This window comes from Dactylosporangium sp. NPDC051484 (assembly GCF_040689395.1).
Taxonomy (GTDB): domain Bacteria; phylum Actinomycetota; class Actinomycetes; order Mycobacteriales; family Micromonosporaceae; genus Dactylosporangium.
The window spans coordinates 368,474-425,108 of the sequence record NZ_JBFAZX010000001.1; the positions used below are offsets into that span (position 1 = coordinate 368,474).

Annotated in this window: 50 protein-coding genes and 1 tRNA gene (2 of these 51 cut by a window edge); 23 read left to right on the top strand and 28 right to left on the bottom strand. The window is 72.5% G+C overall.

Annotation, left to right across the window (positions count from 1 at the left end; all coding sequences use genetic code 11):
* On the top strand, nucleotides 1-501 hold the 3' end of the coding sequence (locus AB0367_RS01815) for a branched-chain amino acid aminotransferase (protein ID WP_366224251.1). It extends 585 nt beyond the left edge of the window; 501 of the gene's 1,086 nt are visible here — the last part of the coding sequence; its start codon lies beyond the left edge, outside the window; its stop codon occupies nucleotides 499-501.
* 189 nt (nucleotides 502-690) lie between these two features.
* On the opposite strand, the gene AB0367_RS01820 is transcribed toward AB0367_RS01815, so the two are convergent.
* From AB0367_RS01820 to AB0367_RS01830, 3 genes are all read right to left on the bottom strand, one after another.
* Nucleotides 691-2,079, bottom strand: coding sequence for an MFS transporter (locus AB0367_RS01820; protein WP_366224252.1), 1,389 nt, complete (start codon nucleotides 2,077-2,079; stop codon nucleotides 691-693).
* A gap of 158 nt (nucleotides 2,080-2,237) precedes the next feature.
* Nucleotides 2,238-3,428, bottom strand: a complete 1,191-nt coding sequence (locus AB0367_RS01825) for a HAMP domain-containing sensor histidine kinase (protein ID WP_366224253.1) — start codon at nucleotides 3,426-3,428, stop codon at nucleotides 2,238-2,240.
* Nucleotides 3,425-4,084: a response regulator transcription factor gene (locus tag AB0367_RS01830; RefSeq protein WP_366224254.1), complete on the bottom strand. Its 660-nt coding sequence runs from the start codon at nucleotides 4,082-4,084 to the stop codon at nucleotides 3,425-3,427. The genes AB0367_RS01825 and AB0367_RS01830 overlap by 4 nt, the downstream gene beginning before the upstream one ends.
* Before the next feature lie 148 nt (nucleotides 4,085-4,232).
* Between AB0367_RS01830 and AB0367_RS01835 the strand changes: the two genes are divergently transcribed.
* From AB0367_RS01835 to AB0367_RS01850, 4 genes are read left to right on the top strand one after another with little or no spacing between them, the layout of a single operon-like run.
* Complete coding sequence (locus AB0367_RS01835; RefSeq protein WP_366224255.1) at nucleotides 4,233-4,730, top strand: hypothetical protein; 498 nt, start codon at nucleotides 4,233-4,235, stop codon at nucleotides 4,728-4,730.
* On the top strand, nucleotides 4,730-5,827 hold the full coding sequence (locus AB0367_RS01840) for a peptidoglycan-binding protein (RefSeq protein WP_366224256.1): 1,098 nt from the start codon (nucleotides 4,730-4,732) through the stop codon (nucleotides 5,825-5,827). Before AB0367_RS01835 ends, AB0367_RS01840 begins: the two co-directional genes overlap by 1 nt.
* Entirely contained in the window at nucleotides 5,824-6,540 is a 717-nt protein-coding gene (locus AB0367_RS01845) for an ABC transporter ATP-binding protein (RefSeq protein ID WP_366224257.1), read from the top strand. Before AB0367_RS01840 ends, AB0367_RS01845 begins: the two co-directional genes overlap by 4 nt.
* Entirely contained in the window at nucleotides 6,537-7,727 is a 1,191-nt protein-coding gene (locus tag AB0367_RS01850; RefSeq protein WP_366224258.1) for an ABC transporter permease, read from the top strand. Before AB0367_RS01845 ends, AB0367_RS01850 begins: the two co-directional genes overlap by 4 nt.
* A gap of 25 nt (nucleotides 7,728-7,752) precedes the next feature.
* Here AB0367_RS01850 and AB0367_RS01855 read toward each other — a convergent pair whose 3' ends face one another.
* The 3 genes from AB0367_RS01855 to AB0367_RS01865 all read right to left on the bottom strand — a co-directional run bounded on the left by AB0367_RS01855 (nucleotide 7,753) and on the right by AB0367_RS01865 (nucleotide 10,109).
* A complete protein-coding gene (locus AB0367_RS01855; RefSeq protein ID WP_366224259.1) occupies nucleotides 7,753-7,887 on the bottom strand; it encodes a hypothetical protein in 135 nt (44 codons plus the stop codon).
* Nucleotides 7,888-8,433: 546 nt separating this feature from the next.
* On the bottom strand, nucleotides 8,434-9,888 hold the full coding sequence (locus tag AB0367_RS01860; protein WP_366224260.1) for a hypothetical protein: 1,455 nt from the start codon (nucleotides 9,886-9,888) through the stop codon (nucleotides 8,434-8,436).
* Nucleotides 9,885-10,109: a hypothetical protein gene (locus AB0367_RS01865; protein ID WP_366224261.1), complete on the bottom strand. Its 225-nt coding sequence runs from the start codon at nucleotides 10,107-10,109 to the stop codon at nucleotides 9,885-9,887. The genes AB0367_RS01860 and AB0367_RS01865 overlap by 4 nt, the downstream gene beginning before the upstream one ends.
* Before the next feature lie 169 nt (nucleotides 10,110-10,278).
* On the opposite strand from AB0367_RS01865, the gene AB0367_RS01870 reads away from it, so the two are divergent.
* Nucleotides 10,279-11,289, top strand: a complete 1,011-nt coding sequence (locus AB0367_RS01870; protein ID WP_366224262.1) for a hypothetical protein — start codon at nucleotides 10,279-10,281, stop codon at nucleotides 11,287-11,289.
* Nucleotides 11,290-11,424: 135 nt separating this feature from the next.
* Here AB0367_RS01870 and AB0367_RS01875 read toward each other — a convergent pair whose 3' ends face one another.
* Both AB0367_RS01875 and AB0367_RS01880 read right to left on the bottom strand, forming a co-directional pair.
* Nucleotides 11,425-11,670, bottom strand: coding sequence for a hypothetical protein (locus AB0367_RS01875; RefSeq protein WP_366224263.1), 246 nt, complete (start codon nucleotides 11,668-11,670; stop codon nucleotides 11,425-11,427).
* Between the two features lie 139 nt (nucleotides 11,671-11,809).
* The gene (locus tag AB0367_RS01880) at nucleotides 11,810-13,369 is read right to left on the bottom strand and encodes a CHASE3 domain-containing protein (protein ID WP_366224264.1); all 1,560 of its coding nucleotides are present in this window, start codon (nucleotides 13,367-13,369) and stop codon (nucleotides 11,810-11,812) included.
* A gap of 42 nt (nucleotides 13,370-13,411) precedes the next feature.
* Here AB0367_RS01880 and AB0367_RS01885 point away from each other — a divergent pair, with 42 nt between their 5' ends.
* The gene (locus AB0367_RS01885; RefSeq protein WP_350543163.1) at nucleotides 13,412-14,101 is read left to right on the top strand and encodes a response regulator transcription factor; all 690 of its coding nucleotides are present in this window, start codon (nucleotides 13,412-13,414) and stop codon (nucleotides 14,099-14,101) included.
* 15 nt (nucleotides 14,102-14,116) lie between these two features.
* Here AB0367_RS01885 and AB0367_RS01890 read toward each other — a convergent pair whose 3' ends face one another.
* The 4 genes from AB0367_RS01890 to AB0367_RS01905 form a co-directional block, all read right to left on the bottom strand.
* Entirely contained in the window at nucleotides 14,117-14,455 is a 339-nt protein-coding gene (locus AB0367_RS01890; RefSeq protein ID WP_366224265.1) for a response regulator, read from the bottom strand.
* A gap of 97 nt (nucleotides 14,456-14,552) precedes the next feature.
* On the bottom strand, nucleotides 14,553-15,182 hold the full coding sequence (locus AB0367_RS01895; RefSeq protein ID WP_366224266.1) for a TetR/AcrR family transcriptional regulator: 630 nt from the start codon (nucleotides 15,180-15,182) through the stop codon (nucleotides 14,553-14,555).
* A gap of 439 nt (nucleotides 15,183-15,621) precedes the next feature.
* Nucleotides 15,622-16,971: an FAD-binding oxidoreductase gene (locus AB0367_RS01900; protein ID WP_366224267.1), complete on the bottom strand. Its 1,350-nt coding sequence runs from the start codon at nucleotides 16,969-16,971 to the stop codon at nucleotides 15,622-15,624.
* 49 nt (nucleotides 16,972-17,020) lie between these two features.
* Complete coding sequence (locus AB0367_RS01905; RefSeq protein ID WP_366224268.1) at nucleotides 17,021-20,458, bottom strand: BTAD domain-containing putative transcriptional regulator; 3,438 nt, start codon at nucleotides 20,456-20,458, stop codon at nucleotides 17,021-17,023.
* Between the two features lie 118 nt (nucleotides 20,459-20,576).
* On the opposite strand from AB0367_RS01905, the gene AB0367_RS01910 reads away from it, so the two are divergent.
* Nucleotides 20,577-21,473, top strand: a complete 897-nt coding sequence (locus AB0367_RS01910) for an alpha/beta hydrolase-fold protein (RefSeq protein WP_366224269.1) — start codon at nucleotides 20,577-20,579, stop codon at nucleotides 21,471-21,473.
* Between the two features lie 52 nt (nucleotides 21,474-21,525).
* On the opposite strand, the gene AB0367_RS01915 is transcribed toward AB0367_RS01910, so the two are convergent.
* Genes AB0367_RS01915 through AB0367_RS01930 form a run of 4 tightly spaced genes read right to left on the bottom strand, consistent with a single transcriptional unit; the run spans nucleotide 21,526 to nucleotide 25,612 of the window.
* Complete coding sequence (locus AB0367_RS01915; RefSeq protein WP_366224270.1) at nucleotides 21,526-23,031, bottom strand: hypothetical protein; 1,506 nt, start codon at nucleotides 23,029-23,031, stop codon at nucleotides 21,526-21,528.
* A complete protein-coding gene (locus tag AB0367_RS01920; protein WP_366224271.1) occupies nucleotides 23,028-23,888 on the bottom strand; it encodes an ATP-binding cassette domain-containing protein in 861 nt (286 codons plus the stop codon). The genes AB0367_RS01915 and AB0367_RS01920 overlap by 4 nt, the downstream gene beginning before the upstream one ends.
* A gap of 3 nt (nucleotides 23,889-23,891) precedes the next feature.
* Entirely contained in the window at nucleotides 23,892-24,986 is a 1,095-nt protein-coding gene (locus AB0367_RS01925) for a histidine kinase (RefSeq protein WP_366224272.1), read from the bottom strand.
* A complete protein-coding gene (locus AB0367_RS01930) occupies nucleotides 24,983-25,612 on the bottom strand; it encodes a response regulator transcription factor (RefSeq protein WP_366224273.1) in 630 nt (209 codons plus the stop codon). Before AB0367_RS01930 ends, AB0367_RS01925 begins: the two co-directional genes overlap by 4 nt.
* A 124-nt stretch (nucleotides 25,613-25,736) precedes the next feature.
* Here AB0367_RS01930 and nhaA point away from each other — a divergent pair, with 124 nt between their 5' ends.
* Together nhaA and AB0367_RS01940 are read left to right on the top strand one after the other, a co-directional pair.
* Nucleotides 25,737-27,599, top strand: coding sequence for a Na+/H+ antiporter NhaA (gene nhaA / locus AB0367_RS01935; RefSeq protein ID WP_366224274.1), 1,863 nt, complete (start codon nucleotides 25,737-25,739; stop codon nucleotides 27,597-27,599).
* A 1,823-nt stretch (nucleotides 27,600-29,422) separates the two neighbouring features.
* Nucleotides 29,423-29,495, top strand: a tRNA-Arg gene (locus AB0367_RS01940).
* A gap of 735 nt (nucleotides 29,496-30,230) precedes the next feature.
* Here AB0367_RS01940 and AB0367_RS01945 read toward each other — a convergent pair.
* Complete coding sequence (locus AB0367_RS01945) at nucleotides 30,231-31,475, bottom strand: APC family permease (RefSeq protein ID WP_366224275.1); 1,245 nt, start codon at nucleotides 31,473-31,475, stop codon at nucleotides 30,231-30,233.
* Nucleotides 31,476-31,529: 54 nt separating this feature from the next.
* On the opposite strand from AB0367_RS01945, the gene AB0367_RS01950 reads away from it, so the two are divergent.
* The gene (locus AB0367_RS01950) at nucleotides 31,530-31,730 is read left to right on the top strand and encodes a hypothetical protein (protein WP_366224276.1); all 201 of its coding nucleotides are present in this window, start codon (nucleotides 31,530-31,532) and stop codon (nucleotides 31,728-31,730) included.
* Between the two features lie 8 nt (nucleotides 31,731-31,738).
* Here AB0367_RS01950 and AB0367_RS01955 read toward each other — a convergent pair whose 3' ends face one another.
* Nucleotides 31,739-32,422 (bottom strand): RluA family pseudouridine synthase, encoded by a 684-nt coding sequence (locus AB0367_RS01955; RefSeq protein ID WP_366224277.1) that lies wholly within the window; start codon nucleotides 32,420-32,422, stop codon nucleotides 31,739-31,741.
* A gap of 175 nt (nucleotides 32,423-32,597) precedes the next feature.
* Here AB0367_RS01955 and AB0367_RS01960 point away from each other — a divergent pair, with 175 nt between their 5' ends.
* Complete coding sequence (locus AB0367_RS01960; protein ID WP_366224278.1) at nucleotides 32,598-33,182, top strand: DedA family protein; 585 nt, start codon at nucleotides 32,598-32,600, stop codon at nucleotides 33,180-33,182.
* A 60-nt stretch (nucleotides 33,183-33,242) separates the two neighbouring features.
* On the top strand, nucleotides 33,243-33,437 hold the full coding sequence (locus tag AB0367_RS01965; protein ID WP_366224279.1) for a CsbD family protein: 195 nt from the start codon (nucleotides 33,243-33,245) through the stop codon (nucleotides 33,435-33,437).
* 53 nt (nucleotides 33,438-33,490) lie between these two features.
* On the opposite strand, the gene AB0367_RS01970 is transcribed toward AB0367_RS01965, so the two are convergent.
* Together AB0367_RS01970 and AB0367_RS01975 are read right to left on the bottom strand one after the other, a co-directional pair.
* Complete coding sequence (locus tag AB0367_RS01970; protein WP_366224280.1) at nucleotides 33,491-33,922, bottom strand: hypothetical protein; 432 nt, start codon at nucleotides 33,920-33,922, stop codon at nucleotides 33,491-33,493.
* 36 nt (nucleotides 33,923-33,958) lie between these two features.
* The gene (locus AB0367_RS01975) at nucleotides 33,959-35,581 is read right to left on the bottom strand and encodes a family 10 glycosylhydrolase (protein WP_366224281.1); all 1,623 of its coding nucleotides are present in this window, start codon (nucleotides 35,579-35,581) and stop codon (nucleotides 33,959-33,961) included.
* A gap of 119 nt (nucleotides 35,582-35,700) precedes the next feature.
* Between AB0367_RS01975 and AB0367_RS01980 the strand changes: the two genes are divergently transcribed.
* Entirely contained in the window at nucleotides 35,701-36,426 is a 726-nt protein-coding gene (locus AB0367_RS01980) for an enoyl-CoA hydratase-related protein (protein WP_366224282.1), read from the top strand.
* Between the two features lie 23 nt (nucleotides 36,427-36,449).
* Here the strand turns inward: AB0367_RS01980 and AB0367_RS01985 are convergent, their stop codons facing one another.
* The 3 genes from AB0367_RS01985 to AB0367_RS01995 all read right to left on the bottom strand — a co-directional run bounded on the left by AB0367_RS01985 (nucleotide 36,450) and on the right by AB0367_RS01995 (nucleotide 40,283).
* A complete protein-coding gene (locus AB0367_RS01985; protein ID WP_366224283.1) occupies nucleotides 36,450-37,664 on the bottom strand; it encodes a glycosyltransferase in 1,215 nt (404 codons plus the stop codon).
* A 94-nt stretch (nucleotides 37,665-37,758) separates the two neighbouring features.
* Nucleotides 37,759-39,717, bottom strand: coding sequence for a glycosyltransferase family 39 protein (locus AB0367_RS01990; protein WP_366224284.1), 1,959 nt, complete (start codon nucleotides 39,715-39,717; stop codon nucleotides 37,759-37,761).
* 62 nt (nucleotides 39,718-39,779) lie between these two features.
* Nucleotides 39,780-40,283 (bottom strand): PaaI family thioesterase, encoded by a 504-nt coding sequence (locus AB0367_RS01995; protein WP_366224285.1) that lies wholly within the window; start codon nucleotides 40,281-40,283, stop codon nucleotides 39,780-39,782.
* Nucleotides 40,284-40,348: 65 nt separating this feature from the next.
* Here AB0367_RS01995 and AB0367_RS02000 point away from each other — a divergent pair, with 65 nt between their 5' ends.
* Together AB0367_RS02000 and AB0367_RS02005 are read left to right on the top strand one after the other, a co-directional pair.
* On the top strand, nucleotides 40,349-40,837 hold the full coding sequence (locus AB0367_RS02000) for a helix-turn-helix domain-containing protein (RefSeq protein WP_366224286.1): 489 nt from the start codon (nucleotides 40,349-40,351) through the stop codon (nucleotides 40,835-40,837).
* 106 nt (nucleotides 40,838-40,943) lie between these two features.
* Nucleotides 40,944-41,642, top strand: a complete 699-nt coding sequence (locus AB0367_RS02005) for an NRDE family protein (RefSeq protein WP_366224287.1) — start codon at nucleotides 40,944-40,946, stop codon at nucleotides 41,640-41,642.
* Between the two features lie 168 nt (nucleotides 41,643-41,810).
* Here the strand turns inward: AB0367_RS02005 and AB0367_RS02010 are convergent, their stop codons facing one another.
* Nucleotides 41,811-42,401 carry a DUF998 domain-containing protein gene (locus AB0367_RS02010; RefSeq protein ID WP_366224288.1) on the bottom strand — a complete coding sequence of 197 codons (591 nt, stop codon included), beginning with the start codon at nucleotides 42,399-42,401 and terminating at the stop codon, nucleotides 41,811-41,813.
* Nucleotides 42,402-42,887: 486 nt separating this feature from the next.
* Here AB0367_RS02010 and AB0367_RS02015 point away from each other — a divergent pair, with 486 nt between their 5' ends.
* The gene (locus AB0367_RS02015; RefSeq protein ID WP_366224289.1) at nucleotides 42,888-44,591 is read left to right on the top strand and encodes a hypothetical protein; all 1,704 of its coding nucleotides are present in this window, start codon (nucleotides 42,888-42,890) and stop codon (nucleotides 44,589-44,591) included.
* A 176-nt stretch (nucleotides 44,592-44,767) separates the two neighbouring features.
* Here AB0367_RS02015 and AB0367_RS02020 read toward each other — a convergent pair whose 3' ends face one another.
* Nucleotides 44,768-46,858 (bottom strand): DEAD/DEAH box helicase, encoded by a 2,091-nt coding sequence (locus tag AB0367_RS02020; protein WP_366224290.1) that lies wholly within the window; start codon nucleotides 46,856-46,858, stop codon nucleotides 44,768-44,770.
* A gap of 168 nt (nucleotides 46,859-47,026) precedes the next feature.
* Here AB0367_RS02020 and AB0367_RS02025 point away from each other — a divergent pair, with 168 nt between their 5' ends.
* Nucleotides 47,027-47,893 (top strand): hypothetical protein, encoded by an 867-nt coding sequence (locus tag AB0367_RS02025; RefSeq protein ID WP_366224291.1) that lies wholly within the window; start codon nucleotides 47,027-47,029, stop codon nucleotides 47,891-47,893.
* Between the two features lie 182 nt (nucleotides 47,894-48,075).
* On the opposite strand, the gene AB0367_RS02030 is transcribed toward AB0367_RS02025, so the two are convergent.
* Nucleotides 48,076-49,761, bottom strand: a complete 1,686-nt coding sequence (locus tag AB0367_RS02030) for a DEAD/DEAH box helicase (RefSeq protein WP_366224292.1) — start codon at nucleotides 49,759-49,761, stop codon at nucleotides 48,076-48,078.
* Nucleotides 49,762-49,993: 232 nt separating this feature from the next.
* Here AB0367_RS02030 and AB0367_RS02035 point away from each other — a divergent pair, with 232 nt between their 5' ends.
* Nucleotides 49,994-50,665, top strand: a complete 672-nt coding sequence (locus tag AB0367_RS02035; RefSeq protein WP_366224293.1) for a ferritin-like fold-containing protein — start codon at nucleotides 49,994-49,996, stop codon at nucleotides 50,663-50,665.
* Between the two features lie 84 nt (nucleotides 50,666-50,749).
* Here AB0367_RS02035 and AB0367_RS02040 read toward each other — a convergent pair whose 3' ends face one another.
* Both AB0367_RS02040 and AB0367_RS02045 read right to left on the bottom strand, forming a co-directional pair.
* Nucleotides 50,750-50,983, bottom strand: coding sequence for a DUF3107 domain-containing protein (locus tag AB0367_RS02040; RefSeq protein ID WP_366224294.1), 234 nt, complete (start codon nucleotides 50,981-50,983; stop codon nucleotides 50,750-50,752).
* Between the two features lie 69 nt (nucleotides 50,984-51,052).
* Entirely contained in the window at nucleotides 51,053-51,691 is a 639-nt protein-coding gene (locus AB0367_RS02045; protein WP_366224645.1) for a TetR/AcrR family transcriptional regulator, read from the bottom strand.
* A 401-nt stretch (nucleotides 51,692-52,092) separates the two neighbouring features.
* Between AB0367_RS02045 and AB0367_RS02050 the strand changes: the two genes are divergently transcribed.
* The 4 genes in view from AB0367_RS02050 to moeZ are tightly spaced (at most 41 nt apart) and all read left to right on the top strand, a layout consistent with a single transcriptional unit that may run on beyond the window.
* Nucleotides 52,093-53,901, top strand: coding sequence for a hypothetical protein (locus tag AB0367_RS02050; protein WP_366224295.1), 1,809 nt, complete (start codon nucleotides 52,093-52,095; stop codon nucleotides 53,899-53,901).
* Between the two features lie 36 nt (nucleotides 53,902-53,937).
* The gene (locus AB0367_RS02055; RefSeq protein WP_366224296.1) at nucleotides 53,938-54,969 is read left to right on the top strand and encodes an alpha/beta hydrolase; all 1,032 of its coding nucleotides are present in this window, start codon (nucleotides 53,938-53,940) and stop codon (nucleotides 54,967-54,969) included.
* A 6-nt stretch (nucleotides 54,970-54,975) separates the two neighbouring features.
* Entirely contained in the window at nucleotides 54,976-55,836 is an 861-nt protein-coding gene (locus AB0367_RS02060) for a DUF3152 domain-containing protein (protein WP_366224297.1), read from the top strand.
* Between the two features lie 41 nt (nucleotides 55,837-55,877).
* A protein-coding gene (moeZ, locus tag AB0367_RS02065; RefSeq protein WP_366224298.1) for an adenylyltransferase/sulfurtransferase MoeZ crosses the window boundary here: on the top strand, nucleotides 55,878-56,635 show its 5' portion. It continues 421 nt past the right edge of the window; 758 of the gene's 1,179 nt are visible here — the first part of the coding sequence; the start codon lies at nucleotides 55,878-55,880; the stop codon falls past the right edge of the window.

Below are 56,635 nucleotides of genomic sequence, written 5' to 3' on the forward strand. Positions count from 1 at the left end.
GGGGTCAAGGCCGCCGCCAACTACGCGGTCAGCCTCCGGGCGCTGGTCGAGGCCCAGGAGAGCGGTTGCGACCAGGTCGTCTACCTCGACGCCGTGGAGCACCGGTGGATCGAGGAGTCGGGCAGCATGAACCTCTTCTTCGTGTACGAGCGCGACGGCGCCCCGTTGCTCGTCACCCCGCCGCTGAACGGCTCGATCCTGCCGGGCGTGACCCGCGACTCGGTCCTGACGCTGGCCCGCCACCGCGGCTGGGGCGTCGAGGAGCGGCCGTGCTCTCTGGACGAGTGGCGCACCGACGCCACGACCGGGCAGCTGCGTGAGACCTTCGCCTGCGGCACGGGCGTCGTCATCACGTCGATCGGCACCGCGCGGTCGCGCGACGGCGAGTTTCTCATCGGTGGCGGGCAGGAGGGCCCGGTGACGTCGTCGATCCGCGACGCGATCGTCGGCATCCAGCGCGGCCTGGCCGACGACCCGTTCGGCTGGTCCCGCCGTTCCTGACCGCGACGGCCGCTCGGGCGGAGCCTGAGCTTCGCGACGATGCGGGCCTGGCCGCGGACCGGCGTGGTCGATTCCTCAGGGTCGAGGCGAGCATCCGCGGTGGCGGCCGGGCCAGGATCTCCTCGGCCCGGGCCGCCTCCGCGCGGCCGAGCTTCGTCGCCGTGGCGAGCTTGGCGAGCGGTTCGCGGGTCAGGCATCGACGAGCTCCGCATCGGGTTGCCGGCTCATCGCCCAACGTCCTGTCGTGAGCAAACCGATGGCCAGGATGACGGCGCCGCACCCGGCGATGATCCACCAGCCCACGTGGCTCGCCGAGCTGAAGCCGGCGGGCAGCGGGCGGCCCCGCAGGCCGGCGGCGAGCACGGCGCCGAGGACGGCGATGCCGAGCACCGAGCCGAACTGGCGGCTGGTCGAGGCGAACGCGGACGCGACGCCGGCCTGAGCGGTGGGCAGGCCGGAGACCGCGGTGACCGTGATCGGCGGGTTGACCATGGCGAAGCCGATGCCGAACGAGAAGTACGCGGCCAGCACCAGCGCCATCGGCGTGTGTGGTGTGAGCGCCGTCAGCAGCAGCCCGCTGACGGCGATCCCGGCGCCGCCGACGAGCAGCGACGCGCGCGGGCCGCTGGCGCCGACCAGCCGGCCCGAGAGCGGGCCGAGGACCAGCGCGCTCGCCGCGATCGGCAGGGTGAGCAGGCCGGCGTGCAGCGGGGAGAAGCCGCGTACCTCCTGCAGGTAGAGGGTGTTGAGCAGCAGGAAGCCGGCGAGCGCGCCGAACGCGGCGACGGCGATCGAGGTGGCGCCGGAGAACGGTGGGCTGCGGAACAGCCTGATGTCCACGAGCGGCTCGGGGCGGCGCGGCTCCACCAGCAGCAGTGCCACGAGCGCCACGAGCGCCACGACACCGGCCACGAGCTCGTGCTCGATGATCGCGTAGGTGGCGCTGGCCAGCAGTACCAGGACGATGGCCTGGCCGGGCAGGTCGACCCGCCGGGGCCGCGGGGCGCGCGACTCGGGCACGAACAGCGCGGTGAGCACGACGGCGGCCGCGCCGATCGGCACGTTGATCCAGAAAATGGTGCGCCAGCCGGTGCTCTGGACCAGCAAACCGCCAACCACCGGGCCGAGCGCCATGCTGATGCCGACCACCCCGGCCCACACGCCGATCGCCCGGGCGCGCTCGCGCCGGTCGGTGAACACGTTCGTGATGATGGACATGGCGACCGGGTTGAGCATCGAACCCCCGATCGCCTGCACCACCCGGAAGGCGATCAGCCAGCCGAGCGAGGGCGCCAGGCCGCAGAGCAGCGAGCCGATCGAGAACACCACCAGGCCGGTCTGAAAGGTCCGGCGGCGCCCGACGCGGTCGGCGGTGGAGCCGGCCATGAGCAGGAGGCTGGCCAGGACAAGGGTGTACGCGTCGATCGTCCACTGCAGGCCGGAGAGCGGGGCCCGCAGGTCGCGCCCGATCGCCGGCACCGCGATGTTCACGATCGTGTTGTCGAGGCCGACCATGAGCAGGCTCATGCAACAGATGCCGAGAATGAGCAGGCGCCGGCTGCGTGCTTGTACGGCCATAACTGCCACGTTCGTGCAAGCAGTCGGCCGGCGCCAAGCCGTGCGGCCGGATATCACCTCGTCGCGCGGTGGGACGGGGCGTTCGACGCGGCTTACCGTTACGTCACCGTGCAGGCCGCCACCAATCGTTGTTGGTGCGAGCTTCCGAACGCCGAGAGTCAGCCGTCGTCGCCCGCCGCCGGGAAGCGGACTTCGGCGATGAGGCCGCCCTCGCGGCGGGTGTGGAGGACGAGCCGGGCGTGGTGCGCCTCGCTCACGCTGCGCGCGAGCGTCAGCCCAAGCCCGTGTCCTCTGCCCGGACCGGCCACGCGACCGTGGCCGCGGACGAACGGCTCGGTCAGCGTGGCGACGAGGTCCTCCGACAGCGCCGCGCCGGTGTTCTCGACGATGAGGCTCACGGCCGCCGGCGTTCGGTCGACGGTGATCCGGATGCGGCCGTCGCGCACGTTGTGCCGCACCGCGTTCTGCACGAGGTTGGCCACCGCCTGCCGCAGGAGCGCCGGATCGCCGACTATCGTGGCCGGCACCAGGTCGGCCCCGACGGTGAGGCCGAGCGCCTCCGCTGCGGACTCCTCGACGCGCAGGGCGTCGTGGACGAGCGCGTCGAGCCGCACGCGCTCATGGCGTAGCTGTCCGCCGCCGGCGTCGGCGAGGGCCAGCAGAGACTCGATCGTCTCTCGGTTGCGCCGGTTCATCTCGCGGATCCGCTCCGCCGTCCGGCGCAGCGTGGGCAGGTCGACGTCCGGGTCGGCGAGCGCGACATCCAGCAGCGTCTGCGTGGTCGCGATCGGGGTGCGCAGCTCGTGGGAGGCGTTCGCGGCGAAACGCTGATGCTCGCCGACGGATCGTTCCAGCCGCGCGAGCATGTCGTCGAGCGTCTCCGAGAGGTCGCGCAGTTCGTCGTGCGGCCCGTCGCCGCCGACACGCTGCGTGAGATCACCCGCCGCCGCGCTCTTGGCCACGCGGTTGATCGCCTGCAGGGGGCGCAGCATTCGGCCCGCGATGATCCAGCCGACCAGAGCGCCGATCAGCGCGAGGATGAGGAAGGCGCCGACCGAAACCGCCAAGAGCAACGTGAAGAGGTCGTTCGCGTTGTTGACCTCGGGGGTCGCGAACACGGAGTTGAGATTGGTCGGGGTCGCCGAAGCCGGCGCGGATGCCTCCGGGGCGACGGTGGCCAGATCGTGGAGGGGCCCGACGCTTGCTACTGGCGTAAGCGAATAGGCGGGCACGTAGCGCATGAACGCGTACACCACGCCGAGCATCAAGGCGCCGGTGACCGCGAGCAGCGCGGCGTACGTGACGGCGAGCCTGGCACGGAGGGTGAACCGGCGCCTTCCCCGACTCACGTGCCGAACCGGTATCCGCTGCCGGGCACCGTCTCGATCACCGACGGCGCTCCGAGCCGCTTGCGCAGATTCGAGATCGTCACTCTGATGGTGTTGGTGAAGGGGTCCGCGTTGGCGTCCCACGCCTTCTCCAGCAGAGTCTCGGCGCTGATCACCCCGCCGTCCGCGCGCATCAGCACGTGCAGCACTGCGAACTCCTTGCGAGTCAGCCGCACGAGCCGGCCATCTCGGTAGACCTCCCGCCGGAACGGATCGAGCCGCACCCCGGCGCTGTCGATGACTGGGGGCCGGGCCTGCGCCGAGCGGCGCTCGAGTGCCCGCAGCCGCGCCACCAGCTCGGGGAAGTCGAACGGTTTCGCCAGATAGTCGTCGGCGCCGAGCTCGAAGCCGCTCACCTTGTCGCTGAGGCCGCCGGCGGCCGTCAGCATCAGCACCCGGCAGGCCGGGCGGTTGGACACCACCCAGGCGCAGACGTCGTCGCCGTGCAGGCCCGGGAGGTCACGGTCGAGCACAACCACGTCGTAGTCGTTCGCGCTCAGCTCGTCGACCGCGCGCTCACCGTCGTGCACGAGATCGGTCGCGATCGTCTCCCGCCGCAGCCCGGTCTGGATCGCCTCGCCGAGGTAGACCTCGTCCTCCACGATCAGCACACGCATGGCGCCCCCTTACGGTTTCCCGGGCATTTCACCACATGCGCTGTCACGGGAACATAAAGGAATCCCTGAACGCGGCTGAAACACAACTCTCCGTTGACTGGGGCCCAGCGCTCGCAATCGAGCGTCTCGAAACGGAAGGGCACCTTTCATGACGCTGCGCACCCGTTCCCCCGGCCGCATGGCGATGATCCTGGCCGCGCCCGCCCTGCTGGTGGCGCTCACCGGATGCGCGGACGGCGGCGCCCCCGGCGGCTCCTCCTCCGTGCCGGCCGCCGGCTCCCGCCAGGCCTGGACGCTCAAGTACACGCAGTGCCTGCGCGACAACGGGGTCGACGTGCAGGACCCGCCCCCCGCCGAGGAGGGCATCGGCGTGAACATGAACGCCTGGCCCGCGCCGGAGGCCGTTCTGAACAAGTGCACAGAGCAACTGGGCACGCCGCCGCCCCTGAGCAAGGACGAGAAGGCGAAGATCGAGAAGGAGCAGCAAAAGTATTTGCTCAAGGTGGCGAATTGCTACCGTGACAATGGCGTGAATGTGCCGGATCCCGTTCCCGGCGAGGGACTGAAAATCCCGAGTGGCGCGCCCCAGAACGTCCTCGACAAATGCGGCGGCGTCATGGGCGCGCTGACGCCGGCTGGGGAATGATGACGTCCCCGGATGACGCTGCTCAGGCGCACCGCCGGCGGCGGGGGAGGAGCGGCTGGATCGCGGCCGCGGTCGTCGCCGCCCTCGCGATCGTGGGCGGCGGGGCGGCCATCGCCGCCGCGGCGCTGGCTGAGCCGCCCGCCCCGCGTAAGCACCTCACCGCCGGGGAGGCGCCGATCGAGCGCGGAACGCTCTCCGGCTCGGTGAAGGCCTCCGGCACGCTGGCGTACGCCGACCCGCACGACGTCGGGTCGACGCTGTCCGGCGTGCTCACGGCGGCCCCGCGGCCGGGGGTGACCGTCGGCGTGGGCCAGCCGCTCTTCTCGGTGGACAACGTCCCGGTGTTCCTCTTCCACGGCTCCCTCCCGGCCTGGCGGTCGTTCAGGTCCGGGATGGACGACGGCCCCGACATCCAGCAGCTCGAGGAGAACCTGAAGACGCTCGGCTTCTTCAACGGCAAGCCTGACCGGAAGTTCACGGGGAGTACGACGTCGGCGATCCTCGCCTGGCAGAAGGCGACCGGTCAGGAGCGGACGGGTCGCGTCGACCTCGGCCGGATCGTGTTCGACCAGGGGGATGTGCGCGTCCAGTCCGTCAAGACGCAGCGGGGCGGCGCCGTCGGCGCGGGCGCCGCGGTGTTGTCGGTCACAGAGCTGCAGAAGCGGGTGTCCGTGAAGCTTCAGCTGGCGAATCAGCAGCTGGCGAAGGTTGGCGGCGCGGTGCGGATCACGCTCCCGGACGGCACGCGGACCACGGGGAAGGTCCTCTCGGTCGGCACACCCCAGCAGGAAGGAGGCGACAAGGAGAACGTCGTCATCCCGGTTGTGGTGACGCTCGACGACCCGGCGGCCGGCGGTGATCTGCAGCAGGCCGTCGTGACGGTCAGCTTCCCGGCCCAGATCCGTGAGCACGTACTCTCGGTTCCGGTCAGCGCACTGATCGCGCTCGATGACCAGCACTTCGGTGTCGAAGTGGTGCGCTCGGACGGCACGGTCGATCTTGTCCCCGTCGCGACCGGGCTCTTCGCGGGCGGTCGTGTCGAGATCTCCGGCAACGGGCTGGAGGCCGGACAGCACGTGGTGGTCCCGAAGATATGAACGAGATCATCCGGCTCGACGGTGTCGAGCGCGGCTACGGCCAGCCGTCGGTACTCGCTTGCGCGGGCGTCAGCCTGTCGATCGATCAGGGCGAGCTCGTGGCCGTCGTCGGCCCGAGCGGGTCCGGCAAGTCCACGCTGCTGAACCTGATCGGTACCCTCGACCGGCCGACCGCCGGCTCGGCCACGATCGCCGGGGTCGACGTGCGGCGCATGTCGGATGCCGAACTGTCGGCGCTGCGGGCGTATCGCATCGGGTTCGTGTTCCAGCAGTTCCATCTGGCAGAGGGCGTTTCGGCGCTCGACATCGTGGCGGACGGAATGCTCTACTCCGGCGTTCCGCGAGCCGAGCGCCGCCGCCGCGCCCGGCTCGCCCTGGAGCGTGTCGGCCTCGGTCATCGCACCGGCCACAAGCCGAATCAGCTCTCCGGCGGTGAGCGCCAGAGGGTCGCGATCGCCCGCGCCGTCGTCGGCGATCCGGTGCTGTTGCTCGCGGACGAACCGACCGGCAATCTGGACTCGGAATCGGGCGCCTCGGTCGTCGCGCTGCTTCGCGAACTGAACGGTTCGGGCACGACGGTCATCGTCATCACCCACGACGCGGAACTCGCCGCGCTCTTCCCCCGGCGCATCGCGGTGCGCGACGGGCGGGTCGTCTCGGACTCGCGCCCCGACCAGTGCGAGACCACCCAGAGCGGGGAGCGGGCCGCATGACCGGCACTCCGCGTTCCGCCCTATTGCCGGCCGACATCGCGCGCCTCGCGGTTGCTGGAGTGCGGGCCCGCCCGCTGCGGGCCGTCCTCTCGGCACTCGGCATCGCCATCGGCATCGCGGCGATGCTCGCGGTGGTCGGCATCTCGGCGTCCAGCCAGCAGCGAGTGAACGAGCAGATCGCCAGCCTGGGCACCAATCTCTTGCGCGCCGAACCGGCCAGGAACCTCTTCGGTGAGCAGACCGAGCTGCCCCCCGAGGCCATCGGCAAAGTCCGGCTCGTCGAGGGTGTCGAGGCGGCGAGCGGCGTCGCGGTGCTCCCGGCGGTCCACGTGTACCGCAGTGAGCTGATCGATCCGTCGGCGACCGGCGGCCTCCAGGTGGTCGCGGCCGACCTGGACCTGCTTGATGTCACCCGGAGCAGGCTGAGCGCCGGCGCATGGCTGAACCCCGCCACGGCTACCTTCCCCTCCGTCGTCCTGGGCGCCACCGCCGCCGAACGGCTGGGCGTGGTGGCACCGGGCGTGCAGGTGTGGCTGGGTGGCCGGTCTTTCACGGTGATCGGCATCCTGGCCGCGTCGCCGCTGGCGCCCGAGCTGGACTCCTCCGCACTGATCGGCGGACCGGCCGCGACGAGGCTGTTCGGATGGCAGGGCAACCCGTCGACCGTCTACGCACGGTCGGTCGAGGCCGCCTTGAACCGAGTCCGTTCCCTGCTGCCGCCCACGGTCCAACCGCAGTCCCCGAGCGATGTGAGCGTCTCACGACCCTCCGACGCACTCGCTGCGAAGGCCGCGATCGATCAGGCCTTCACCGGCCTGCTCGTCGGGCTCGGCGGTATCGCACTCCTCGTCGGCGGGATCGGCGTCGCCAACACAATGATCATCTCCGTCATCGAACGCCACCGGGAGGTCGGTTTGCGTCGCGCCCTCGGCGCGACCCGGGCGCACATCCGAGTCCAGTTCCTCGCCGAGGCACTCGTCCTCTCCGCGTTCGGCGGCGTCATGGGCGCCCTCCTCGGCGCCGCGGTCACCACGGTGATCGCCCCGCTCAACGACTGGCCGATCGTCGTTCCTCCTCTGGCCGTGGCTGTGGGACTGGCCTGCACGCTCGTGATCGGCGCGGCGGCCGGGCTCTACCCGGCCGCGCGTGCGGCTCGAATCCCGCCGACGACGGCCTTGAACAGCTGAGGGCGACACGGCGAACGTCCCCGGCTCATTCGTCGGCCGGGGACTTCGGGCGGTCCGTCAGGCCCGCCACGAGCCGCTCGCGCTCCGTGGCGGTCGTGCCGGCGTCGCGCCGCCCGCGCGGCCGCAGGGCGGCGGCGCCCACCATGATCAGGCCGAGCACGGCCCAGCCGGACAGGACCAGCAGGTGCGGCGTCGCCCCGCCGCCGTCGAAGAAGGCGGTACCGCGCAGCAGTGATCCGGCCGCGCCCGGCGGTAGGTAAGAGCGCCCGTCAATTGGGCGCTCGGCATCGCGAGCCGAGTTCGGGTGGCGCTGGCCGCGCCTGCGATCTGCGTCGACCGGCCATCGTGTTCGCCGTGATCACGGAGTGAACATGCACCAGAAGCAGCACGTTCACTCCGTGATCACGGCGAACCCCGCGCGTCGTGGACGCCAGGCGCATGATCACGGAAACGTTGCTCGCGGGCTGCCTAAGTTCGGCTGCAGAGTTCGTTTGTCCGGCTATGGGCGCCGGGCGTGGGCGATCGCCGGGAGGTGAGTCCGCGGCGCAGTCGCGTCGTGATACCGGCGGGATGCCGTTGCTCGAGAGTTCCCCATCCGAGCAGCTGGCGCAGGAGCAGGACGGTCCACCACGAGCAACCTCGCCATGGACCCGCACCTCCCGCCTTTCCGGCAGCCGGGCGGCGGGACTTACCAGTATTGGCGGGCTCAGCTCTGCGCCGGGGCGATGCCCTGCAGGTGGCGGCCGTCGACCGCGGCGTGGCGGCCGGCGTCGACCTCGCTCTTCCAGCTGCTCACGTAGGTGGAGGCGGTGATCCGCTCCGCGTCGTCCAGGTCGAGCAGGTCGCCGACCAGTGTCGTCAGGGCCACCACGTCTCGCCGCTCGTTCGGCGGGACGTGGTCGTGCAGCACCTGGTACACCTGATTGCGCAGCGACCCCTCCCGCACCAGCGGCGTCGGGGTCAGCGTCGGCTCCTCGGCGATCTCGGCCCTCTCACTGGTCTCGTAGGTCGCCGGCGCCGTGCGCGAGCGCGGCCGGCGCGACGCCGAGAGCATCCCCTCGAACTCGCCGCGCAACTCGCCCAGCGGCGAGGGCACGATGGGCATCTCGACGGTCGCCTCGGCGACCGCTGCGGTGACCCGGGCCACCGCCTCGCGCGCCGCCCGCCGCTCGTCGTCGCGGGCCGCGCGTGGCCGCTCATCGAGGGCGGTCCGGCGCTGCTCGGGCCGCGACGCGGGGAGTTCAGCGGGGGGCTCTGCGGGGAGTTCGGCATCGCGGGCCGCGTCGCGCTCGTCTGCGGTGGGCAGCGCGTGCTGCTCCTCGGTGTCGAGCACGGGCAGCGGATCGGGCTGCGCCGCCGCGTGCTGGGAGGGCGGCGCGCTCGCCGGTGTGCCGGTCGCCGCGGCCAGGCGGGCGGGGGCGAGGTCGGCGGCGATGAGCGCGGTCAGTCCGTCGTAGTCGGCGCCGTCGGCCAGGCGCACCGCGATCTCGTCGAGGTCGTAGACGGCGACGGCGATGTCGGCCGTGGTCGGGTCGACCGCGGCGCGGATCTTGCGGTGCAGCACCTTGGCGATCGCGGCGGTGCGCTGCTCCTTGCGCTTCTCCGCCTTCGCGGCGGCGATGGAGGAGTAGAGGCCAAGGGCGGTGTCGGTCTTCGCGAGGTTCTTCGCGCGCAGGGTCAGCCAGGGGTGGCGGATCCAGTGGCCCACCACCTCATACGCCGGGGTGGTCGGGGGCAGGTCGCCCTTGGCCCGTAGCCGGTCGCGGCGCTGGTTCTCGGTGTGCATGAGCCAGACGAGGTAGCCCAGTGCCGACATCCCGGCGAAGAAGCCGGCGAGGAGCTTGTTGTCGTGGGCCATCCAGTTGAATGCGACCGCGAACGCGGCGATGGCGGCCGACAGGATGCGCGAGGCGATCGCGCGTTCGCCGAGGCGTCGGCGCACGTCGGCGTTGGCCAGCACGACGATGCCGCCGAGCTCCAGCGCGCCGACCGCGGGGATCGCCCAGATCATCGGGATGCCGAGGGCTTCGACGGCGCCGGAGACCTGACCGGCCAGGGCGACGAGCAGCACGACGACGTAGAACAGCTGCCGCATGTACGACGTGCGCCGAACCGTCTTCTGCAGATCGGCGTCGAGCTGATTGATGCCCGGCGTGCTCACCGGCTTCTCCCGTCGTCCGTCGGCTGGGGCAGGGGATAGCCCCGCGCCTCGAGGAACTCGGCCAGCGCCAGGTCCACGGAGCCCTGCAGCGTGGTGTTGTGGTCGACGACGAACCGCTGCAGCATCTGCTCGATCTCCACCCGGACCCGGGTGTTGAGCTGGACCCGCTCGAACCGCGGCCGCTGTGGCGGCATCGCCACCGTCTTCTCCGTCGCGTCCAACGCCACTCCCGCTAGCCGTTTGCTAGCGGGCACGCTAGCAAAGCATCCGTCGATGACCGAATCGGACACGCCGGACAGGCGTTCGAACGGGTGACACCTCACCTTGGGTAGTCGATCGGGAGCGTTTCTCGCTCCTGTGCCGGGCCTGGGCGTTCGGTACGCTCACCGCATGCGGCGCCGGGCACTCATGTTCGTGGTTGCGTCGCTCGTGCTGATCGGTGCCTGGGCAAGCCCCGTGGGCGCCGCGCCGGGCGATCCCACGACCCCTCCCGACGAGGGCGCGGGAAATCTGACGCTGGGCGACAAGCTCGACGCGGCCAACACCAAGTGGCTCGAGGCCCAGGCGACCCTGGAGGAGTCCAAGAAGCGGCAGGCCGACCTCGTCAAGCAGATGGATGAGATGCGCCGGGAGGTCGAGCCGGTCCGCGCCAGCGTCAACGTGATCGCGGCCGCGGCATACCGCACCGGTGGCAAGGTGCGGCTCGCCGCCGCGCTGGTGAACACGGACTCGCCCGAGCAGTTCATGGACCGCGTGCTGCTGGTGAACGAGATCGCGCTGTACAACGACCGGGTCATCGGCCGGCTCACCAAGATCGAGGCGCGCCTCGCGGAGGCGAAGAAGGCCGTCGACGAGGAGGTCGCCAGGCAGCAGGCGCAGGCGGACATCCAGGCCAAGAAGAAGGCCGACGCCGAGGCCGCGCTGGCGAAGATGCGCGGCAGGGCCGACGGATACGTCAGCGTCAACTCCCCACTGGCCAATCCCGCGCCGCGCAACGCCGACGGCAGCTGGCCGAAGGAGAACTGCATCATCGACGACCCGACGACCTCGGGCTGCATCACGCCGCGCATGCTGCACTCGGCGCAGGAGGCGCGCAAGGCCGGGTTCACGCACTTCTACTCGTGCTTCCGGCCGGCCGGGCCGTATGAGCATCCGAAGGGCCGGGCGTGCGACTTCGCCGCCGCGTCAGACGGGTTCGGCGGGGTGGCGACGGGCAACGACAAGACGTACGGCACCAACCTCGCCGCGTTCTTCGTCAAGAACGCCTCGTCGCTGGGCGTGTTGTACGTGATCTGGTTCAGACAGGTCTGGACGCCGGCGGCGGGGTGGCACGCCTACAGCGGCGGCAACGGCGACCCGTCCAGCGACCACACGAACCATGTCCACCTGTCCGTGATCTAAGCGGATCCGGTCGCCCGCCGGGATGAGGATGGAACGAAAAGGCGCACCGTCGCAATGCGGTGCGCCATCGGTGGGTGCGGTGTCCTCCCCGGGTCGCGGCGGCGCGCCGACCGGTGAGGACGAGGGGGCAGAGGGTCAGGCGGCCGCGGAGGCCAGGGCCTTCTCGCAGACGCTGCGGGCCCACTGGATGCGGCCCAGGGCCACGTCCGGGCGGTCCCCGAAGACCTCGGCCGCGCGGGCGTAGCACTCGTCGGGACCGAGGAGATCCAGCGTCGCGTCGACCGTCGCGCGGACGGTGGCGGCGTCGGGATCGGAGTAGCACGGAGTGTCGGAGACGAACAGTGCCATGCACAGGACCGGGTCGACCGGGCAACTCGTCATGGTGGATCACCTGTTCACACGGGGTGTGGATGACTGTTCCACCGTGCCTCCGCCGGGGCGGCCTTCGCTTCGGCGCCAGCGGGCGTCTCTGCCTGCGGGTTTCCCGACCCGCGAGTTCCGGCTGGCCGCCATACGGGGCTCAACCGTTCTCACCCTCCATGAGGGCGGTCGCGAGCGGGATCGTGATGCCCAGGCGTGTGCCGGTCCCGGGCCGGCTGGCGATCTGCATGGTGCCGCCGAGTGCCGCCACCCGGTCACCGAGGCCGGTCAGGCCCGTGCCGGTGCCCGGGTTGGCGCCGCCGACGCCGTCGTCCTCGATGGACAGGGTCAGGTGGCCGTCGGTCACCGCGGCGCTGACGGAGATGATGCGGCGGCGGCTCTCGTCGGTGGCGGCGACGACCCGGGCGCGTGACGCGGTGAGGTCGGCGCGCGCCTGCGAGTTGGCGATCGCGCTCGCGACCAGCTCGGTGAACTCGGCCGCCCGCTCGGCGTCGTGCTCCTCCAGCGGGCGGGCGCGGGTGGACAGGGCCTTGAGCACGCCCCAGGTGCGGCCGGCGACCAGCACTGGGGCGCCGATCGCCGAGCGGATCGAGGAGTCGTCGAACTCGTGGCGCAGGAAGTCCGCGCTGCGCGCCCCGGCCAGCCGGATGGGCCGGCCGGAGCGCAGCACCCGCCCGGCGATCCCGGTGTCGGCCAGCTCCACGCGGCCCGGCGCGATGCGGTGCGCGGGGTCCTGGCTCCAGCTCGCCACGATCGTGGCGTTCCCGTCCAGCTCGAATCGCAGCAGGACCGCGGCGTCGGCCCCGAACAGCTTGCCCGCCTCCTCGGTCACCGTGGCGAACACGTCGTCGGCCGGCTTGCCGTGCGCCGCGACGGTGGCCACCCGCCGCAGCGCCGCCTGCTCGGTCGCCACCCTGCTGAGCATGACGCGCCCGTGGTTGAGCGCCGCGACCATCGAGTTGAACGTGCGCTGCAGCGCGCCGACCTCCTGCGGGCCGTCCGTGGCGACGCGCACGGTCAGGTCGCCGCCCGCCGCACGGTCGGCGGCCATCACCATCCGGTGCAGTGGGCGCACCACCATGACGGCGAGCGACCGCGTCAGCAGCGCCACGGCGCCCAGGGAGACGACGAACCCGGCGAGGCCGGCGATCAGTGCCCGTTGGCCTGCCCGGCTCGCCGCCCCGTGCATCTGGTCGACGGTCGCCTGCTGGCTCGTGATGAAGTCGTCGAACTCGTTGCGCAGCGCGGCGACGTGGTGCTGGCCGTCCATGATCGAGTTCGGGTCGATGCTCTGCGGTTTGCCGGCCTCGTTGACGACGATGGCCGGGTCGGCGTAGTTGTCGAGGTACGCGGTGACGTCGCTGTTGAGCCTGGTGACCCGGGTCGCCTGCGTCGGGCTGCCGGCGACGGACGAGGCGAGCTCCTGCTGGCGCAGCGGGATCTGCTGCTGGGCGCGGATCCAGGGCACCAGCAGCGCGTGGTCCTGGGTGAGAGCGTAGCCGCGCCGCCCCGCCTCGACGTCAAGGACCAGGCGCTCCAGGGCGTTGCTCGCCGACACGGCCTGCTCCGCCTGGCTCACGACCATGACCGACGAGCGCAGTTGGTATACCTCGTAGAGGATGATCGCGAACGCCGCGCTGATCATTACCGAGAACAGCGCGCTCGTCACCGCCAGCCGGGCGGTCAACCCCCCGTGCATGAGGGGATGTGTGCCCGGACTCGCGGGGATATGTTGGATTTGATGGCATTCGAGGAGAGTACGGCGCTCCGTCGTTCGGTGGTGATCGCCGACGACGACGTATTGCTGCGCGAGGGGCTGGCGAGCCTGCTCGACCGTCACGGTTTCACCGTGACGGGGCTTGCCGATGACGGCCGACACCTACTTGAGCTGGTCGAGAAGACGTCGCCTGACATGGCCGTCGTCGACATCCGCATGCCTCCGACACACACCACTGAGGGCCTCGCCGCGGCTCGCGAGATCCGGGTGCGCTTCCCCAAGGTGGCGATCCTGGTGCTGTCCGCCTTCGTCGAGGTCGAGCACGCGATCGAGTTGCTGGCCAGCGGCGAGCGGATCGGCTACCTGCTCAAGAGCAGGGTGACCGACGTCGACGAGTTCATCGAGACGCTGCACCGGGTGAATGACGGGGGGACCGTGGTGGACCCGGCGGTGGTCCAGGAGCTCGTCGCCGCGCATCGCCGCCGCGACCCGCTCGATGTGCTCAGCCCGCGCGAGCGCGAGGTGCTGGCGCTGATGGCCGAGGGGCGCTCCAACGCCGGTGTGGCCAAGGCGCTGTGGGTTACCGAGGGAACGATCGAGAAGCACGTCCGCTCGATCCTGACCAAGCTGGACCTGCCGGAGACCGACGAGACCCACCGCCGGGTGCTGGCGGTGCTCACCTTCCTGGAGGCCGCGTCCTCGGCGGGATCGTGACGCCGGGTGCCGACGTCAGCCGGTCGGCGAAGTGGTGTGGAGCAGTCCCGTGATCGCTCCGCCCGACAGCTGCTCCTTTGGCAGGAAGCCGATCGCCGGGCTCTCCGCGAGCAGCTCGGTCACGTCCTCCGGGGCGAGGCTGGACACCATGATCACCGGGCTGCAGCGGATGCGGGCCGCGAGGTCGAAGCCGCTCTCGGTGCCGAGGCCGACATCAACCAGTACGACATCTGGCTGTTCGTGTTCGACCGCGTGTATCGCCTGGTGGCTGTCCGCCGCGGTCGCGACCACCATGATGCCCTGGTCGGTGAGCAAGCGCTGGGCACTGACCCGAAAGCGCTCCGAGTCGTCCACGATGACGCAGCGGATCGTCATACCCGAGACATTGCCACGAATCCGGGTGGTTCGGCCTTGCGGTTAACGGGAAAGGCACCCCGCGGCGGCGGCTGGCCTATCGCGACGCACTCTGATCCTCGGGCGCCGACACCAGGATGCCCTCGCGGGCGGCCAGCGCGATCATCGCGGCCGTGCGGTCGGCGACGGCCGGGTCGATCTCCTCGCCCGTGATGTAGGCCCGGGCGTAATACGGGGCGCCGACCAGCCGGATCACCTCGGCCGCGTCGGTGCCGGGCGCCGCCTCGCCGCGGTTGACGGCGCGGTCCACCAGGGCCGAGCCGATCGCGATCCGCGACGCGAAGAAGCCGGTCAGCGCCGCGCGGGCGGCCGGGTCGTGGATCGCCTCGCGGACCACCACGTCGACGATGGCCCGCAGGTGCGGGGTGCACAGCAGCGTGATGCTGGCCTGGCCGAGCGCGCGCAGGTCGCCCTCGAACGTGCCGGTGTCCGGCAGCGGGATCCGGGTGCCGGCGGTGTCCGAGAACACGTCGATGACCAGCTTGGTCAGGCTGCCCCAGCGGCGGTACACCGTGGTCTTCGCCACTCCCGCGCGCTGGGCGATGCGCTCGATCGTCGTGCCCGCGTACCCAACTTCCAGCAGCTCGGCCTGCAGGGCCTCGGCCACCGCGGCGCGCGTGCGGGCGGTGCGCCCGCCGGGCCGTACCGTGCCAACCGGCTCCCTCAATGAAACTCCAGTTGCGTTAAGCGTTGACCGTCTGACATGCTCAGGCTAACGCAACTGTGGTCCACTTAGTGGCTGACACTGCCAGGAGTCCCTCGCGGCGTTGTTCGCCGCTCTCATCGGCGCGCTGGACGCGAAACTCCGGTGGCCGTCCGGCCGTAAGGAAGGCAGGTGATCGATCCCGCTCCGGGCACCGACGGGGGGCACGGAAACGGGATCATCCATGCCGGCTCCATCGCCCTCGACCTCGCCGGAATCCAGGAACGCCGCGAACTCTAGGGCGTCGACCCGGATCGGCACCGGGTGCACGCTGCGGTGCTCGGCCACCCGCAGCGCGAGCATGCCGAGCACCACCGTGGTGCCTCCCACCGCGACGCGCGGCGGGAGGCCGAGCATGTCGATCCGGACCAGCGAGGCGGCCGTGACCGCGACAGCGATCGCCTCAGGCGACGATGGCCTGGCCGCTGGAGAAGACGTTCGTCGGGTCGTACGAGCGCTTCGTACGCAGCAGCCGGTCGCGGTCGGCGGGGACCCAGTTCGCCAGAAGCGCCTCCGCGCTGGCGTCGCCGCTGAAGTTGATGAGGCCGCTTGGCAGCGTCTCGACGGCGAGCAGCCGATCGGTGACCTTGTCCACCACGGGCACGAGATCGGGCAGGCCGAGCCCGATGGCGAACAGCGAGTACTCAGCCCCGCGGCCGGACACGGCGTTGGGGATGGCCGGCGGCCGCGCGAACGCACCGCCCAGGTGCCGCACCTCCACCATGATCAGCGGTACGTCCACCCGGGGCCCGGTCACCTCCAGCACGTGGTCGATGGTCCGCTCGGTCAGCTCGCCGAGCAGCACGCCGCGCTCCCGGGACGGGACCGGGTCGACCGGGTCCCGGTGGACGGAGTCGACCGCGGTGTACGGCCGCCACGACACGTCGTCGATGAGCGCGGGCGCGGCGGCGCGCATCGTGGCGAGCATCGCGTCGCCGTCCTCCGGCGTGCCGAGGTACGCGACCCGCAGGTGCGCCACGAAGGCCCCACGCAGCGGCTCGGGCAGCTCGGGCAGCGGCGGCAGCCGCAGCAGAGCCACCGACGTGCTCATCTCCTCCGGCAGCCCGGCCGACCAGACCCGGTAGGCGTGCAGGACCTCGGCGGCGTGGCTGCCCGGGAAGTAGATGCCGCCGCCGAAGAACCCGGCGACCTCGAACAGGTCGAACTCGATCGCGGTGGCGATGCCGAAGTTGCCCTTGCCGCCGCGCACGGCCCAGAACAGGTCGGCCTCGTGGTCGGCGTCGATGGTGCGAAGCGCGCCGTCGGCGGTGACGATCTCGATCGAGCGCACGTGGTCGGCGGCGAAGCCGTACTTACGCCCCAGCGGCCCGGCGCCGCCGCCGAGCGTGTACCCGACGACGCCGACGTCCGAGGACGAGCCGTTGAGGGGCGCCAGGCCGTGCGCGGCGGCCGCATCGATCACCTGCGACCACCGCGCGCCGGCGGCGGCCCGCGCGGTGCGCGCGACCGGGTCGACCGAGACCTCGTTCATGCGGCCGGTGGTGATGAGGACGCAGCCGATGGCCGGGCGCACCGCGCCGTGCCCGTTCGACTGGACCGCGACGGGCAGGCCGTGCGCACCGGCCCAGCGTACGGCCACGGCGACGTCCTGCGCGCTGGTGGCGCCGACGACCGCGAGCGGCTCGTGGGTGACCGCGACGTTCCAGGACGCGACCTCGGCCGCGTAGCCCTCGTCGCCGGGGAAAAAGACGGGCCCGGTCACGGCCGGGAGATCAGTCATAGCGATGGTCATGCGATGAGGGTGCCCAGGCCCGCTTGGCGCCCGTTTGGACGGCAGTTGGTCAGCGCTTGGGGACCGCTAGGACGGCCAGCTGCGCGTCGCTGGCCGCGATCAGGTATGCCACGCCGAGCCGCTCGTGCGTGGCCCGGGCGGCGTGAGCGTGCTCCAGGGCGACCGCGCGGTCGCCCAGCCGCACCGCCAGCTCGGCCTGGACGAAGTGCAGCGAACCCCAGGTGGCGCACCCGGTGCCGACCGTGCAGCAGCGCTCAGCGTACGGCGCGATCTCATCGTAGAGCTCACGCGGGTCGGGGGTGCCCAGCCGCGCCGCGATCAGCCCCCACTGGAACGCCATGAACTCCCAGGACCACAGCCGGTCCCGCGTGGCGCCCCAGCGCGCGATCAGCGTCCGGGCGAGGTCCTCGTCGCCCGACTCGCAGGCGGCCAGCACGGCGGTGGGGCGCAGCAGCTCCAGGTGGGGTTCGCCGGCGCGACGCACCAGTTCGTCGCGCAGTTCGCCGGCGCGACCCTGAAAGCGGCGGCTGGTGTACAGCAGCGCCAGCCGGATCCAGTCCGCGCCCCACAGGCTGGTGTGCTCCTGCAGCGCGAACGCCTCGCCGACCAGCCGCTCGCCCTCGGCCCACCGGCCGTCCAGTATCGCCCGTCCCGCCTGCGCGTAACGCACCTGCGCGGGCAGCACAGAGCTGCGGACCTCCTCGGCCAGGCGCACGCAGCGGGCCAGGTCGGCGTCGAACCCAGCGATGTCGCCGGCGCTCATCTCGGTCACCATCCGGTGCACCCGGACGATGGCCTCGACGGTCCGGGGCAGCGGCGTAATCGTGAGCATCTCGTCGACCACGGCGCGGCGCTCCGGCTCGCGCTCGGGCACCCAAGCGGCGTTCCAGTAGTTGTTCAGCGTGCGTATCAGCAGCTCCGGGTCGCCGACCTCGCGCGCCAGCCGTACCGCCTCGGTGCCCAGCGCCTCGCCCTCCGGCTGCTGCGGGCTGTGGTACAGCTCGACCGCCAGCGTGCCGAGCAGCACCGCGCGCCGGGAGCGGTCGGCCGGATTCAGCCGGTCCAACTGCTCACGCAGGATGCCGATCATGCGCTCGTCGATGGTGCGGTACGGCCGCCACCCCCACAGCGTCACCCCGCCGAACAGCGTCGCCGCGTCCATCGCGAGCCCGTCGTCGCCGAGCTGCCGGGCCAGCGTCAGCGCCTCGTCGAGCACCGCGCGCGTGCCGTCGACGTCGCCCGCGGCCCGCCGGGCCACGCCGAGCTGCACCAGCAGGCGGCCACGCCGCTCGGCCGCGCCCGTGGCGGTGGGGTCGAGCGCGCCCAGGGCGGACTCCAGGTAGCGGGCGGCCTCGTCGTAGGCCAGCTGCGCCATCGCCAGCTCGGCGGCCCGGGTCGCGTACCGCACGGCGCGATCGGCGACGCCCAGTCGCGCGGCCATCGTGAAGTGGTGCACCAGGCGCCCGAGCAGGTTTGGGTCGTCGGGCCGGTCGAAGGCCTCGAGCGCCTCCCCGACCCCGCGGTGCAGCCGCGCGCGCCGCAGCCGGCTCAGCCCGCCGTAGACGGTGTCCCGGACGAGGACGTGGGAGAAGCGATAATCCCAGCCGTTCGGCAGCTCCAGCAGCACCCCGGCCGCGACGGCCGGCTCGAGGGCGGCCATCACCAGCTCGTGCCCGCCGGTTGCGCGGTTCTCGGTCGCTGCCTCGAGCAGCAGCAGGTCGACGTCGCGGCCGATGACCGCGGCCGTCTCCAACAGCTCGCGGGTCCGCTCGGGCAGCCGCGACAGGCGGCGGGTGATGACGTCCCGCACGCTCTCCGGCACTCCGGTCGCGGCCACGGCCTGCGCGTCGCCCCAGCCGTCCGGGTACTCGCTCTCCAGCAGCCGCAGCAGTTCCTTGAGGTAGAACGGGTTGCCGCCGGTGCGCTCCAGCAGCGCCTGCGCGACCGCGTGGGGCCGGTCGGTGTACTCGGCGATCTCGTCCTCGGTGAGCGCGGTCAGCCGCAGCCGCTCGGCGCCGCGCTCGTTGGCCAGCAGCGCCAGCGTCTCGCGCAGCGCGGGGGCGGCGTCGGCCGCCTCCGGGCGCAGCGTGGCCAGCGCCAGGATCGGCCGCTGGTGCAGCGCCGGCGCGAGGTGCGCCAGTAGCTGCAGCGACGAGGCGTCCGCGACGTGCAGGTCGTCGATCACGATGAGCAGCGGCCGCGCGGATGCGTGCAGGCGCAGCGTGTCGGCGACCGCCTCGTGCAGGTGGAACCGTGCCGTGTCCGGGTCTTCGGCGCGCCAGCTGCTCTCGCCACGGCCGGCGAGCACGTCGAGCAGCCGGCGCCCGTCGCCGGTGTCCGGCAGCGTGCGCAGCACCTGCACCCACGGCCAGAACGCGGGGGTTGCGCTCGCCTCGACGCACCGGCTCCAGGCCACCGAGAGCCCGCGCCCGGCGGCGATCTCCGCCGCGAGCTCGGCGAGCCGGGTCTTGCCGAGTCCGGCCTCGCCGGCGACGAGCAGGACGCCGCCCGCTCCGCCCGCGGCGAGCTCGATCCGCTCGGCGATGCGCCGCTCCTCCGCGCCCCGGCCCACCAGCCGCGGGACACACTCGGCGTTCTCGACGGGTGCCGCCGCAGCGACCCACTCGGGCGCGGTGGCCTGTGCGGGCCGGGTGGTCCCAACGGGTTGAGTCGGCTGGATGGGCGCGGCGGGCTGGGTGGGCCGGGAGGGCTCGGCCAGCGACGGGTCGTGGCGGAGGATCGCGGCCTCCAGCGCCCGCAGCTCGGGCCCCGGCGGCAGACCCAGCTCCTCGTCGAGCACCGCGCGGGCGCGGCGGAACGCGGCCAGCGCGTCGGCCTGGCGGCCCTCGCGGTACAGGCCGAGCATCAGCTGCCCCCACGACCGCTCGCGGAACGGCCGGCGCTCCAGCAGCGCCTGCGCCCCGGCGATCGCGGCCGCGGTCTGCCCGGCACCGAGCTGTACCTCGGCGAGGTCCTCCAGCGCGCCGTCGTGCAGCTCACCGAGCCGCGTCACCGCCGCTGTGGCGAACTCCTCGTCGGCCAGGTCCGCCAGCGGCTCGCCGCGCCACTCCCGCAGCGCCTCGTGCAGCGCGCGCTCGGCCGTGGCCAGGTCGCCCCGGGCCAGGCCGGCCCGGGCGGCCTCGACGCCGGCGGCGAACCGGCGCGCGTCCACCTGCGTGTCGTCGACCGCCAGCAGATAGCCGGGGTCGCGGGTGAGCAGCATGGCCGGCGGTGTGCGCGGCGGCCGGTCCGGCTCCAGGGCGCGGCGCAGCTGCGATACATACGCCTGCAGCGTCCCGGTCGCGCTCGCCGGCGCCTCCCCGGCCCACAGCCCCTCGACGATCCGGTCGAGCGACACCACGCGGCCGGGCTCCAGCAGCAGCATGGCGAGCACCGCGCGCTGCTTGCGGGCGCCGAGGTCGATCGGCCGGCCGTCCGGCGCCCATGCCTCGAGCGGGCCGAGGATCCGGAAATCGAGCCGCGTCACCCGCGTCACGATAGCCGCCCCGGCGGCCCCGCAGATCGGCCGGAAGATCGCCATGCCGGCCCCGAAGAGCCGACGCGCGGGTCCGCGCGACGGACATCGAGCGGCTACCGTGTCGCGCATGGGCATCAGCCGGCGCTCGGCGCTGCTGGCGATCGGCGGCGGCGCGGTGCTGGCCGTCACCGCCGGGTTCGAGCTCGTCGACCACGCCGTGCTGCCCGGCAAGGGGCGCCTGGACGAGGCTCTCGGCCGCTGCGACGCCGCCGCGCCGAGGCCTCCCGCCGCGCCGACGGCCGAGGCGCCGGTGCTCATCACCGGCTCCTTCCGCTCCCAGCGCCGCGGCCGGGAGGTCGGCTACGCGCTGGCCTATCCGCCGGGATACGAGCCGGATGCCCGGCTGCCGGTGTGCCTCGCGCTGCACGGCTTCGGCGCCAACGCCGACCAGGCGGCGAACCTGGGCGGCTACCCGCGGCTGCTCGCCGGAGCCGTGCACGCGGGCGTGGCGCCCTTCGTCATCGCCGCGGCCGACGGCGGCGACGGGTACTGGCACCCGCACGCCACCGACGACCCGCTCGGCATGCTCATCGACGAGTTCCTGCCGCTCATCGGCGGCCGGGGCCTCGACATCGACCGGGCCGCAGTCGCCGGCTGGTCGATGGGCGGCTACGGCGCGCTGCTGTGCGGGTTGGAGCATCGCGACCGCTTCCGGCTGATCGTCGCCTCCTCGCCGGCGATCTTCCGCGACTACGCCGACGCCGAGCGGGTCAATCCGGGCGCGTATGACTCGGCGGAGGAGTGGGCGCGCTACGACGTGACCGCGCGGGCGGCGGAGCTGTCCGGGCTGCCGGTCCGCATCGACATCGGCGCGGCGGACCCGTTCGCGCCCGCGGTGCGCCGTCTGCGCGACCGCCTGCCCGACCCGTCCGTCGTGACGCTGTCGACCGGCTGCCACGACGGCCGCTACTGGGACGCGGTCGCCCCGGCCCAGATCCGCGCCATCTCCGCCGCGCTCGCTTAGCTCAGCAGAGCGGTTCGGCGGTGGCCGTTTCACCGCGGTGTGTCGCACGGACTCAGCGGCGGGTTTCGCGCCACGCGGTGCGGGCGAGCGCGGTGGCGACGCCGGCCGCCGCGGCCACCGCCCACAGCGCCGGGCTCGGCCCGGTGAGGCGGCCGTGGTCGCGCAGCGCGCCCATGAAGTCCAGCGCGCTGGTGTCGTTGATCAGGAGGTACCACAGGATGGTGTAGACCGCCTGGAAGACCCTCGGCGCCCCGGTCAGCGCGCCGAGGGCCAGGGCGAGCGCGGGGATGAACGCAGCGCCGGCCGTCCAGGCGGCCAGCCCCGGCAGGTCGCCGGCGAACGCCATCCGGGCCGCCGCGCCCGCGCCGATGGCCGCGGCCAGCAGCGCGCCCGCGCACCATTCGGCGACGACGCGGCCGCGCGGGGCGGGATACGCGGCGAGGATCGCGTCCGCGCCCGACGCCGCCGGCTGGGTGCCCAGCCGCGACCAGAGCAGCACCGGCCAGATCCACACGAGCGCGAGCACCGCGCCGGGCGGCGCGGCGAGGCCGCCCAGGGCCAGCGCGCCAGCGCCCAGCCACCACCACAACGGCGCGCCCCGCACCAGGATGCGCAGCTCGCCGGCGAGCAGGCGCGGGCCCGTTCCGCCGCGCCGGGGCTCGGTCCGGGGGAGCCCCTTGTAGTCGGTTCGCGGCTCGGGGCCGGCGGCCGCCCGCCCGGCGCGCGCCGGGCGGTCGAAGCGGTGGAACCACAGGGCCGGCAGGAGCGCGACCGCGATCGCGACGGCGGTGAGCGCGAGCCGGCCGCCGAGGAACCCGGCGTCCAGCCGCAGGCCGGGCCAGTCGAAGGTGCGCAGGGGCTCGTCGACGTACATCAGGCCGAGCCCAACGTCGTTTCCAACGTCCTGCGAGGCGCCGGCCGGCAGGGTGACCGGGCGCAGGCCCAGCCCGCCGAACGGCGCGTGCGGCGACTGCCCGCCGATCGCGCCGATCATCCACACGAAGAACCACAGCACGTTGCCCAGCCCACCGCGCAGCACCGGCGTCGTCTCGAACAGCATGGCCAGGGCCGCGGTGCACACGAGCATCGGCAGCGCGACGAGCGCGAACGGCAGTGCCAGCGCGATCGGGTCCACCGTGCGCGACTCGCCCCGCAGCAGCAGTAGCACCAGCGCGGTCGCGGCGAGGACCACGACCATCGAGCCGAGCACCATCACGTTGCTGAGCAGCTTGCCGGCGAGGTAGACCGGCGTGCGTAGCGGCGAGGCGGCAAGCAGCTGCCCCACGCCGGTGCGCTCGTCCCGCGTGACCGCGTCGCGCACCAGGTAGAACCCGACCAGCGTGAGCCACAAGGCGCTCGTCAGCGCGGTGACCATGCCCACGTAGTCGCTGGTGTACCGCCCGCGGAAGCCCCCGATGACGAGCACCGACCAGTGCGCGCCGGTGGGCGGCACCGCCAGCAGCCCGAGGCCGATCGCCGAGATCAGCATGAGGAGGTACGCCGGGCGGCGCGCCCGCTCGCGGAAGTCCGCCAGCGCCAGGCCGAGCAGTGCGTTCACCGGTGCACCGCCCCGACGTAGGCGTCCTCCAGGTCCGGCGCGGCCGGTGCGGCGTCGGCGAGCGGCCGGCTCGTCGCCAGCACCCGCAGCCGTACGCCGGCCGGGGTGCGCACCGCCCGGGTGGTGAGCAGCCGCTGCTGCAGCCCGGCGGCGGCCTCGGGCGGCACGGTGACCTCCCAGACGTGCCCGGCGACGCCGCGCAGCAGCTCCTCCGGGGTCCCGTCGAGGCGGATCCGGCCGCCCTTGACCACCGCGATCCGCGTCGCGACCGACTCGACGTCGCTCACGATGTGCGTGGACAGCAGCACCAGCCGGTCGGCGGCGAGGTCGCTGAGCAGGTTGCGAAACCGGACCCGCTCCTCGGGGTCGAGGCCGGCGGTCGGCTCGTCGACGATGACGACGCGCGGGTCGGCCAGCAGCGTCTGCGCGATGCCGACCCGGCGCAGCATGCCGCCGGAGTAGCCGCCGAGCGGCCGGCGCGCGGCGTGGGTCAGGTTCACCAGCTCCAGCAGTTCGTCGATGCGCGCCCGGGCGGAGCGGGCGGAGAGACCCTTGACCGCGGCCAGGTACGCCAGGAACTCCACCGCTGACAGGTTCGGGTACACCCCGAAGTCCTGCGGCAGGTAGCCCAGCGCGCGGCGTAGCTCGCCGGGCCGGGCGATCGCGTCGGCGCCGTCGAAGCGCACCCGGCCGCTCGTCGGGCGGGTCACTGTAGCGGCGATGCGCAGCAGCGAGGACTTCCCGGCGCCGTTGGGCCCGAGCAGACCGAGCAGCCCCGGCCCGAGGCGCAGCGTCAGGCCGTCGACGGCGCGCTTGCCGCCCTTGTAGACCTTCGTGATGTCGAGCAGTTCGAGCATGCCTCAAGGCTGGGCGGCGCGGTCGCCCGGCACATCTGCCGAACGGGAGAGATCGCAGACCACGCGCCAGCCGCCGGCGTGCGGCCCGGCGCGCACTTCCCCGCCCACGGCCCGGACGCGCTCGGCGAGCCCCGCGAGCCCGCTGCCGCCGCCGGATCTCGGTATGGCCGAAGTGTCCCTGTCCTCCGCGCTGCCGTCGTTGTCGATGGTCAGGACGCCCGCCGCCGAAAGCCGGACCCGCACCCCCGCGCCGGCCGGGGCGTGCCGGCGCACATTGGTGAGGGCCTCGATGACCACGTGGTAGGCGGCCGTCCCAGCCGCCACGGAGAGCCCGACGCCCGGCTCGATCTCCAGCGTCGCGCCGCCGCCGAAGCGGGAGACCACGCCCGGCAGGTCGGCGAGGCCGTACACCCGTGGCGTGGCGTCCTCATCGGCGCGCAGCGCGGCCACCATGTCGTCCATCGCCGCCAGCGCGCGCTGCCCGGCGGCCTCGATGCGCTCGTGCGAGCCCGCCTCCGGGGCGACCTGCGCGGCCTGCGCCTCGACGACGATGCCGGTGATCTCGTGGGCCACCAGGTCGTGCAGGTCGCGGGCGAGCTCGAGGCGCTGCGCGCGGCGGGCCGCGGCCAGGGCGCGGGCGCGGCGGGCGTCGGCCGCGCGCAGCCACAGGCCCACGCCGGCGATCGCCACGGCCGCCGCGAACGCGGTCCCGACGAGCAGGACCGAGGCGTTGAGCCGGTCGTGCGAGACGTGCAGGGTGACGCGCAGGGGGAGCGCGGTCGTCGCCAGAGCCACCAGCGCGCCGGCCACGGCCGCCCGCCGGGCCGGCGCGCGGCGCAGGAGGCGCACCTGCAGCACCAGCAGGGGAAGGAACTCGAACGGGAGCCATAGGCCCGCCACCGCGGGCGGCCCCCGGTAGCCGGCGGTGACCGCGAGCGAGCCGAGCGCGGCGGCCAGGGGCAGCACGGCGAGGGAGGGGCGGATCGCGGCGGCGACGGCGAGCATGGCCGCCACGCTCACGAGGACGCCCGGCCCGCGGGTGAAGGGCAGCCCGCACAGCACCGGCACGGCGAGCAGGAGCAGCCACAGCGCCCTCACGCCGCGACGACCCCGTTGTTCCAGGCCCATACCGCGATCCCGACGCGGTTGCGCACGCCGAGCTTGCGCTGGACGGCGGCGACGTGCGTCTTCACCGTGCCGGTCGAGATGAACAACTCGGCGCCGATCTCCGCGTTGGTCCGGCCGGCCCCGACGTGCCCGGCGATCTCCAGCTCGCGGTCGGTGAGCGGCTCCGGGGACTCGGGACGCGGGCGCGACAGGTGGCGCAGCAGCTTGACCGTGATCGCCGGGCTGATCAGGCTCTCGCCGGAGACGGCGGCCCGCACGGCCTCGGTGAGCAGGGCCGGGCCTGAGCGCTTGAGCAGGAAGCCGGCGGCCCCGTTGCGCAGCGCCGTGTAGACGTACTCATCCAGGTCGAACGTGGTGACGACGACCACCCGGGTCGGGCCGGCCGCGAGCTCGCGGGTGAGGGTGAGGCCGTCCATGCGCGGCATCCGGATGTCGACGAGGGCGACGTCGGGCTCCAGCGCCCGGACGCGCTCCAGCGCCTCGACGCCGTCCGCGGCCTCGCCGATCACCTCGATGTCCCCGGCCGCGCTCAGGATGCGGCGCAGGCCGTCGCGGACCATCTTCTGGTCGTCGGCGATGAGCACCCGGATTCCCACCGCCCGAGCGTAACGGCGCCCGCGCGACATAGGCTTTCGCGATATGGCGGCAGCTGAGACGCCGCAAGGCGCCTCATACGAGGTACCGGAAATATCCGGACGAACCACCATTTGGCGGCGCGACGTGACCGCTCCGCTGCGGGCCTTCATGCGCACCGAGTCCGGCAGCGCCGGTGTCCTGGTCGCCGCGATCGCGGCCGCGCTGATCTGGGCCAACGTCGACCCGGCGGGCTACGGGCGGGTTTGGGGCACCGAGCTCGCCCTCCGCGTCGGCGGCTGGGAGCTGGCCTACGATCTGCGCACCTGGGTCAACAGCGGCCTCATGACACTGTTTTTCCTGGTCGTCGGCCTGGAGGCGCGGCGCGAGTTCGACCTCGGCGACCTGCGCGACCGCCGCCGGTTCGTGCTGCCGCTCGCCGCCGGCCTGGCCGGGATGGTGATCCCGGTCGTCATCTACCTGGCGGTCAACCGCGGCGGCCCGGGCGCGCAGGGCTGGGGCGTGGCCATGTCCACCGACACCGCGCTCGCGCTCGGCCTGCTCGCGCTCGTCGGCCGCGGCGTGCCCGAGCAGGCGCGGGCCTTCCTGCTCACCGTGTTCGTCGTCGACGATCTGGCCGCGCTCGTGATCATCGCGGTGGCGTACTCCGAGCACATCGTCCTCATGCCGCTGCTGCTCGCTGTGACCGTGTTCGGCCTGCTACTCGGCCTGCGCGCGCTCCGGGTGCGGCGCGGCATCGTCTACGCGCCGTTCTGCGTCCTGCTGTGGTACCTCATGCTGCGCAGCGGCGTGGACCCGGTCGTCTCCGGGCTCGCGATCGGGCTGACCGCGACCGCGTACACGCCCGCCCGCGGCGCGCTGGAGGCGGCCAGCGGCCTGTTCAAGCTCTTCCGCGAGCAGCCGACGGCGGAGCTGGCCCGCTCGGCGTCGCTGGGCCTCACCCAGACGCTGTCGCCCAACGAGCGGCTGCAGCGGATGTACCACCCGTGGAGCAGCTTCCTCATCGTCCCGCTCTTCGGCCTGGCCAACGCCGGCATCCCGATCGACGGCCCGTTCCTCGTGCGGGCGTTCACCTCGCCGATCACCTTGGGCATCCTGGCCGGGTACGTGCTGGGCAAGCCGATCGCGGTCGCCGGCACCGCCTGGCTGGTGACCCGGCTGTCCGGCCGCCGGGTGCGGCCCGGCGCAGGGTGGGCGGCGGTGCTCGGCAGCGGCACGATCGCCGGCATCGGCTTCACGGTGTCGCTGCTCATCGCGAGCCTGGCGTTCACCGGCGACGACCTCGCCGAGGCCAAGCTGGGCGTGCTGGCCGCGGCCGTGCTCGCGTCGCTGGGCACCTGGGTGGTGTACCGCGTGACGGCCCTGCTGCCGAAGCCGAGGCGCGCCCGGGCGCTGCTGGGCGACGCCGACGTCCTCGTCGACCTCATCCCGCCCGTGGACGTGACCGTCGACCACGTGCGCGGGGCCGCGGGCGCCTCGGTGACAGTGGTCGAGTACGGCGACTTCCAGTGCCCGTACTGCGGCCAGGCCGAGCCCGTCGTCCGTGAACTGCTCGCCGACGCCGACCTGCGCTACGTTTGGCGGCACCTGCCGCTCACCGACGTACACCCGCAGGCCCAGCTCGCCGCCGAGGCGTCCGAGGCGGCGGCCGCGCAGGGCGCGTTCTGGCCCATGCACGACCTTCTCCTCGACCACCAGGACGAGCTCAAGCCGATGGACCTGGTCCGCTACGCCGAGCGGCTCGGCCTGGACCGGCAGCGCTTCCACGAGGACCTGATGGACCACGTGCATGCGGCCCGGATCGCCCAGGACCTGGAGTCCGCGGACCTCAGCGGCGTCAGCGGTACCCCCACCTTCTTCATCAACGGCCGCCGCCACTATGGCGCCTACGACATCGCGACCCTGACCGAGGCGGTGAAGGTGGCCCGCATCCGCGCGGTCATCGGCACGTCCACAGCATCGCCACCCGGCGGCCGTTCTGCGGGATGATCACGGTCCCGGCGACGGTGCGCGTCCTGCGGCTTGGCGCCGGCCCGGCCGTCGATCGTGGGTGCCGGCAGCTTCGTGGGTTTGCCGTCCGGCGACCGGACCCAGATCGGTGTCGTTGTGAACCAGCGTCCCGACCTGGATCGAGCCGGCCGGGCAGGTCGCGCACGTGTCCCTCCTCGAACACCACGGCGACGGCGTGGTACTTGCGCCGGGTCCAACACGGTCACCCTCGCCCCGTCGAAGCTCTGCCCGACGTGGTACCGCCCGGTCGGGTCGTCGCGCCTCCGGGGCGCACCGAGCGGCGCCGCCCGGCACCCGGTCGCCGAGGGCTCCGGGCTGGGGGAGGTGCTGATCGCGGGCTGTGGGTCCGGCAGGTGGTCCCGGCTGCCGGCGAACGCCCAGCCACCGACGAGGACCATCAGCACAACCGCGGCCATGGACGCGGCGCGGACGATGGCGCGGCGCCGCTCGCCCCGCGCGATCGCGTGCTGCACGTTGACGGTGGATGGGCCGCGGGGGCCTGGCGCAGTGGCATCAGCAGGTCGGTCGTGCGCTTGCCGTCGATGTCCATCACTCAGACCGTCCTCTGCAGGTCGTCGCCAACGAGCACGCGCAGCGTGGCCAGCCCGCGCCTGCTGCCGCCGTGGCACCCGGGCGAGCGCGGCCCGTAGCACCAGTGCATCCTCGACCGCGCCGTGCGGACCCGTCGGCATCGGCGGAGGCGGAGGCTCGGGCGCCCAGCCGGTCAGCCCCGACACGCGCCCAGGGCCGGCGCCGCTCGTCGATGAACGTGCGCATGAGCATCCTCCGCACGTACTGGTCGAGGTGCTCGACGGCGCTGACGCACGACGTCGTCGGCCTGGTGCTCGTCGCCGCGCGCCCACGAGACGGTCACTGGAGAGCCCGTTGCCCGGAAAGCCGGCACGGCGGATCCCGGCACGCGCGTGCACCATTTGACATTATGGACTGCCGTTCGGGGCGGTGGTTTCGGTCGCGTTCTGAGATAATTACACGCATGGGGCAGCTGCAATTATTTTCCAGGGCGGAATTGGCTGCCATGCGTGACCGGACCAGGTCACGTCGTTATTGTCCGGCGAATGAGCAGTTCCGCCGGGAGCATGCTCGGCATCGGGATTGGGGCCTGGCCAGGCGGCACGCCGAGAAGCTCCGCCGCGTGCGCGGTGACACCCCGCCAGCGGTCAGCGACCAGCGGGACGGATCGGGGCAGGGGCAGGGGCCGGTGCCGCCCTCGCCGCCTCCGTCGCCTCCGCCGGTCACGCCGTCTGACCAGGCGCGACGTCCCGCGAGCAGTGCTGCGGCAAACGACCGCGAACCCGCGCCGCGCCAGGTGGGCGACGCCGGGCGGCCCGGTCCTGTCCCGAAGCCTCGTTGCGCACCCACGCCACAGCCGCGCCGGCCCGCCGGTCCGGCAACGCATCGAATGGTTGGCGGCAATATACGGCCGCCGGTATATCGCGGCCGTCTTTCGACAATGCCTCGCACGGTCGGGCGGCATTTCCGTCGAATGCTCGGCGCGGCGGGAACAAGCAACCGCTGTTCCCATGGACCGCCGGTGCCAATTCCCGAATGTCTCGACAATGAGGTGGTTTCAGCGTTGCTAGCTTTCCGCAAGTCGCCTGCGTGTTCCCTCGATGCTGCCGTAGCGGCGCGAGCCGCCCGGTCACGTACTCGACGTACTCCTCTTGCGCCAGTGCGCGCATCGGCCCCTCGGTCGGACTGAAACGAGCGGCGCACTGTGGGAGGTTGCACGGATACGCGATTTCGGCCGGACCGGGTTCTCCCCTAGACTCGACCTCGGACATGGCCTCGTAGCTCAGGGGATAGAGCACCGCTCTCCTAAAGCGGGTGTCGCGCGTTCGATTCGCGCCGGGGCCACCGGCCACTGGCGGTCCCTGCTGCGCGGCGGGGGCCGCTTGCCGTTTGTGGCGGTGGATTCCTTCCGCTCGCTTCGCTCGCTCGGGGCGGGGGGCTTCGCCCACCCGCACCCCCGTGTCGGGGGTGGTGGTTCGTGGGGAGCTTGCGGTCCTGGCAGGGCTTGGCAAATCGGCACCTCCTCGTTGGGTGGCGGCTCGTGGGGGTTTGGGTCCTGGGCAGGGGCTTGGCCAACCGATATCCCCTCGTTGGGTGGCGGTTTGTGGGGGCTTGCGGTCCTGGCAGGGGGTTTGCCCACCGCCGCTGCGGAGGGGGCGTTCGTGGGGAGCGTTCGGTGCCGGGCGGGGGCTTGCCCGCCGGCGCCTCGTGGTGGAGCTTTACCCGTCCGCCCTTCCTGGCCGAGGTGGCGCCCGAGGTGACCGAGCGCTTCTTGCCAGCTGCGGTTGCGGCGACCTCCGGCGGCTGGTCGGGGTGTTGGTTCCGGAGGTCAGCCTGGTCGGTTACGGCGGCGGCCCGGCTCCGAGCCCCGCGCAGACCATGGTCGACGGCGGGTTGATCTTCCGGGCCCTGGTCACGGTCGCTGGCCGGGTGCCGCCTGGGACGACCAGCGAGATCGCCCAGCTCAACGGCGCCGCGGGTGTGCCGATCACCCGCGATGACCGTGCTGCCGTCGGTGGCGGGATGCCTGGTCGGCAATCCCGAGAAGTGACCGTGCCCGGTCGAGCCGTACAGGAACCGTTAGGAACTGGCGGGTCGTGTGGTGCGGCGGCGGGACAGCCACAGGAGGGCGCCGATCGCGAAGACGGCGAGGCCGGCGAGTACCGATGCGGAGGGCAACGTCGCGGCCAGCAGCAGGCAGCCGGCCAGGCCGGCCACCGGGATGACTCGGGGTGGTGCGCCCTCGGCACGGCGCAGCGTGAGCGCCGCGCCGTTTGCGATCGCGTAGTAGACGAGCACGCCGAACGACGAGAAGCCGATCGCGCCGCGCAGGTCGAGGAACGTCACCAGCAGGATCACCGCGACGCCGACGGCCACCTCCGCGCGATGCGGGATGCGCCGGACCGGGTGCACCGCGGCGAGGAACCCGGGCAGGTGCCGGTCGCGGGCCATGGCCAGGGTCGTGCGCGACACGCCGAGGACCAGCGCGATCAGCGAGCCCAGCGCCGCGATCGCCGCGCCCGTGCGCACGGCGGGGGTGAGCCACCCGGCGCCGGCCGCGGTGACGGCGTCGGCCAGCGGGGCGGTGGACGCGGCGAGCCGCACCGGGCCGAGCGCGGCCAGGGCGGCGACGGCTACGGCGAGGTACACCAGCAGCGTGATGCCGAGCGCGAGCGGGACGGCCCGCGGGATCGTGCGGGCCGGGTCGGCGACCTCCTCGCCCAGCGTGGCGATGCGCGCGTAGCCGGCGAACGCGAAGAACAGCAGCCCCGCGGCCTGTAGCACACCCCAGCCGCCGCCCGTCGCGGCGAGTTCGTGCGGTCCTGGACGGCCGAGCAGGCACGCGACGACGACGGCGGCGAGCACCGCCAGCACGACGCCGACGATGACCCGGGTGGCGAGCGCCGACTTCTGCACTCCGAACAGGTTGAGCGCGGTGACGGCGGCCACGGCGAGCACCGCGACCTCGCGCTGGTGCCCGGGCAGCGCGTAGGCGCCGACCGTGAGCGCCATCGCCGCGCACGACGCGGTCTTGCCGACGACGAAGCCCCAGCCGGCCAGGTACCCCCAGAAGTCGCCGAGCCGCCGCCGCCCGTAGACGTAGGTGCCGCCGGACTCGGGGTACAGCGCGGCGAGGCGCGCCGAGGACGTGGCGTTGCAGTAGGCGACCACGGCGGCGATGCCGAGCGCGACCAGCAGCAGGCCGCCGGCGGCGTGCGCGGCCGGCGCGAATGAGGCGAAGACGCCGGCACCGATCATGGCGCCGAGGCCCACGATGACCGCGTCCGGGGTCTTGAGGCGGCGGGCGAGCCGCGGAGTCGTCACGGACGGAGTCCAGCACATCTTTGGAAACCGCCGGTAACGGCAATCACCCTGACGTTGGCCTTCGCGTTCGTGCTCACGCCGATCGAGCTGGGCCTACTGCTGCGCGCCGCCGGGTGGTCGTCGCGGCGCCTGCCAGAGGTCCTGGCGTTTCGGCGGAAACTGCCGATCCGGTTGTACCTCATGATCGTGCCCTGCCTGACCGCCATCACCGTCGGCCTGGCGATCCTGCTGTCCCTGGCCGCCGTGTTGCTCTGATTGTCCTGTCAGGCGAAGCCCGGCGGGGGCGGGGCCTCGACGGTGACCCGCTCGCCGCGGTGGTCGAAGGACAGGCGCCACGAGTGCAGGTACGTCCGCCCGGCCGGGGACTTCTCGAACAGCGGGTCGCCCACGATCGGGTGACCGATCCACGCCAGGTGCACACGGATCTGGTGGCGGCGACCGGTCTGCGGCACGGCCTCCAGCAGCGCGCGCTCCGCGGTCTGGGAGCGGACCGTGAACGTGGTCACCGACGGATACGTGGACACCGTGTCGAACACCGCCGACGCCGGCACCGTCCAGGTGTCATCCTTGAGCACGATGCTCTCCCGAGGCGCCGCGATCCGCACCCGGTTCTTGCGTCCGACGCTCAACGGCAGGTCGATGCGGCCGGTCGGCGGCAGGCCGCCGGGCGTGGTCACCGCCAAATACGCCTTGTCCACCGTGCGCTTGTTGAACTGGCGGGTCAGCCCGCCGTGCACGGAGAGATCTTTGGCGAAGAGGATGACGCCGGACGTGACCTTGTCGATGCGGTGCACGGGGAAGAGCTCCTCGCCCTTCTCCGCGGCCATGCGCACCAGATCGGACTCGTGCCGTTCGCCCATCACGGAGACACCGGCCGGTTTGTCCAGCACGAGGATCCCGTCGTCCTCCAGGATCACGCGCTCACGAAAGTCCGCCCACATCGTCATAACATCGCACGTCGCGACGAGAGGGCTCGCACGGACCTGACGCCGGGCAGGTCACGTTGTGTGGCGAGGTGGACGACCTGCAGTACACATTCGGGAGAAGGTAGGGCAAGCCCCACCGCGAATCGGCGGGGTGGCACCGCTGATTCCGGGCGCGCCGGACGGCACCGTTGACCGCATGGAAGCGATGGCCGGCTGGGCTTACCTGGTGATCTTCGTGCTGCTGGTGGTGGACTGCCTGATCCCGGCGGTACCGGCGGAGACGAGCGTGATCGCCGGGGGAGCGCTCGCCGCGAGCGGGCATCTGCACGTCGCGGTCGTCCTGCTCGCGTCCGTGGCCGCCGTGATCGTCGGCGACCTGCTCACGCACGAGGCCGCCCGGCGCGGCGGACGGTGGCTGCTGGACCGCTGGCTGCGCGACGAGCGGTACCACCGGGCGGTCGGCTGGGTGGCCCGGCTGCTGGAGCGCCGCGGCGGGGCGATCGTCGCGGCCGGGCGGTTCGTCCCGCTCGGCCGCACGACGGTGGCGCTGGTCAGCGGATACGCGCGGTTCCCCCGGCGGCGGTTCCTACCGGCCATCGCGATCGGCGCGCTGCTGTGGAGTGGGTACACGATCGGCCTGGGCTACCTGGGCGGCAACGTGTTCACCGGCAACCCGCTCGCCGCGGCGGGGCTGGGGGTGGCGCTGTCGCTGCTCGTGACGGGTGTGACGACCGCGGCACAGCGGATGCGTTTGCGCGCCCGTAAAGCCGGGCACCCCTGAAGGAGCAGAGGCCGAGACCGGAAACCGACCGGAAGCACGCAGACCTGGAGGGAATTCGCCATGGGTTTCAAGGACAAGGTCGAGCACAAGGCCGAAGAGGCCAAGGGCACCGCCAAGGAGAAGTACGGCGAGGCCACCGACAACGAACGTCTCGAGGCTGAGGGCGCCGCCGAGCGTGCCGCCGCGAAGGCCAAGCAGGCCGGCGAGCACGTGAAGGACGCCGGGCGCAACGTGCGCGACGCATTCGAGCGCTGAACGTACCGTGATGGAATCGGGCCGCCCCCGCAACAGGGGCGGCCCGCCGTCGTTCAGTCCCGGTCGTCGCTCGTGCCGAGCGCCGCGCAGACCAGGATGAGCATCCCGACGATGACGTCGTTGGCGGTCGAGGTCGACCAGCCGTACTGCAGTACCAGCGGCGCGACCAGCAGCCACCCGGCCAGTCCGCCGGTGACCCAGCCGAACGCCGCCGCCGAGCGCGCGCTGAGCATCCGGATCGTCGTCACGGTCGCGATGGTGATGCCGGTGACCGCGTCGCTCCAGAACACGTCGTAGCGGCCGGCCCCGATGTAGCCGAACGGTACCGCCGAGACCACCAGCCACACGGCGGCCAGGAAGATGACGGTGAGCAGGGCCTTCGACGGGTGTTTCGTCTCATCCGCGGGTCTGTGGTCGTCCGCCGGCGTGACGCGGATGTGCGCCGGGGTCGTGAAGTCCTGATCCGAGATGAAACTCGTGCTCATGGCCCGAAGCCTCGGCAACACCCGGATGAGCGGGGCTCACCCCGGCGGTGGGCTTTCGTTCGGCGGGCCTTCGTTCCAGGACCGGTCCAGCCCGGTGACGCAGTAGGTGCCCTTCGGCCCGGTGAACTCCCCGTCGCCGCCGCGCCGCGTCGCGACCAGCCGCGCCGTGCCGTTCTCGATCCGGTACACGGCCGCGGACACGCCCTGGCCGGTCCAGCTGAGCTTGACGTCGTCGCCGTCGGTCCGGGACCGCACCGCGGGGGCGGCCGGCGCCGTGTTCGGCAGCCACCGCATCACCGGCGGGAGCGCGGGTGTGGCGTAGAAGTGCGCCGCGTACTTCGACACCGAGCCCAGCGCGTCGGCCCGCACGCTCTTGGCGCTGAAGTGGACGCTGCCGGTGACCTGCGCATACGTGCGGTTGAGCGCCAGCTCGCGGTCCAGCTCGCCGGGGTCGGACCACGGGCCGGGCTCCCCGGCACGGTAGTCGGCCTGCCCGATGTACAACTGCACCCTCGTGTCCTTGACGACCCCCGCCCACCAGGGCAGGAGCTTGGCGTAGTCCGCGACGTCGAAGCCGATGTGCCAGTACAGCTGCGGGACGATGTAGTCGAGCCACTGCTCGCGCACCCACAGCCGGGTGTCGGCGTAGATGTCGTCGTAGCTCTGCAGGCCGCGGGTGGGGGAGCCGGTCGGGTCGGTGGCGCTGTTGCGCCAGATCCCGAACGGGCTGATGCCGAACTTCACCCAGGGCTTGAGCTGCTTGATCCGCTGGCTCATCTCCTGGACCAGCTTGTTGACGTTGTCCCGGCGCCAGTCGGCCTTGCTCTTGCCGCCGCCGTACTGCCGGTACGCCGCGTCGTCGGGGAAGTCCTGGTTACCGACCGGGTACTGGTAGAAGAAGTCGTCGAAGTGCACCCCGTCGACGTCGTACTTCTCGACCGCCTCCAGCATCGAGTCCTCGACGAACTTGCGCGCCTCCGGGATGCCCGGATTGAAGTGCAGGCGGCTGCCGGTGGTGCCCGCCGACGGGTACACGACCGCCCACTCCGGGTGCTTGCGCAGCGGGTGGTCGGGGGCGAGCGCGTTGATGTCCGGCCCGGAGCCGGACGGGGCGGGCTGGCTGCCGCGGTACGGGTTGAACCACGCGTGGAACTCGAGGTTGCGCCGGTGGGTCTCGTCGATGATCCACTGCATGAGGTCGAAGCCCGGCCCCTGACCGCGCACGCCCGTGATCCACTCGGACCAGGGCGCGTACTGCGAGGGCCACAGCGCGTCTCCGCTGGGCCGGACGTGGACGAAGACCGCGTTGAGGTTGCGCTGCTGGGCGAGGTCCAGCCAGGAGAGGTACTCCGCCTTGATCTGCTCGACCGGCAGGCCGGGCCGGCTCGGCCAGTCGATGTTCTCGACCGTCGTGATCCAGATGCCGCGCAGCTCGCGGGGCGCGCTCAGCGGCACGCCGCCACAGCGGGCCATCCGGGCCTCGGCGCGGTCGGCCCGCTCGCCGAGCCCCACGCGCTCGACCCCGGGCGGCTTTCCGGTCGAGGCGTTGAGGGTGTCGACCCACACCGCACGAAGGGCGCCGACGCCGGCCACGACGGCCAGCACGATACCGGCGACGATCGGCAGCACCGGCGCGCGGCGGGGCAGGCGGTGACGCACCGGCCCAGTCTGCCCGGGCGGGGCCTCAGAGCAAGCCATTCGGACGTTTTCTAGACGATCAGACGAGGTGCGGGGGCCTGTAACCTTCCGAGGATGCACTCGAACGTCCCCGTGCGCGAATGGTGAGCGGCGAGCTGGTCCTCACGCAGGACGGCCCGATCGCCACCGTCGTCATCACCAACCCCGCCAAGCGCAACGCGATGACCGCGGCGATGTGGCGCGCGCTGCCCGGCCTGCTCGACGGCCCGGCCAAGGACCCGTCGGTACGCGTGCTGATCCTCGCCGGCGCGGGCGGAACGTTCTGCGCCGGAGCGGACATCGCCGACGCCGCGGCGGTGGCCCGCGCCGGCGACGCGAGCTTCGCGGTCGAGGCCGAGTTGGCGCTGGCCGGCTTCCCGAAGCCCACGATCGCGCGTGTCGACGGCTTCTGCGTCGGTGGCGGCTGCCAGCTCGCGGTGGCGTGCGACCTGCGCTTCGCCGCTGACGACAGCCGCTTCGGCGTGACCCCGGCCAAACTCGGGATCGTGTACCCTCCGTCGACCACCCACCGGCTGGCCGCTCTCATCGGTCCGGCCCGCGCGAAACTGCTCCTCTACACCGGGGAACTGATCGACGCCGCGGCGGCCGAGCGCATGGGCCTCGTCGACGCGGTGGTGCCCGCCGCCGAGCTGGCCGATTCGGTACTGCACGTGGCCTCCACGATCGCCGCCCGCTCAGGGCTGACGCAGTTCGCCACGAAGCAGGTGCTGGCGGGTGGCGAGCCGCCGGAGCAGGACGAGGCGGAGCTGGCCGAAGGCCTGGCCGCGTTCGCTGAACGCCGCCCTCCCCGCTTCGGCTGGTCCTGAGACAAGACCCACCGGTAAGACGTTCAGGCGCGGCGGAAGACCCACACGCGCATCAGGACGAACCGCAGGAGCGTGGTCACGGTGTTGGCGGCCACCAGCACCGCCAACTCCGCGAGATGGCCGTGCCCGGGCGCGGCCACGTTCAGCAGCGCCAGTGCCGCCGCGTTCAGGGCCAGGCCCAGTGTGAAGAGCAGCAGGCCCTGCACCTGGTGGCGCACCGCACCCGCGGCGCCACGGATGGCGAACGTCAGCCGCCGGTTGAGCGCGGTGTTGGCGATCGCGGTGCTCAGCAGGGCGACGAAGTTCGCGGCCTGAGCGCCGGTGGCCGGGCGGAGCAGGGTGAAGAGCGCGAGGAAGGCCACCGTCGAGACGATGCCGATGCCGGCGAAGCGCAGCAGCTGGGGCAGCATCCCGGCGGGCACGCCCTCGACCAGCGGGGCGCGGCCGAAGCGGCTGCGCAGGGCGGCCAGCGGGAGCTTGCCGGTGACCAGGGCGCGGCCCAGCCGCACGATGCCCTTGAGGTCGGCGACCGCGGTGGCCACGATGTCGACACGGCTGTCCGGGTCGTCGATCCAGTCGACCGGCACCTCGTGGATGCGCAGGCCGGCCCGCTGAGCGAGCACGAGCAGCTCGGTGTCGAAGAACCAGTCGGTGTCCTCGACCATCGGCAGCAGCTGTTCGGCCACGTCCCGCCGGATCGCCTTGAAGCCGCACTGCGCGTCGGAGAAGCGGGCGCTCAGGGCGGTACGAAGGATGCGGTTGTAGCTGCGGGAGATGAACTCGCGCTTCGGACCTCGAACCACGCGCGAGCCGCGCGCCAGCCGGCTGCCGACGCAGAGGTCGGAGTGCCCCGACAGCAGCGGCGCGACCAGGGGCAGCAGGGCGTTGAGGTCGGTGCTCAGGTCCACGTCCATGTACGCGAGCACCGGCGCGTCCGACGCCGACCACGCCCGCTTCAGCGCCCGGCCGCGACCCTTCTCGGGCAGGTGGAGCACCTCGACGCCAGGCAGCTCCACGCTGAGCGCCGTCGCCACCGCGCGGGTCGCGTCGGTGCTGGCGTTGTCGGCGACGGTGATCCGGAAGGGGTACGGGAAACCCTGGGTGAGGTGTTGGTACAGCCGGCGGACGCAGGGCCCGAGATCGGCTTCCTCGTTGTGGACCGGGATCACGACGTCGAGGACGGCACCGGCGTTGCGGTCACCGGCGCCGCTGGCGCGAGGAAGGGTCGCTGTGCTCATGGGGACCACGCTCGGGTGCCGACCTTCCGGAAGCTTTCGGCCAACCTGTGGCCGGCCTGTGAATCCAAACTCGGACATGTCCGTGATCCGGTCGTCAGACGGTGAGGTCGTAGAGGGTCGTGTTGCCGATCGTCTGGGCCGTGTAGTTGGCCTCCACCCAGGCCGCGATCTCCGCGCTGACTCGGCTGCCGCCGTTGCCGCGCCCGCCCAGCCCGGATCCGCCGATGAAGTAGTGGATCTTGCCCTGCTGGACGTACTGCTGGAACTGCGCCAGGCTCGGTGCGGGGTCGCTGCCGTTGAAGCCGCCGATCGCCATCACCGGCAGTTCGGTGGCGAGCTGGTAGCCGGAGGCGTTGTTGGAGCCGACGGCCGCGGCGACCCAGGCGTACTTCGAGCTGTCCTGCCGAAGGGCCGAGACCACCTCGGCGCTCGGGGTGGTGGCGTTGAGCAGGCCCCCCATGCCACCCCCGCCACGGCCCGTGAAGCCACCACCGGGGAAGCCGCCGCCCGTGAAGCCGCCACCGGGGAAGGCGCCGCCGGGCGGCGCGCCGCGGCCGCCGCGAAAGCCGCCCATGCCGCCCGCGATCGCTGGGCCCGCGGTGACGATCGAGCCGGTGTGCGGCGTGGCGGCGGTGTTCAGCGAGTAGGCGGCCGGGCCGCCGAGGACCGCGAAGAGCGCCAGGATGCCCGCCGCGAGCCGCGGGCCCCGGCCGAGCTGCTGGCTGAGCAGGATGCCGGCGGCCCCGAACGCGCCGGTGGCGAGCACCGCCACCCGCAGCCACGGATGGAAGTCGCCGTTGCGCTCGAGCAGGATGTACGACCAGATCGCGCTGACCGCGACCGTGCCGCCGAGTACCAGCAGCGCGTAGAGGTCGGACCGGCGCCGCCACAGCGTCGCAGCGCCCATGCCGGCCAGCGCGCCGATCGCCGGGGCCAGGGCCACCGTGTAGTAGTCGTGGAAGATGCCCCGCATGTAGCTGAAGACCACGACGGTGGTGACCAGCCAGCCGCCCCACAGCACGTACGCCGCCTTGCGCGTCGACCAGATCAGGCCCGCGACGGTGAGGATGAGCGCCGCCGGCAGCAGCCAGGACGCCTGGCCGCCGGTCTGCCCGTCCAGCAGGCGCGACCAGCCGGTTTCGCCCCAGCCGCCGCCGGCCCTGCCGCCACCGCCGCCGACGCTGCCGGTCTCGTTGCCCGTCAGCCGGCCGAAGCCGTTGTACCCCAGCGTGAGCTCGAGGATCGAGTTGTTCTGCGAGCCGCCGACATACGGCCGCCAGGAGGCCGGCGTCAGCGACACGATCGCCACCCACCAGCCGGCCGAGACGATCACCGCGGCGCCGGCCGCGAGCAGCTGCGCCAGGCGGCGGCCCCAGCCGGTCGGCGCGAACAGCAGGTACGCCAGCCCGAACGCCGGGACGACGAGCAGGGCCTGCAGCATCTTGGTCAGGAACCCGAAGCCGATCGCGCCGCCCGCGAACACCAGCCACCAGGTGCTGCCGCGTTCCAGGGCGCGCAGCATGCCGTACACCCCGGCCACCAGCAGCAGCATGAGCAGCGCGTCGGGGTTGTTGAAGCGGAACATCAGCGCGGCGACCGGTGTGGTGGCCAGCACCGCGCCGGCGAGCAGCCCGGCGGCCGGGCCGTGCCACCGCTTGACGGTGAGGTACAGCAGGCCGACCGTGCCCACGCCGATCAGCGCCTGCGGGGCCAGGACGCTCCACGAGCTCAGCCCGAAGATCCGCACCGACAGTCCGGTGACCCACAGCGCCGCCGGCGTCTTGTCCACGGTGATGAAGTTCGAGGCGTCCGAGGAGCCGAAGAACCACGCCTTCCAGCTCTCGCCGCCGGCCTGCGCGGCCGCGGCGTAGAAGGCGTTGCCCCAGCCGGAGGCGCTGAGGTTCCACAGGTACAGCGCGCCGGTGGCCAGCAGGAGCAGCCCGAGCGCCGGGCGCACCCAGACCGCGGAGCCGGCCGTCCTGGCGGCCGGGTTCCCGGGATCGGTCCCGGGGCCGGCCTCGGGTGCGGCCGGAGAGGTCAGCGTGGTCGTCATGCTGCCAAGGTGCGACCCGACCCTGCCAGCGCCTTCAACGGAAGCTGTGTGCCGACTGTGAACTACAGGTCGAACAGCATGCAGGTGGAGGTGGCGTGCGCGACCAGCGCGCCGCGGGCGTCGGTGATCTGGGCCTGGGCGAGCGCGGTCCGCCGGCCCTTGGAGATGACGGTGCCCTCGCAGGTCAGCACGCCGGAGGCGATCGAGGCGGGGCGCAGGAACTTCGTGGTCAGGTCGAGCGTCGTGTAGCCGACCCCGGCCGGCAGCGTCGAGTGCACGGCGCAGGCGGCCGCGGTGTCCAGCAGCGTGGCCAGCACGCCGCCGTGGATGCTGCCGAGCGGGTTGTAGTGGAATTCCTGCGGCTCGAGCGTCACCACCACGCGCCCGGCCTCGGCCTCGATCCGGCCCGCGCCCAGCAGGTGCGTGACGGGCGGCGCGGGCAGCTCACCGCGGGACATGGCCTGCAGCAGCTCCAGCCCGCCGCGCCGGCCGATCTCCGCCGCGTGGAGCATCGGATCGGACCACGAGAACGTGCGGCTGCGGAGGTCTCCCTCGGTCTGGGTCATGGGCCCAGCCTCCCGGCCGCTGCTGGATCTGTCAATAAGACTCAGCTCGGCGCTAGCCTGACTGCATGAGACCTAGAGCACTCGAATGGTCGGTGGACAACTGCACCATCGGCCGGGCGATGGCGATCCTCGGCGAGCGGTGGACGATCGTGGTGCTCCGCGAGGTCTTCAACGGCATCTTCCGCTTCGACGACATGCGCGTGCGCACGGGCATTCCCCGTCAGGTGCTCACCAACCGGCTCGGCGTGCTGGTCGACAACGGCATCCTGCGCCGGGTCCCGTATCGCGAGCCCGGCTCCCGTGGCCGCGACGAGTACCGCCTCACCGAGAAGGGTTTCGACCTGTACCCACTGCTGGTGGCCGTCCGCGAGTGGGGCGACCGGTATCTGGCCGACCCGGGCGGCCCGCCGCTGCGCACCGTCCACCGCGGCTGCGGCGCCGATGTCCACGCCACTCTGGTCTGCGAGCACGGGCACCTCGACATCGCGCCCCGTGACGTGGTCCCGCAGCCCGGCCCGGGCGCGATCCGGCGGGAGCAAAGCCCGGTGTCGTGACGAAGCGGGTGCGCTGGAGCACGCACCAAGCCGCTGCTGGCCGTCGAGTTCGGGAATTGGCTGACCGCCCGGATCCCGCGGTTGGCCGGAGCATAACGTTCGGTCCATGTGCACCGTGCTCCTCCGGTTCGATCCCGACGCCACCTGGCCCGTGCTGCTGGCCGCTGTCCGTGACGAATACCTCGCCCGACCCTGGGAGCCGCCCGCCGAGCACTGGCCGGGCCGGTTCGGCGGCCGCGACAGCACCGCCGGCGGGACCTGGCTGGCCGTGGACCCGGCCCGTCCGAGCGTCACGGCCCTGCTCAACGGCTACCCGCCGCTGCCGCCGGCCGGCGACCGCCCGACCCGCGGCTCCCTCCCATTGACCCCGTTCCCCCTGGACGACGACGTGCTCCAGTCCTTCGACGCCTTCCATCTGGTCCGCGCGGAGCCCACCGAGGTCGCGGTGACCTCGTGGGACGGCACGGCGGTCACGCACCGGCTCCTGCCGCCCGGCGACCACGTGATCGTCAACCAGGGCGTGGACGTCAACGACTTCGCCCCGCTGCGCGCCGCCGGGAATCCGGACCCGAAGCCCGGGCTGCCGCCGCGTGCGGCGTGGGGAGACTGGATCGGGCTGCTGTCCGGCGGCGAGTTCACCGGCGCCGCCGAGCGCCCGCTGCTGATCCGCCGGGAGGTCGACGGCCTGCTGTACGGCTCCGGCTCGGCCACCCTGGTGGCGATCGGCGAGCCGGGCGTCCGATACGACTTCACCGCCAACCCCGGTCCCGACGCGATCTGGGACGAGATCGGGCTACCGGACTAGCGCCAGCGACGCCTCCCACAACCGTGCCGCCCGGTCCGGGCTCACAGCGGGCTCGTCCGGGCGAACCGGCTGCGCACCACCGGCGGGGAAGAACGCCGTCGGCAGGATGCACCTGGCCGAGGGCCACCGTCCGGGTCATGCCGTCACCTCCGCTTCACTCCGGGCCGGTCAAGCCCTGATCCGCAGGTGCAGTGCGGCGGTCAGCACCACCCACGCGGAAACGGTGGCCAGGGCGATGCGCTCCGTCACCCCGGTGAACAGCGAGCGGCCGACGAAGAGGATGCCGGCCGCGGACAGGATCAGCGGCGGGTACGCGACGAGCAGCCCGACCCACCCGGCCCGGCGCAGGTGGCGGGTGATCGGCAGCACGGAGTACAGCAGGATCGCCAGCGCGCAGAGCAGCAGCGCGCCGATCGCGCCGGCCGCGTGGACGAGGTCGCGCGCGGCCGGCGTCTCGTACGGCGGCAGCGGGCACCCCGGGCTGCAGTGCACGACGCCGGCCACGACGGCCAGCGGGGCGGCGAGTCCGAGCGAGCCGCCGATCAGCGCGCAGGCGCGCCGCGCGGGCACCGCCAGCAGCGCCAGCGAGGCCGCCAGCAGGAGCATGCTGACCTGGTACAGCGGGGCGTGCGGCGCGCCGGGCACGCCCGACTCCGACACGTAGCGCCACGGCGCCGATCCCGCCACGGCGGCGGCCAGGCCCGCGGCGCCGAGCGTCCCGGCGATCGCGGACCCGGCGGCGGCCCAGCGGCTGATCACCGGCTCAGCCTAGTGATGCCCCGCGCGATCCTGCTGGTGACGGCGGGGCCGGTCGGGGCAATCCTGGCAAACGCGGGGCGGCGGGCCCCTCGGTTTGCAAGATGAAGGGGTTGTGGAGGTGGGATGCCGGGAAAGCTGCTCGTCATCGGTGGCGCCGAGAGTCATGACGCGGGAGACGACGAGATCCTCGAGCGCTTCGTGCTGAGAGGATCGAGCCCATCCTGGCCCTGCTCGAGGCCCTCGGCGCGTGCCGGACCGGAGCAGGTGGTGTGGCCGGCGTGAATCTGGTCAAATCCATGGCGTGGACCGGTACCGGCTGATCGAACCCCTCGCCGCCGACCGACTGACCCTTTCGTAAGTTGATCGTCGTTTTGTAGGTTATGGCGTGCAACCTTCCTGCCTGGTACACAAGTCTGATCCTGGTGGCGCCCCGTCGATTTTCGGGACGCTCGCCTTAGTGTGTTGGGGTCGAAGGTAGGAGGCGCCGTGCGGTTCGAGATCAGCCGGGTCATGGACACGATCGAGCAGCGGCTGACCACGGACGTCACACTGGCGCAGGCAGTGGTGGATCTGGCCGAGGTAGCCCGTTTCATGGCCCTAGACGGTGGCCGCCCCATCAACCTGCTGCGCCTGGGCATGGTCGTCGATGCGCTGAGCCGCTACCTCATCGACGCGGGCGCGATGCTCTACCCGGTCACGGGCCGCGAGGTGCTCTCCGAGGCGGCGCTGACGTCGAAGGAGCGGATGGTCCTTGGTCGCTGGGCCGACGACGGGCTGATCGAGATCACGCCGGTCGTCGCCGACCGCCCGGTCGAGATCGCCGACTTCACCGGCCTGCCGCTGATCGTGGTGCGCGACGTGCCGCAATACGCGGCCCGCTTCCCCTGGCTCACCGACAGCCCCGAACGAGTGCTCCGGCTGATCCCGCGCGCCGGCGGCGCCGTGCTCACCCCGAGCGGCGAGTCGGCCCCGCCCAAGGACGGCAAGGAACGCCTGGTCATCGTCGGCAAGGCGACCCTGCCGATCGTCCCGCCCGACCCGGACGAACCGGCGACGGAGAAGCCGATGGCCGAGCCCGCCCCCACGGACGCGGCCGACGCGACGGACTCTGCCGGCACGACGGGCTCTGCTGGCGCCACGGACCCGGCTGCTGCGACGGGCTCTAGCAGCGCGACGGACCCGGCTGCCGCGACGGGCTCTAGCAGCGCGACGGACCCGGCTGCCGCGACGGGCTCTGCCGGCGCGACGAACTCTGGCGGCGCGACGGACCCGGCTGCCGCGACGGACCCGGCTGCCGCGACGGGCTCTGCCAGCGCGACGGCGTCAGCCGACGCCGCGGGCTCGGCCGACGCCGCCGACCCGGCCCCGGCCCCTGACGCCAAGCCCACGCCGAACACCGGCGCCAAGAAGCCCGCGCCCGGCGACGAGGCATCCGAGCATCCGAAGGGCCACCAGGCTGCCAAGCCTCCTGCGGAGGCCGCCAAGGGCGGCGACCGGTCCGACGGCCTGCGGTCGTTCACGGCCCGCGGCGCGCAACGGTTCGGGCGCACCCGCGTGGTGCGCCGCCGCTTCACCCGCGCGGACCCCAGCGGCGTCGGCGCATCCCTGATGGCAAGGCAGTGGCGGTGCAAGGAGCCCGAGTGCCCGGCGTTCGGCCAGTTCCGGCGCATCGGTCAGCCCGTGCCCCGCATGCGCGGTGGCGTGCCGGCCTGCCCGCGCCACGGCGAGGCCGTCAAGGACATCGGCCCGCGCCCGGCCGCGTTCGCCGTCGCGGTCGTCGTCGAGGACCTGGCCCGCCGCCGCTTCGTCGTCAGCGGCGACCGCCCAGTGGTGGTAGGCCGTGAGCCGTCCGACCCGGACGACATCTCGGTTGCCGCCTGGCTGCACGAGGCCGCCGCCGCCTGGATCGCGAAGGAGCACGTCAAGCTCTCGGTCGTGCAGGGCCACTTGGTGGTGACCGACACCAGCGACAACGGCACCGTGATCTGGAAGCGCTCGACCCCCGACATCAAGGAGGAGACCGAGCGCCTCTGCCGCAAGTCCTACCAGCTGGACGGCTGGGACTCGATCGAGCTCTACACCGGCGTAGAACTGGTCATCGGCGACCACCGCCTGCAGACGGTCGTCGGCTCCGAGCCCGCCTCGGTCCTGCTGGACGCCCCGACGGTGGCGCTGCGCCTGGTCGACTGACCGCACTCGTGCCGTTGCCCCGGAGCCGGTTCGGGTCCGCGGCTCAACCCTGTCGGCCGTCTTGCCAGAGCGCACGGCGGTCCGGCCCTTGGCCTGCGGGCTCGCCCCGACGCTTTCCTCGCGCCAGGCGGCACGGCGGTGCCGCCCCGCCCCCGGCTTGCAAAGCGACGCCATCGTCAAGCCGTCACGGCCAGAGCGAACGGCAGCACCCCCTTGGCCCCCGCCAGCAGCAGCCCCCGTGCCACCAGCGCCATCGTCCACCCGCTGTCCACCTGATCGTCGACCAGCAGCACCGGCCCGTCGAGGTCGCGCACCGCTTCGGCCAGCGAAGGCGGGATCGAGAACCCGCCGTGCAGGGCCCGCACGCGCTGCGCGCTGTTCGTCCGGGACGCCAGCTCGGTCGCCGCGCCGGACGGCACCGTCCCCAGCAGCGGCAGCCGCCCCACCTCCGCGATCCGCGCGCCCAGCGACCCGAGCAGCTCCGGCGCGTGCCGCGACCCGATGACCACCACGCCCGCCGGGCGCTGCTCCCACCGGGCGTCGCCCTTCGCCCACTCGGCGAGGGTAGTCACGACCCCCTTGAAGACCTCGTCGCTGACGGGGCCGTCCGGGCCGGTCAGCAGGCTGCGCAGCCGGTCGCCCCAGCCGAGGTCGCTGAGCCGGCCGATCGCGCGCCCCGGCAGCGCCTGCTCGCGGGCCGGGATGTTGCCCGTCAGCCCCACCCCGACCGCGGCCATCCCCGTTGGCCATTTCTTGCGTGGCGCGATCTCGACGCCGGCGCGGCCGAGGTGTGCCCGGGCCGCCGCGAGCGCCTCGGGGGACACCTCCGAGGAATACCAGGCCCCGGCGCAGTTGTCGCACCGCCCGCACGGCGCCGTCTCCTGGTCGTCGAGCTGGCCGCGCAGAAACTCCATCCGGCACGTGGTCAGCGCCGAGTATCGGCGCATCGCCTCCTGCTCCGCCTCGCGGGCCGCGGCGACGCGCGCGTAGCGCTCGGTGTCGTGCCGCCACGGCACGCCCGTGAACTCCCAGCCGCCCTTGACCCGCCGGACCGCGCCGTCCACGTCGAGCACCTTGAGCATCAGCTCGAGCCGGCTGTGGCGCAGCTCCACCCGCGGCTCGAGCGCCATGGTCGACAGCGCCCGGCCTGCCCCGGCCAGCACGTCGAGGACGGCGCGGACCTGGTGCTCGGGTGGGAAGGCCAGCGAGGCGAAATACCGCCAGATGTCGGCGTCCTCCTTCCCCGGCAGCAGCAACACGTCGGCCTTCTTGACGGCCCGCCCGGCCCGCCCGACCTGCTGGTAATACGCGATCGGCGACGAGGGCGCGCCCAGGTGGACGACGAACCCGAGGTCGGGCTTGTCGAACCCCATGCCCAGCGCCGAGGTCGCGACGAGGGCCTTGATCCGGTTGTCCAGCAGGTCGGCCTCAGCACCGAGGCGATCGGCGGTCTCGTCCTTGCCGGTATACGCCGCCACCTCATACCCCTGGCCGCGCAGATAGGCCGCGGTCTCGTGCGCCCCGGCCACGGTCAGCGTGTAGATGATCCCGGAGCCGGGCAGGTCGCCGAGGTGCTCGCCGAGCCAGGCGAGCCGGTGCGACGGCGACGGCAGGGTCAGCGAGCCCATCCGCAGCGACTCGCGGTCGAGCGAGCCGCGCAGCACCAGCGCGTCGCCGAGCTGCTCGGCCACGTCGGCGGTGACTCGCGAGTTGGCCGTGGCGGTGGTCGCCAGCACCGGTGTGTCCGGCGCCAGGTCGAGCAGCAGTGTCCGCAGCCGCCGGTAGTCGGGGCGGAAGTCGTGCCCCCAGTCGGAGACGCAGTGTGCCTCGTCGACGACCAGCAGCCCCGTCGTGGCCGCGAGCTTGGGCAGCACGTCGTCGCGGAACGCCGGATTGTTGAGCCGCTCGGGGCTCACCAGCAGCACGTCGACGGAGCCGGACGCGATCTCCGCGGTGATCGCGTCCCACTCCTCAAGGTTGGCGGAGTTGATCGTCCGCGCCGTGATCCCGGCCCGGGCCGCCGCGTCGACCTGGTTGCGCATCAGGGCGAGCAGCGGCGACACGATCACCGTCGGCCCGGCGCCGCGCGCCCGTAACAGGGCGGTCGCCACGAAATACACCGCCGATTTGCCCCATCCGGTGCGCTGCACGCAGAGCACACGGCGGTGCCCGGCCACCAACGCTTCGATCGCCGTCCACTGATCTTCGCGCAGCTCGGCGGCGGGGCCGGCGAGCTTCTTGAGAACTTCCGAGGCTTCGTGTCGCACGGGTCGACGCTAGCAACGGGGTCTGACAAAAACGGCTACGAGTGCTCCGGGCGCCCGCATCCAGTGACCGGAGCGTATTCGAGCAGTCACATTGTTCGCTGTGGCGGAATCCCATGCGCTGCTAACCTCGCAATTCGAACAAAAGTTACAGAAGTTAGGCTGGGTCGCATGGTGCTGAAGGGTCCGCTGGTGGCGGCCGGTCTGGTCGCGGCCCTCCTGCTGGGCTTCGGCATCGCCCGTGCGACGGACTCCGCGGCCGGTCCGCCGGCCGCGCCCCCGGCGTCGACCGCGATCCCGTCCCACTCCCACGGCGGCGCGGTCATCGGCGACCTGGGCGGCTTCTCGCTCAGCGCCGCCGGCTTCACCCTGGTGCCCGCCCAGCCGCTCACCGTTCCGGCCGGCGTTCAGCAGCGGTTCGCCTTCAAGATCCTCGGCCCGGACGGCGTGCCGGTCACGAGGTATGTCCCCAAACACGACAAGCCGATGCACTTCATCGCCATAAAGCATGATCTATCCGGCTTTCAGCACCTACACCCTACGATGGCCGCCGACGGTACCTGGGCCATTCCCCTCAGCCTGCCCACGCCCGGCGTCTGGCGCCTCTACGCCGACTTCGTCACCTTCGACCAGGCAGGCCAGCAGCTGCCTCTGACACTCGCCGTGGAGGCCACTGTCGCGGGCAGTTACACCCCGCTCGCGCTGCCGCCCCCGTCGCGTACCGTGGACGCGGACCCGTTCACGGTCACCCTCGAAGGCATGCCGCAGGTCAACGCCACCCAGCCGCTCTCACTGCGCGTTTTCGCCGCCGGCGAGCCGGTCGGCGACCTGGAGCGCTACCTGGGTGCCTACGGTCACCTTGTCGTGATCCGCGACGGCGACCTCGGTTACCTGCACGTGCACCCTGAGGACCAGCTCGTGGGCGGCGCCGTGAAGTTCTGGCTGTCAGCGCCCAGCCCCAGCCGCTACCGCATGTATTTCGAGTTCCAGAAGTCCGGCACGGTCCACCGCGCGGAGTTCACGGTCGACGTCCCCTGACGATTTTCCAGGACTCGGGTCCGCGTCACTTGGAGACCGCTCCTCCCGCGAGACAGCGCTCGGGCCTGGCGGCCCTCGCTGCCAGGCCCGCGGTGCCAAGAGCGAAGCGGACCCGAAATCCGGGTCCGCCCCATGCGGCAAAGATTTTCAGATGGTGAAGTCAGGCGATCGGTGGCCGCGCCTTACGCCTCCGGGGTGGCGTCGACCGAGGCCTCCGCGGCCGCCTCGCCGGAACCGCCGCGCCCGCGGCCGCCCCGGCGGCGACGGCGCCGCGTGCGCGCGGCCCCGCCCTCGTCGTCGGCGACCGCGACCTGTACCCCGGCGGCATCCGTGTCGGCCTTCGATGATCCGGCCGACCCAGCTGATCCGGCCGACCCAGCAGGCCCGGACTCCGCGAGCGCCGCCGACGCCTCGGCGTGCTCGGCGGCGTCGACCTCGCCCCGGCGGCGACGCTGCCGCTGGCGGCGCGGCTCGGTCGCCTCGGCGGTGTCGGTCGCGACCGCCGCCGGCGACGACGAGCGGCCCCGGCCCCGGGTGCGTCCCCGCCCGCGCGGCTTGCCCTCGACGTCCTCGAGCTTCTCCGCCGACAGCCCGGCCCGCTTGCGGTCGGCCGTCGGCAGCGAGCCCGTCGTGCCGTCCGGGATGTCGATGTCGGTGAGCAGGTGCGCCGACGTGTGATACGTCTCCGGCGGCTCCGGCAGGTCCATCCCCAGGCTCTTGTCGATGATCCGCCAGCGGGGCATGTCCTCCCAGTCCACGAACGTCACCGCGACGCCGGTCGCGCCGGCACGGCCAGTGCGACCGATGCGGTGGGTGTAGGTGTCCGGGTCCTCCGGGCAGTCGTAGTTGATGACGTGCGTGACGCCGGAGACGTCGAGGCCGCGGGCGGCCACGTCGGTGGCGACGAGCACGTCGATCTTGCCGGCCCGGAAGGCGCGCAGGGCCCGCTCGCGGGCGCCCTGGCCGAGGTCCCCGTGGACCGCCGCCGCGGCGAACCCGCGGAAGTCGAGATCCTCGGCGACGCGGTCGGCCGCCCGCTTGGTGCGGCAGAAGATCATCGTCAGCCCGCGGTCGGTCGCCTGGAGCACCCGGGCCACGATCTCGATCTTGTTGAGCGGATGCGTGCGATACACGAACTGCTTGGTGAGCGGCGACGGACCCGTGCTGGCGTCGTGATGTGCGTGGATCGTCATCGGCTGGCGCAGGAACCGCCGCGCCAGCGTCACGATCGGGTCGGGCATCGTCGCCGAGAACAGCATCGTCTGCCGTTCCTCGGGCAGCAGGGTGAGGATGCGTTCCACGTCGTCGAGGAACCCGAGGTCGAGCATCCGGTCGGCCTCGTCGAGCACCAGCGCGCGCACCGAGTGCAGGCGCAGGTGCTTGCCCTTGGCCAGGTCGAGCAGCCGGCCGGGCGTGCCGACCACGATCTCGACGCCGTTGCGCAGCGCCTCGACCTGCGGCTCATACGCCACGCCGCCATACAACGGAAGCACCCGCACGCCGCGGGTCTTGCCGGCCGCGGCGATGTCGCGGGCGACCTGCAGGCCCAGCTCGCGGGTCGGCACGACGACGAGCGCCTGCGGCAGTCCGTCGGCGCCCTCACCGGGTGCGGTGACGCGGTCCAGCAGCGGGACGCCGAAGCCGAGGGTCTTGCCGGTGCCGGTCGGCGCCTGCCCGATCAGGTCGGTGCCGCGCAGCGCGATCGGCACGGCGTATTCCTGGATCGCGAAGGCGCGGGTGATGCCGACCGCTTCGAGCGCGGCCACGGTCTCCGGCCGGGCGCCCAGGTCGGCGAAGGTGGGACTGTCAGCGCGCACGGGTGTGCGGGGGGCCACCGTCTCGGCGGCCTCAGTGTTGTCGATCGTCATGTTGTGCTCGGGGTGTCTCTCTCGCGGGAGCGCCCCTGAATTGCCGGGTGCGCTCGATCTGTGTGGGGCGCGGGCCACACGCGACCGGTGGACTGTGGTCGCGGGCTACAAGCGCCGATTGCCGGGCTAGGGTCCGCCCGTGGCTATTGCGGCCATTGTAACGGCCAGACGACGGATTCGTGCACGACACTGCGTGGGGGCGCAGGGTGATACGGCGGGGTACTGTGCCAGTGTGTCCGATATCACCCCGGCCGCCCGGTCCAGCGTCGACTCGCCCCAGGAAGCGGTCGTCGACCTGCTGGGCATGCTCGCATACGGCGAGCTGGTCGCCTTCGACCGCATGGCCGCCGACGCCCGGCTGGCCCCCGACCTGCGCCGCCGTGCCGTGCTCAGCGAGATGGCGGCGCGCGAGATCACCAACTACCGCCGCCTCGCCGACCGGCTGGCCGAGCTCGGCGCCGACCCCGAGGCGGCGATGCGCCCCTACGTACGCGCCCTGTCCGACTACCACGAGCAGACCGAGCCCAAGGACTGGCTGGAGGGCCTGACCAAGGCGTATGTCGGCGACGGCATCGCCGACGACTTCACGCGCGAGGTCGCCGCGGTGCTGGCTGCCCCCGACCGCGATCTGATCCTGGACGTGCTGCACGACTCCGCGCACGCCGACTTCGCCGCCGACGAGCTGCGGGCCGCGATCGCGATCGATCCCAAGGTCGCCAACCGCCTGTCGATGTGGGCGCGCCGCCTGGTCGGCGAGGGCATCTCCCAGGCCATCCGCGTGGCCGGCGAGCGCCCCTCGCTGGCGGCCCTGCTGGCGATCAACGGCACCGACTTCCAGGCCCTGCTCAAGCGCCTCACCACGGCGCACACGGCCCGCATGGGCGCGGTCGGCCTCAACAACTGATCGGCCGGCGGTGTCATGTAGAACCCGGGCATGGCCGACAACGGAAAAGGGCCCCCGGTGGGGGCCCTTTGTTGCAGCCGTCCCTCAGCGCGCGGCGGAGAAACCGACCGGCCGCGGGGAGGATTCGGCGATCTCCACGTAGGCCAGCTTGCCGACCGGCACGATCACCCGGCGGCCCTTCTCGTCGACCAGGGACAGAACACCTTTATCGCCACCGTTGATCGCGTCGGTGACCGCAGACTCAACCTCGCTGGGCGACTGGTTGCTTTCGAGCACCAGCTCCCGAGGCGCGTACTGCACGCCGATCTTGACCTCCACGTCTTCCTCCTTGATCGGGCACGGCCGTGGGTAGGCCCGCACACCCAGTGTGGTTGAAGATTAACGCGATCAGGCGTGGTCGCCGTGCAAGGGGAAGCTCGCGATGCCGCGCCACGACAGCGCGGTCAGCAGGCTCTCCGCCTCGGCCTTGTCGACCTGGCGGCCGCCGGCGAGCCAGAACCGGGCCGCGATCTCGGCGGCGCCGACCAGGCCGGAGGCCAGAAGCTCGGCGCGGGCGCGGCTGACGCCGGTGTCGGCCATGATCGTGTCGGTGATAGCCGCGATGCAGCCGCTCTCGACGCGGTCGACGCGCTCGCGCACGGCCGGGTCGTTGCGCAGGTCGGACTCGAAGACGAGCCGGAAGGCTTCACTCTCATGGTCGATGAAGTCGAAATACGCCTGGATCGCCCCGCGCACCCGGTCCTTGTTGTCGGTGGTCGCCTCCATCGCCGAGCGCACCCGGGAGACCATCGCGTCGCAGTGCGTGTCGAGCAGGGCCAGATAAAGCTCGAGCTTGCCCGGGAAGTGCTGGTAAAGCACCGGCTTGGAAACACCCGCGCGCTCGGCGATGTCGTCCATCGCCGCGGCGTGATAGCCCTGCGCCACGAAGACCTGCTGCGCCGCGGCGAGCAACTGCTTGCGGCGCGCTGACCGGGGTAGCCGCACTGGCCGCCCGGCCGCCTGCGTCCCGCTCATCGCCGAGGTCATCTTCACCATCCGGATTTGGGTCGAGATTGCAACTTACCCCCTTTCCACCCACACGGTAGCCTCACCTAGGGGCGACGGAGGAGCGTGCGGTGGACGAAACGGGGCAAGCCGGAAGCCCGGATGCGGGTGGCGCCTACCCTGGCCCGAACCCAGGCCTGAACCGTGGCCGGAACGGATACCCGGAAGGGCACGTCAACGGTGCTTCGCCGACGTCGGATGACGCGCTCGAGGCGATCGTCTCGGCTTGGCGCGAGCCGGCCACCGGTGCGATAGCCGGCCGCGCGGCCGTCAATGGCCTCAATGGCGTTAATGGGATCAACGGCGTCAATGGCGTCAATGGCGCCGGCGGTTCACGCGGGCACGGCGAGGTCCGCAGTCCGTATTCCGACATGCTGGCCCCGATGAGTCCGCCGGTCTCGGCGCCGCCGCCGGCCCAGCCACCGACTTCCACGCTGCACTACGGCCACTACGGGCCCGACGGTCAGGGCTGGCCGAGCTCCAGCACCACCGGCGAGATCAAGAGCGTCCCGGCCGCGCCCGCCCCCAGCGCCGCCTACGGCGCGCCGCCGGTCGACCACGCCGGCGACGTCCGCCGTCCGGTCTCCGGGCAGCCCGCGTTCGAGCAGGCGCCCCACCAGCCCCATCAGCCGCAGCAGCAGCCGTATGACTACGACAAGCCCTACGACTACGACCCGCCGCAGCAGTCGGCCCTCGACCGCGTCGCCGAGCAGCAGGCGCGCCAGTCCGACCAGTGGGGCTACCAGGGTCAGTATCCACCGGGGCCGTATCCACCGGCGTCCTACCAGCGCCAGCCCGAGCAATACCAGCGCCAGCCCGAGCAGTATCGGCCGGAGCCGTATCAGCCCGAGCAGCGCCAGCAGCCGGAGCAATACCAGCCGGAGCAGTACCAGCCCGATCAATACCAGCCTGAGCAGTACCAGCCTGAGCAGTATCCGCAGGAGCAGTACCAGCAGGAGCCGCGGTATTGGGCGTCCGAGCCGGAGAAGCCGGAGTTCGACTGGGCGGCGCCGGTCCAGCACGTGTCCGCGCCGCCGTCCACGGCACCGCAGCAGCCGCAGCAGTTGTCGGCGCAGCGCGTGCCGGAGAGCGACCCGCTCGTCGGGCCCCTGCCGCCCGTCCTGCTCGGCTCCGCCACCGCGATGACGGCCCCCGAGCCGGTCATGCCGACGTTCGCCGACCAGATGAGCCAGCCGGCTTATGATCCGCCGGGGCTGCCCCAGCGAGTTCCCGCCGAGCCCGACGTGCCGCCGGTGCCCGCCGTCGAGGCGCAGCCGGTCGCGGTCGGGGCGCCCGAGCTCGCCCGGATCACCAACAAGCTGCGCGAGGACGAGGACGGCGCGCCGGACAGCCCGGACGACCGCCCCGACGGCTTCGACGTGCAGAGTGTGCTCCGCGCGGTGCGGACCGTCAGCGGCGTGCACCGGGCCACCTTGCGCAAGAACGCCGACGGGCTGCACACGCTGCGACTGGAGCTGGCCGACGAGGCCGACGCCGGGCTGGTCAGCCGGATTGTCGCGCGCATGCTCAATGAAACGATGGGGCTGTCCGCCGAGCAGAACCCGCTGCTGCCGGAGGAGGACGCGCCCCCGGCGCCGGTCCTGGCCGCGGCCGCCCCGTCGTCGTCGGCGGTGGTGCCGACGGCCCGGCCGGCCGCGCGCAATGTGGCGCACAGCGCCCTGCCGGGCTACGGCCGGGAGGCTCGCCGCCGACGACCCGTCAGTGGCGGGCGCCGGCCCGCGGAGCAGAAGGCCCCCGCGCTCATGCCCAATCCGGGCGCGATCGCCTCGCCGCGGGTCGTCATCGAGTCCGTCGACGTCAGCACGCAGGGCATCGACGCCACCGTCGAGGTGCGCCTGACCGCTGACAACCAGCCCGCCATGGGCGTGGCGAAGGGGCCGAACTTCGACGGATATGTGCTGAAGCTTTCCGCGCTGGCCGCCGCCTCCGCCGTCGACCAGCTGCTCATCGACGCCGACACCATCCGCGCGCGGTGCTACATCGAGCACGCCGCCGTCGTGGCCCTGGGCGGGTGCGAGGTGGCGGTCGTGGTGCTGCTGCTGATGTACGACGGCTTCGTGGAGCAGCTCACCGGCTCCGCGGTGGTGTCTGGGGACGGCGACCCCCGTCAGGCCGTGGTCCGCGCCACGCTGGCCGCCGTCAACCGCCGCCTGGAGGCCCTGCTTCCGTAGGCCGGCTTGGTCGCGTCTCCGGGGCACACTTGGCTTATGAAGCGTGCGTCTCTTGTCCCGGAGGTCACCGTCCCGTCACCTGAGCCGCTGCCGGAGCGATGGCCGGGACGAGAGGTGGAGCTCGACGGGACGGTGGTGTACGTCCGCGACACCCCGGCCACGACGCCCGGCGCCGAGCCGGCAGTCTATGTGCACGGGCTGGGCGGCTCGTCCACCAACTGGACCGACCTGGCCGGCATCCTCGCGGCCCGGCGGGACGGCATCGCGCTGGACGGCCAGGCGATCGACCTGCCAGGCTTCGGCTACAGCGGCCGGGCCCGCAGCTACACCCTCGACTCGATGGCGCACCACGTCATCCGCTGGATCGAGCACAGCGACCGCGGCCCGGTTCACCTGCTGGGCAACTCGATGGGCGGCGCCGCGACCGTCAAGGTCGCCGCGAGGCGCCCCGATCTCGTCCGCTCGCTGACCCTGATCTCCCCGGCGATGCCGTTCCTCGACCCGCGCCGCTCCCTGCAGGGCCGGCTCGTCCCGCTGCTGCTCCTGCCCAACGCGGCGCGCCTGGCCGGGCGGCGGATGGCCGCGATGGACCCCGAGGTGCTCGCCGACATGGTCATCGACTCCTGCTACGCCGACCCCACCCGCTATCCGGAACAGCGCCGGCTGCAGGCGATCGAGGAGGCCCGGCTGCGCAATCAGGTGCCGTGGTACGCGGAGGCGTATGTCGGCAGCCTGCGCGGCCTGGTCAGCAGCTTCCTGCGCGCGTATCTGCCGGGGGAGGGCTCCATGTGGCGGGCCGCCGCCCGGATCACCGCGCCGACGCTGGTCATCGCCGGGCGGCAGGACAGGCTCGTGGACATTCGCACCGCCCCGCAGGTCGCCCAGCTCATCCCGGACAGCCGGCTGATGATGCTGGAGGGCGTCGGCCACGTGGCGCAGATGGAGGTGCCGCGCTCGGTCGCCCGGGCGGTCTACGGGCTCATGGACGAGATTTCCGGTAAGCCGGTTACGGTCGAGGTGCGGGGAAAGGTCCGGCGGCGCGTCGCCCGGGTGCGCATGGCAAGCTGAGCGGCGATGGCGAGCCGGCTGAGCAGCGACCGCCGGCGGGAGCCGGTTGCGCTGCCGAGCGATCCGGTGGCCGCTCGTGACACCGTGCGCGCCGCCCGCCATCGCCGCCGCCAGGACGCCCGTCGGCGGCGCTACTTGGTCGCCGGCGTGATGTCCTCGGCCGGCCTCATCGCCGCGCTCGGCCTCGGCCGGCAGCTGATCTTCGCCGAAGACACCGGCACGCCCACCCCGCCCGTGCGGCAGGAGGCGCCGATGTTCACCCGGCCCTCCCAGCCGGCCAGCCCGCCGCCGGAGGCCGGGCCGGCCAAGGGCGACGGCACCTTCGCGTACGCGAGCTCGGCCGGGCCGGTCGCGGGCGCCGCGGGGACGCTGAAGAAGTACCGGGTCGCGGTCGAGAACGGCTCCGGCCAGCAGGCCGACGCGTTCGCCGCGGCCGTGGAGCAGGCCTACGGCGACCCCCGCGGCTGGATCGGCGGCGGCGACGTGCGCCTGCAGCGGGTCGCCGGGGAGGGCACCGCCGACTTCACGGTCTTCCTCGCCACGCCGGCCACCTCGGAGGCCATGTGCGCGACGGCCGGGTTGCACACGGACGGGTACAACTCCTGCCGCAGCGAGGGCAAGGTCATCATCAACCTGGCCCGCTGGCTCACCGCGGTCCCGGACTACGGCAAGCCGGTGGCCGACTACCAGACGTACGTCATCAACCACGAGACCGGCCACGAACTCGGCTACGGCCATGAGGCGTGCCCGGGAGCCGGGCGCCCGGCGCCGGTCATGATGCAGCAGACGTACGGGCTGAAGGGCTGCGTGGCCAACTCCTGGCCCTACGTGGACGGCCAGCGGTATTCGGGAGCCAAAGTGCCGTAGCTCACGTGGGTTTGGCACCCGGGCGCGGCAGAATGAGAACCATGTCGTTGCCTCCTCTGGTCGAGCCCGCCTCCGACCTGTCGGTGGACGAAGTCCGCCGCTATTCGCGCCATCTGATCATTCCCGACGTCGGGGTGGCCGGGCAGAAGCGACTCAAGAACGCCAAGGTGCTCTGTGTGGGCGCGGGCGGCCTCGGATCGCCGGCCCTTTTGTATCTCGCGGCCGCCGGTGTCGGCACGCTCGGCATCATCGAGTTCGACACGGTGGACGAGTCCAACCTGCAGCGCCAGATCATCCACGGCCAGTCGGACATCGGCCGGCCCAAGGCGGAGTCGGCGCGCGACTCGGTGCGCGAGATCAACCCGTATGTCAACGTCGTGCTGCACAACGAGGCGCTCAGCAACGACAACGTGCTGGAGATCTTCGCGCAGTATGACCTCATCCTCGACGGCACCGACAACTTCGCGACGCGGTACATGGTCAACGACGCCGCGGTGCTGCTCGGCAAGCCGTATGTCTGGGGCTCGATCTACCGCTTCGACGGCCAGGCCTCGGTCTTCTGGGCCGAGCACGGCCCCTGCTACCGCTGCCTCTACCCGGAGCCGCCCCCGCCCGGCATGGTCCCGTCGTGCGCCGAGGGCGGCGTCCTGGGCGTGCTGTGCGGGTCGATCGGCACGATCCAGGTGACCGAGGCGATCAAGCTCCTCACCGGCGTGGGTGAGCCGCTGCTGGGCAGCCTCATGGTGTATGACGCGCTGGAGATGACCTACCGCAAGATCAAGCTGCGCAAGGACCCGAA

Coding starts and splice junctions, on each gene's coding strand:
- AB0367_RS01850 (WP_366224258.1), top strand. CDS start 6,537: ATGACCGGCACTCCGCGTTCCGCCCTATTGCCGGCCGACATCGCGCGC.
- AB0367_RS01830 (WP_366224254.1), bottom strand. CDS start 4,084: ATGCGTGTGCTGATCGTGGAGGACGAGGTCTACCTCGGCGAGGCGATC.
- AB0367_RS02025 (WP_366224291.1), top strand. CDS start 47,027: ATGGTGCTGAAGGGTCCGCTGGTGGCGGCCGGTCTGGTCGCGGCCCTC.
- AB0367_RS02005 (WP_366224287.1), top strand. CDS start 40,944: ATGTGCACCGTGCTCCTCCGGTTCGATCCCGACGCCACCTGGCCCGTG.
- AB0367_RS02045 (WP_366224645.1), bottom strand. CDS start 51,691: ATGACCTCGGCGATGAGCGGGACGCAGGCGGCCGGGCGGCCAGTGCGG.
- AB0367_RS01965 (WP_366224279.1), top strand. CDS start 33,243: ATGGGTTTCAAGGACAAGGTCGAGCACAAGGCCGAAGAGGCCAAGGGC.
- AB0367_RS01985 (WP_366224283.1), bottom strand. CDS start 37,664: ATGAGCACAGCGACCCTTCCTCGCGCCAGCGGCGCCGGTGACCGCAAC.
- AB0367_RS01870 (WP_366224262.1), top strand. CDS start 10,279: ATGCGGCGCCGGGCACTCATGTTCGTGGTTGCGTCGCTCGTGCTGATC.
- AB0367_RS01875 (WP_366224263.1), bottom strand. CDS start 11,670: ATGACGAGTTGCCCGGTCGACCCGGTCCTGTGCATGGCACTGTTCGTC.
- AB0367_RS02000 (WP_366224286.1), top strand. CDS start 40,349: ATGAGACCTAGAGCACTCGAATGGTCGGTGGACAACTGCACCATCGGC.
- AB0367_RS01980 (WP_366224282.1), top strand. CDS start 35,701: ATGGTGAGCGGCGAGCTGGTCCTCACGCAGGACGGCCCGATCGCCACC.
- AB0367_RS01885 (WP_350543163.1), top strand. CDS start 13,412: ATGGCATTCGAGGAGAGTACGGCGCTCCGTCGTTCGGTGGTGATCGCC.
- AB0367_RS02050 (WP_366224295.1), top strand. CDS start 52,093: ATGAGTCCGCCGGTCTCGGCGCCGCCGCCGGCCCAGCCACCGACTTCC.
- AB0367_RS01920 (WP_366224271.1), bottom strand. CDS start 23,888: ATGCTCGAACTGCTCGACATCACGAAGGTCTACAAGGGCGGCAAGCGC.
- AB0367_RS02030 (WP_366224292.1), bottom strand. CDS start 49,761: ATGACGATCGACAACACTGAGGCCGCCGAGACGGTGGCCCCCCGCACA.
- AB0367_RS01820 (WP_366224252.1), bottom strand. CDS start 2,079: ATGGCCGTACAAGCACGCAGCCGGCGCCTGCTCATTCTCGGCATCTGT.
- AB0367_RS01990 (WP_366224284.1), bottom strand. CDS start 39,717: ATGACGACCACGCTGACCTCTCCGGCCGCACCCGAGGCCGGCCCCGGG.
- AB0367_RS01910 (WP_366224269.1), top strand. CDS start 20,577: ATGGGCATCAGCCGGCGCTCGGCGCTGCTGGCGATCGGCGGCGGCGCG.
- AB0367_RS01840 (WP_366224256.1), top strand. CDS start 4,730: ATGACGTCCCCGGATGACGCTGCTCAGGCGCACCGCCGGCGGCGGGGG.
- AB0367_RS02055 (WP_366224296.1), top strand. CDS start 53,938: ATGAAGCGTGCGTCTCTTGTCCCGGAGGTCACCGTCCCGTCACCTGAG.
- AB0367_RS01970 (WP_366224280.1), bottom strand. CDS start 33,922: ATGAGCACGAGTTTCATCTCGGATCAGGACTTCACGACCCCGGCGCAC.
- AB0367_RS01845 (WP_366224257.1), top strand. CDS start 5,824: ATGAACGAGATCATCCGGCTCGACGGTGTCGAGCGCGGCTACGGCCAG.
- AB0367_RS01955 (WP_366224277.1), bottom strand. CDS start 32,422: ATGACGATGTGGGCGGACTTTCGTGAGCGCGTGATCCTGGAGGACGAC.
- AB0367_RS01900 (WP_366224267.1), bottom strand. CDS start 16,971: ATGACCATCGCTATGACTGATCTCCCGGCCGTGACCGGGCCCGTCTTT.
- AB0367_RS01960 (WP_366224278.1), top strand. CDS start 32,598: ATGGAAGCGATGGCCGGCTGGGCTTACCTGGTGATCTTCGTGCTGCTG.
- AB0367_RS01835 (WP_366224255.1), top strand. CDS start 4,233: ATGACGCTGCGCACCCGTTCCCCCGGCCGCATGGCGATGATCCTGGCC.
- AB0367_RS01880 (WP_366224264.1), bottom strand. CDS start 13,369: ATGCACGGGGGGTTGACCGCCCGGCTGGCGGTGACGAGCGCGCTGTTC.
- AB0367_RS01995 (WP_366224285.1), bottom strand. CDS start 40,283: ATGACCCAGACCGAGGGAGACCTCCGCAGCCGCACGTTCTCGTGGTCC.
- AB0367_RS02060 (WP_366224297.1), top strand. CDS start 54,976: ATGGCGAGCCGGCTGAGCAGCGACCGCCGGCGGGAGCCGGTTGCGCTG.